Source organism: Streptomyces sp. NPDC017056, assembly GCF_044332485.1.
Classification (GTDB): domain Bacteria; phylum Actinomycetota; class Actinomycetes; order Streptomycetales; family Streptomycetaceae; genus Streptomyces.
Window position 1 is genome coordinate 1 of sequence record NZ_JBIRPD010000001.1, and the last position, 40,491, is coordinate 40,491.

A 40,491-nucleotide genomic window follows, 5' to 3' on the forward strand; every position below is an offset into this window, starting at 1 on the left:
GCTTTCAAGACATGGCGTCCGCGAGTGCGGTGAGGAGACACCCCCCTGCGCGGCCCCGACCCCACCACAACCAGCGCAACCCCGCGCGAAGCGCGAACCGCAACCCCGCGCGACAGCGCGCCCCGCAGCGCAAAACCCAACCTAATCCGACGCCACCGCGTGCTCCGCAGCCGTACGAACATCCACCTCGCGCCAAAACCCGGCGCGAATCGCATAGCGATCGTGTTCGTCGATCTGATCATCCTTATGCGCGAGCAGTCCGAATCGAGCCGCATAGCGCAACAGCTCCCCGTCGATCCGGTGCGGAATTCGCGGGTATTCCGTGGAGATTTGTTGGAGGTGCGCCGCGTCGGACAGTCGTTCCGTCCAGCGGCGGGCAAAGACCTGGCCGACCTCGAAGGGGTCACCGCTGACGGCCGTGATGTCCTCTTCGCGGTCCGCCCAGCGCTGCTCCGCGCTGGTCAGCTGGGCCAGCGTCGGCAGGGACGCGGTTTCGGGCGGTTCTCCCACGGGACCGCCCCGCTCGACCCACCCCTTGTCGGAGGACCAGCGCAGCGTCGCGCTGGGCACGGGGACGGGGGACGGCGACGGCTGCCCGCCGCGGTTCAGGTCGGCCAGGTCCTTCGGCGTGGGAACGGCGGGCGCACCCTTGCCGCCCGCCCCCGCACCGCCGCCCCCGCCATCGCCATCGCGTTCGGCAGCCGTGGCCGCCGAACGGGCGCACGTCTCCGCGCTCCCCGCCCGCTCCGCGGGCAACGGCCGCGCCGTACCGTTCGTACCGTTCGTACCGTTCGCATCGCTGTGCTCGCGCGCCCCGGCCCGCTCCGCCGCGACAGCGGCTTCCGGCAACGGGGCGGAGAGGATCGCGGCGATCTCCGGCCGGGGTACGGGCGGCGCCGTGCAGGGGCCACCGAGTTCTTTCAGCCGTACGGCGCGGGTGATCCAGGACCGGTCCAGCACCCGCCGTTCGTCGGCCTCGGCGACCAGGTCCTCGGACTGGTTGTAGTCGCCGTCGGCGGCCTGGACGGCCCACAAGTGGACGGCGACGCCGTGTTCCTTGGCCGACATGAGGCCGGGCAGGAGGTCGCCGTCGCCGGTGACGAGCACGATGTCGGAGCAGGCGCGGTTGCGGGCGAGTTCGGTCAACTCCGCGTGCATGGCGGCGTCGACGCCTTTCTGGGCCCAGCGGCCGTCGCTGCGGGTGAGGGCGCCGAGTCGTACGGTGACCCGGGACATCACGCGCAGCCGGCGGTGTTCGGGCTGGGGTACGCGGTCGGGCGCGCCGTCGAACCAGTAGATGCGGAGCAACGGCCGTTCCGTGTCGGCCTCGGCACGCTGCCGCAGCCCCTGGATGAGCGCGGCGTGATCAACAGTGATCCGGGACCGGGTGGGCTCTCCGGCGAGCAGGCTCGCGGCGGCGCCCAGCAGATACCCGGCGTCCACCAGGACGACGCAGCGGTCCACGTTCCACCCTCTTTCCTGAGGTGCTGAAGTCGGACGCCCCCCGGCTCGGCCTGTGGCGCGAGGTTTTCCTTCGGCTTTCCTTCGAGTCTGCCCGACCGTGCGGGGGTTAACTGCCCGAACTCGATCATCGGCGTGGCGGATTCGGCGCGTTTGTCGAACACACCACATGACACGCCGCGTTACTCACGGTAATTGCCCGAAATGCGCGCTTCAATGGCGCGTGTAAGCCTGGTCACGGCCCCGGTCCCAGGATCCCCCTCAGGAGGCACGATCATGGCCAAAAACAAGAATCGCGACCGTAATCAGCAATCGAAGGGCGCGCAGACGACCGAGCGCAACCGCCAGGACGCCGAGAGGTCGGCGATGGAGGCCCAGGCACCGGCCCAGTCCATTGAGGCGTCCCCGAGCGACGTGGCCCGTAAGCACCAGCGCCGCTTCGGTCACAACTGACTGCCGCCGCACAGCTTTAGAGGGGCGCATCCGGCTGGGGTGCGCCCCTCTTAGGTCTGCGTGCGCCGCCCCGTGGCGATGTCCGGTCCGTGCCGTGACTGTCGCCCATACGGGGACACACGTTGCGCCGCCGTACAAAGTCGGAAAAGCGTGCCGGTGCCGGGGGCGCGCCCGGCACCGGTCTCCGCTCGGGGCTCAGCCCGCCAGGCAGGAGGGGCCCAGCAGGACCTTGAGGTCGCCGAAGAGGGACGGGTCGGGCGTCACCCGGTGCCGGTCCAGCCGGAGCACCGTGGTCTTGCGCGTGCCCTGGAGCTTGATCCGCACCTCGGTCGCGCCGCGGTGGCTGGTCAGCACCTCGCCCAGCTTCTCGACGAGCGGCGGGGTGACCTTGACCGTGGGGATCGTGATCGTCACGGGGGCGTTGGCGCCGGCCTCCGAGAGGTCGGGGACCATCATCTCCATGGCGACCAGCCGGGGGATGTCCTCGCGCTTGTCCAGGCGGCCCTTGACGAAGACGACGGTGTCCTCGACGAGTTGGGTGGACACCAGCTGGTAGGTGGCGGGGAAGAACATGCACTCGATGGAGCCGGCCAGGTCCTCCACGGTGGCGATGGCCCAGGCGTTGCCCTGCTTGGTCATCTTGCGCTGGAGGCCGGAGATGATGCCGCCGATGGTCACGATGGAGCCGTCGGAGTAGTCGCCGCCGGTCAGCTGGGAGATCGCCGCGTCCGCCTTGTCGGACAGCACGTGCTCCAGGCCGAACAGGGGGTGGTCGGAGACGTACAGGCCGAGCATCTCGCGCTCCTGCGCGAGCAGGTACGTCTTGTCCCACTCGATGTCGGAGAACTCGACGTCCATGCCGAAGCCGGGGCCGTCGTCGGCGCTGTCGTCGCCCATGCCGCCGAAGAGGTCGAACTGTCCCTCGGCCTCCTTGCGCTTGACCTGCACCACGTTGTCGATCATGGGTTCGTAGTGCGCGATCAGGCCCTTGCGGGTGTGCCCCATCTCGTCGAAGGCGCCCGCCTTGATCAGCGATTCGGTGGTGCGCTTGTTGCACACGACCGCCTCGACCTTGTCGAGGTAGTCGGGGAAGGAGGTGTACTTCCCCTTGGCCTTGCGGCAGCGGATGATCGAGTCGACGACGTTCTGGCCGACGTTGCGGACGGCGGTGAGGCCGAAGAGGATCACGTCGTCGCCCTGGGCGGCGAAGTTCGCCAGCGACTCGTTCACGTTCGGCGGCAGCACCTTGATGCCCATGCGGCGGCACTCGTTGAGGTAGACCGCCGACTTGTCCTTGTCGTCGCGCACCGAGGTGAGCAGCGCGGACATGTATTCCGCCGGGTAGTTCGCCTTGAGGTAGGCGGTCCAGTACGTGACGAGGCCGTACGCGGAGGAGTGCGCCTTGTTGAACGCGTAGCCGGCGAAGGGGACCAGGACGTCCCACAGGGCCTGGATCGCCTCGTCGCTGTAGCCGTTCTTGCGGGCGCCGGCCTGGAAGATGGTGAAGTTCTTCGCCAGTTCCTCGGGCTTCTTCTTGCCCATGACGCGGCGGAGGATGTCCGCTTCGCCGAGGCTGTACCCGGCGACGATCTGGGCGGCCTTCTGCACCTGCTCCTGGTAGACGATGAGGCCGTAGGTCAGGCCCAGGGTCTCCTTGAGCGGCTCGGCCAGCTCCGGGTGGATCGGGGTGATCTCCTGGCGGCCGTTCTTGCGCTCGGCGTAGTTGATGTGCGAGTTCATGCCCATCGGGCCCGGCCGGTACAGAGCCGAGACGGCGGAAATGTCCTCGAAGTTGTCGGGCTGCATCTGGCGCAGCAGCGAACGCATCGGGCCGCCGTCGAACTGGAAGACGCCGAGGGTGTCACCGCGGCAGAGCAGTTCGAAGGTCTTGGGGTCGTCCAGGGGGACTTCCAGCAGCTCCAGGTCGACGTCCTTGTTCGCCTTCACCATCTTGAGGGCGTCGTCCATGATGGTGAGGTTGCGCAGGCCCAGGAAGTCCATCTTCAGCAGGCCGAGCGACTCGCACTGCGGATAGTCCCACTGGGTGATGGTGACGCCGTCGGTGTGCCGCACCCAGACGGGGGCGTGGTCGATGATCGGCTCGCTGGACATGATCACGCCGGCCGCGTGCACGCCCATCTGCCGGACCAGGCCCTCGACGCCCTTGGCGGTGTCGATGACCTTCTTCACGTCCGGTTCGTTCTCGTACATCCCCCGGATCTCGCCGGCCTCGCTGTAGCGGGGGTGCGTGGGGTCGGTGATGCCGTTGAGGTCGATGCCCTTGCCGAGGACGTCGGCGGGCATCGCCTTCGTGAGCCGGTCGCCCATCGCGTACGGGTAGCCCAGCACGCGGGCGGAGTCCTTGATGGCGTTCTTCGCCTTGATCTTGCCGTACGTGCCGATCATGGCGACCTTGTCCTCGCCGTACTTCTCGGTCACGTACCGGATCACTTCGACGCGCCTGCGCTCGTCGAAGTCGATGTCGACATCGGGCATCGAGACGCGCTCGGGGTTCAGGAACCGCTCGAAGATCAGTCCGTGCGTGACCGGGTCGAGGTCGGTGATGCCCATCGCGTACGCGACGATCGAACCCGCCGCTGAGCCTCGGCCGGGGCCCACCGCGATGCCGTTGCGCTTGGCCCACATGATGAAGTCGGCGACCACGAGGAAGTAGCCGGGGAACCCCATCTGGATGATGACGTCCATCTCGTACTCGGCCTGCTTCTGCCGGTCCTCCGGGACGCCGGCCGGGTAGCGGCGCTCCATGCCGCGCCGCACCTCCTCCTGGAACCAGGTGATCTCGGTGTAGCCCTCGGGGATGTCGAACTTCGGCATGAGGTCGCGTTTCTCGAACATGCCGGTGGTGTCGATCTGCTCGGCGACCAGGAGGGTGTTGCGGCAGCCCTCCTGCCAGGCGTCCGAGGAGTCGATGGCGTACATCTCGTCGGTGGACTTGAGGTAGTAGCCGGTGCCGTCGAACCGGAAGCGGTCGGGGTCCGAGAGGTTCTTGCCGGTCTGGATGCACAGCAGGGCGTCGTGGGCGGTCGCCTCGTGCGCGTAGGTGTAGTGGGAGTCGTTGGTGACCAGCGGCGGGATGCCGAGCTTCTTGCCGATCTCCAGCAGGCCGTCGCGGACCCGGCGCTCGATCTCGATGCCGTGGTCCATCAGCTCCAGGAAGTAGCGGTCCTTGCCGAAGATGTCCTGGTACTCGGAGGCGGCCTTCAACGCCTCGTCGAACTGGCCGAGGCGCAGCCGGGTCTGCAGCTCACCGGAGGGGCAGCCGGTGGAGGCGATCAGGCCCTCGGACCACTGGGAGATCGTCTCCTTGTCCATCCGGGGCCACTTCTGCAGCCAGCCTTCCTTGTACGCGTCGGAGGAGAGCTTGAAGAGGTTGTGCAGGCCGGTGCTGTTCGCCGCCCAGATCGTCTTGTGGGTGTAACCACCGGAACCGGAGACGTCGTCGCGCTTCTGGTGCGGCTGGCCCCACTGGATCTTGCGCTTGGTGCGCCGCGACTCGGGCGCCACGTACGCCTCAATGCCGATGATCGGCGTCACGCCGGCCTTCTGGGCGGAGTGGAAGAAGTCGTAGGCGCCGTGGAGGTTGCCGTGGTCGGACATGGCGATGTGCGTCATCCCCATCTCGTTGCACGCTTCGAACATGTCCTTCAGCCGCGCGGCACCGTCCAGCAGGGAGTACTGGGTGTGCACGTGCAGATGCGTGAAGGGCGGCTTGGCCACGGCGGACGACCTCCGGGGAAGGTAGCGGAGAGGGATGGGACGGTCTCGAAGTCTACGACCCTCCACTGACAACGAGCGGGGGCGGAGCGGGGTGGGTCCGGCCACCGGGCGGGCACTCGTGAGTAGCCTCGGCCGTTGTAAGAGATGGCACACCCGTCTGAAACATCCGCCCCAGGAGGCACCCCGCGATGTCGTCCCAGCACGTCCCGGCGCCGGACGCCGCTCAGCGCGGCGAGGAGATCCTCGCCGTCTTCGACACCGCCTTCGGAGAGCTGCTCGCCGCCGACCCGGCGGCCTTCCGTGTGAAATTCCGCAAGATGGCCGCCTCCGCCTTCGCCTTCTACCGGGGCACGGCCTGCCTCTTCTACCGCGACCTCCAGACCCTGGGCGACGGCTCCGAGGGCGGCCCGTACGTGGACGAGCGCACCGGCCGGGTGTGGATCCACGGCGACCTGCACGCGGAGAACTTCGGCACGTACATGGACGCCACCGGCCGGCTGATCTTCAACGTCAACGACTTCGACGAGGCGTACGTCGGCCCCTTCACCTGGGACCTCAAGCGCTTCGCCGCCTCCGTCGCCCTGATCGGCTACGCCAAGGCGCTCAGCGACGAGCAGATCGGCGAGCTGGTGGGGATCTACGCCGCCGCCTACCGCGAGCGGATCCACGCCCTGGCCACCGGCGCCAAGGACGACGACGTGCCGCCGTTCACGCTGGACACCGCCGACGGGCCGCTGCTGGGCGCGCTGCGCATGGCCCGCTCGCTGACCCGGTTCGGCCTGCTGGAGTCGATGACCGAGATCCGCGACTTCGAGCGCCGCTTCGCCGCGGGCGACGGCACGGTCGAGCTGGACGCCGCGACCCGCTACAAGGTCCTGGCGGCCTTCGACGGCTATCTGGAGACGCTGCCCGAGTCCAGCCTGGCCCGCCCGGACTCCTACCGCGTCAAGGACGTGGTGGGGCGCCGCGGCATCGGGATCGGCTCGGCGGGCCTGCCCTCGTACAACATCCTGCTGGAGGGCAACAGCGACGCCCTGGAGAACGACGTCGTCATCTACATGAAGCAGGCGCAGACCCCGGCGGTGTCGCGGCACATCACCGACCCGCGGGTGCGCGGCTACTTCCGGCACGAGGGGCACCGCACGGTGATCTCGCAGCGCGCCCTCCAGGACCACGCCGACCCGTGGCTGGGCTGGACCGAGCTGGACGGCGCCGGGCAGCTCGTCGCCGAGATATCCCCGTACGCGGTCGACCTGGACTGGTCGGACATCGACGACCCGGCCGAGATCGCGGCGGTCGTCGCGGACCTGGGCCGGGCGACCGCGGCGATGCACGCGGCGGCGGACGACGAGAGCGGCCACTCGCTGGTGCCGTTCTCCACCGAGCGCGCCATCGACGCGGCCATCGCCGCCGACGAGGACGGCTTCGCCCGGCTCCTGGTGGACTTCGCCCACGCGTACGGGGCCCGGGCCCGCGCCGACCACCAGATCTTCGTGGACCTCTTCCGCAACGGCCGGATCCCCGGCCTGTGAGCCGGGTCACCGGGTGAGGGCGAAGGGGTGCGAGTTCGCGCCCCTTAGTCCGCACTTACCCCGGGGCGTGGCAGACTCGCTGCAATGGACATCTCGGCGGCACACCTGCGGGCACTGCGCGCAGCGCTCTTCACGGCGCTGTGCGTGACGCTGTCCGCCGCGGGCCATGTGCTGCTGTCCCGGATGCCGCTGCCGCTGACCACCGTCGCCGTGCTCTCGGCCGCCGTCTTCACGGTCTCGTACGCGCTGGCCGGCCGCGAGCGCGGCTTCTGGCGTATCGCCGCGCTGCTCGTTCCGCTGGAGCTGGCGGCCGACACGGTTTTCAGCGCCGGCCAGCACGCCTGTTACGGGCGCGCCGGCGGCCCGGTCACCGGTCCGCTGCGGTCCCTCGGTGTGGACCTGCTGTGCGGCGGCGGCAACGTCGGCGCCCCGCTGGCGCACCTGTCCGGCAACGACCCGGCGCCCGTCTCGACCTGGCTGCTGCTGCTCGCCGCGCATGTCGCGACCGGGCTGCTCGCGGCGGCCTGGCTGCGGCGGGGCGAGGCGGCGCTGGCCCAGCTGGTGGGGGCCGTGACCGCGTTCGCGTTCCGGCCGCTGCTGCTGGCGGTGGCGGTCGTCCGGGCGCTGCCCGTGCCGCGGCACCGGTCCGCGCGGCCCGCCAGGACCGAGCCGGTCCCCCGGGCCGTCCCCTTGCTCGTGCACTGCGTCGTACGGCGTGGCCCGCCCTGCTCCCTCGCCGCGTAGGCCCCCGGCCCGCGGCTTCCGGACAGGCAGCCATTCCCGTTTTTCCCACGGAGCAGAACAGTCATGAGCAACCGCAACAGCCAGGCCAACAAGCAGGCAGCCCGCGAGCGGCTGCGCGTCGAGCGCGAGCGGCAGAAGAAGAAGGAGAAGGTCCGCCGGCAGCTGACCGTCGGCGGGGCGATCGTCGCCGTGCTGGCCGTCGCGGGCGGCATCGGTGTCGCCGTGGCCAAGTCCGGCGGCGCCTCGGGCGGTGACGGCGCCGACAAGTGGGGCAAGGCCGGGGCCGCCAAGCTGGTCCAGCCGGCCAACACGTCCGGCAAGAACGGCACGGAGATCATCGTCGGCAAGAAGGACGCCAAGCACACGCTGTCGCTCTTCGAGGACGCCCGCTGCCCCGGCTGCGCGGGCTTCGAGCAGAACGTCGGAGAGACGATCCAGAAGGACCTCAAGGACGGCAAGTACAAGGCCTCCATCCACCTGGGCACCTTCCTGGACAACAACCTCCAGGGCACCGGCTCCAAGAACGCGCTCAGCGCGATGGGCGCCGCGCTCAACGTGAGCCCGGACGCGTTCTTGAAGTACAAGGAAGCGCTGTTCTCTAAGGAGTTCCACCCCGACGAGCGGCAGGACAAGTTCGCCGACGACTCCTACCTGATCAAGGTCGCCGACTCGGTGCCCGCCCTCAAGGGCAACGCCACGTTCCAGGACGCCGTGAAGGCCGGTACGTACAACCGCTGGGCGATGGAGATGTCCGAGGCGTTCAACGGCTTCAAGGACGTCAAGAGCACGCCGACGGTCAAGCTGGACGACACGGTGCTGGGCACCGACGGCCCGAACGGCAAGACCGCCCCGGCCTCCCCCGACGCCTTCACCGCCGAGGTCGACAAGGCCATGAAGTCCTGACCCCGGGCCGTCCGCCGGGCCCCGGACGGGGCTCCGGCGGACGGCGTCCGCGGTCTTCCGATGCCAAATCTTGACCCGGCGGATCGCCGTGCTCATGGCAGACTCCGGGCATGGAGCGGACCGGGGCACGGCCGGGAGCGCCGTCCGGCGGACAACTGCGCGCCGTGCGTGCCGCGTTGTTCACCGCGCTGTGCATGACCCTGTCCGCCTCCTCGCACGTCCTGCTCTCCCGTACCCCGGTGGCGCTGTCGATGCTGCTCCCGGTCGGCGCCGCCGTGTTCGCCCTCGCGTACGTCCTGGCGGACCGCGAGCGCGGTTACGGACACATCGCCGGCCTCCTCGTCCCCGTGGAACTGGCCGCCGACACCGTCTTCACCACCGGCCAGCACGCCTGTTACGGGCAGGCGGGCGGCCCGGTCACCGGCCCGCTGCGCTCGGTCGGCGTGGACCTGCTGTGCAGCGGCGGCGAACTGGGCACGCCGCTCGCACGGACCGCTGCCCACCTGGGGGTGCCCGCGCCGCCGGCCGGCCCGGCCCTGCTCCCCTGGTTGCTGCTCGCCGCGCATATCTCCGTCGGGCTGCTCGCATCGGCCTGGCTGTGGCGGGGCGACGCGGCGCTGGGGCGGCTGCTGCGCGCGGTGGCGGCGCTCGCGTTCCGGCCGCTGCTGCTGGTGTCCGCGGCCGCCGTACCCTCCGCGGTACGCCGCCGGGCCCGGCCCGTACTCCTCCTCCCCCGCTCCCGGCCGCTGCACCTGCTCGGGCACACCGTCGTACGGCGCGGCCCTCCCCGGCCCGTGCCCGCCGCCGCGCGCTGAGCGCGGCGCCACGGCACGCCCGTACGGCGGCATGCGCCACGGAACACACCGAGTGCACCGGGACCCAGGGAGTCGGGGAACACCATGAGCAACCGCAACAGCCAGACCAGCAAGCAGGCGGCCCGCGAGCGGATCCGCGCCGAGCGCGACCGGCAGAAGAAGAAGGAGAAGCTCCGCCGGCAGCTCATCGTGGCGGGTTCGGTGGTCGGCATCCTCGTCATAGCCGGCGGCATCGGCTTCGGCATCATGAAGGCGAACGAGCCCACCGGCTGGGAGGCCGCCAAGGACGCCGACCTGGTCAAGCCGGCCAACACCGCGGGCAAGAACGGCACCGAGATCGTCATCGGCAAGCCGGCGGCCAAGGAGACCCTGGAGGTCTTCGAGGACATCCGCTGCCCGGCCTGCGCGAGCTTCGAGCAGAGCGCGGGCCCGGCCCTCCTCAAGGGTATGGAGGACGGCCGCTACAAGATCCGTTTCACCATGTACACGTTCATCGACGGCGGGCAGGGCGGCGAGGGCTCCAAGAACGCGCTCAGCGCGCTCGGCGCGGCCCTGAACGTCAGCCCGGAGGCGTTCCTCAAGTACAAGACCGCGCTGTACGCCGAGAAGAACCACCCCGAGGAGTCCGACGACGCCTACGCCAAGGACAAGAAGCTGATCGAGGTGGCCGACCAGGTCCCCGAGCTCAAGGGGAACAAGAAGTTCCAGGCGGCGGTCCAGAACGGCACTTACGACCGGTGGACGATGGAGATGACGGCGCTCTTCGGCCGTAAGGGCGTGACCGGCACGCCGGCCTTCGTGCACGGCGACAAGAAGCTGACGCTGCCGCAGGTCCCGCAGCAGCAGATGACCAAGGAGCAGTACTACAAGCTCGCCACGGCCAACTTCAACAAGATGATCGACGACGAGTTCGGCCCGGCGAAGAAGTAGCCGCGCCCGGACGGCGGCCCGCGGGAGTGCCTTCGTACACCGGCCCTCCCGCGGCGCGCCGCGTCACACCGTCACAGCGAGTCGAGGAAGCCGAGGGCGACCTTCCAGGCGCTCTCGGCGGCCTCCTCGTCGTAGTCCGGCAGGTCGGAGTCGGTGAACAGGTGCCCCGCCCCCGGGTAGCGGTAGACCTCCACGTCCGCGCCGGCCCGCCCCATGCGCAGGTACCAGGCGTTCAGCCAGTCGTGCGGCTCGTACGGGTCCGGGTCGGCGACGTGCAGCTGTACGGGCAGTTCGTCCACCGCCGCGTCGTCCGCGATGTCCGACGTGCCGTGCAACAGCAGCAGGCCGCGGGCCTTGTCGTCCGCCAGCGCGAGGTTCTGGGCGACCGCGCCGCCGAAGGAGAAGCCCGCGTAGACCACGCCCCGGTCGGAGTACGGGGCCACGGCCACCACCGCGCGGCGCAGCAGCTCGTCCTTGCCGATCTCGTCCTTGATCGCCACGCCGTCCTCGACGGTCTCGGCGGTCCGCCCGTCGAAAAGATCCGGGACGACGACCTCGTGCCCGGCGGCGCGCAGCCGGCCGGCCGCGGCGTGTACCGCGGGCCGCAGACCGCACACCGAGTGGAACAGAACGACCGTCGAGGACGGCTCGGGCGAAGGGGCCACTGAATTCACTTCCCTGTCGTTGGATCGCACTTCCACCATCGTGCCAGTTACGGTCAGTAGGAACCGGCACGAAGCTCACCACAACAAGGAGGACCGAAGTGTCCATGGAGGACGTGCTTCGTCCGCTCATCGTCGTAGGCGGCTCGATAGTCGTGACGCTCGTTCTGGGCTGGCTGGCCGACCTGGCCCTGCGCCGGGCCGACACGGCCCGCCCGGACACGCCACTGTGGGGCCTGCTGCGGCGCTGCCGCGTCCCCCTGCAGGTGGTGCTGGTCACGGCGCTGCTGCGCGGCTCCTACGACAGAACGGGTCTGGATTTCATCGAGGACCACGAAGCGGGCCTCGGCCAGATTCTCTCCCTCGTCCTGATCGCGGCCACCGCCTGGCTCGCCATCCGGGCGTCGGCGGCCATCGTGGAGTCCTCGTACTCCCGGTACGCGGCGGGCGCGCGGGACGCCGCCCGGGTCCGGCGGGTCCGTACGCAGGTCACGCTGATCCAGCGGGTGGTCACGGCGATCGTCGTGGTCGTCGCCGCGGCCTCGATGCTGCTGACGTTCCCCAAGATGCACACCGTCGGCCAGTCCATGCTGGCCTCGGCCGGGCTGGTCGGCATCGTGGCCGGTGTCGCCGCGCAGTCCACGCTCGGCAACCTCTTCGCCGGCCTGCAGATCGCCTTCGGCGACATGGTCCGCATCGGCGACACGGTGGTCGTGGACAAGGAGTGGGGCACGGTCGAGGAGATCACCCTGACCTTCCTGACCGTCCGGACCTGGGACGAGCGGCGGATAACGATGCCCGTCTCGTACTTCACCAGCAAGCCGTTCGAGAACTGGTCGCGCGGCGGCGCGCAGATGACCGGCACGGTCTTCTTCCACCTGGACCACGCGGCTCCCGTGGAGAAGATGCGGCACAAGCTGCACGAGATCCTGCAGAACAGCAACGACTGGGACGGCCGCGGCTGGAGCCTGGTGGTCACCGACACCACCCCCACCACGATCCAGGTACGCGCCCTGGTCACCGCGCGCGACTCGGATTCCATCTGGTCGGTCCGCTGCGAGGTCCGCGAACGGCTGATCGACTGGCTGCGCGCCGAGCACCCGTACGCGCTGCCGCGGGTCGCCACCGCGCAGGCCCCCGGCATCGGCGACGGCATCGGCCTGCTGGACGACGGGCCGCGGGACAGCCCCGCGATGCTGGACAAGGGCCCGGGGCTCGACAACTGAGGAACGCGGGGCCGGAAGGGCTGCCCCTCCGGCCCCGCCTCCCCGCCCTACGGCAGCGGCGCGCCCCGCAGGCTGCGCATGTCGAGCTGGCGCAGGACGCGGTCCACGATCTCCGGGTCGGCGCCCGGCTCGCTGCGCGCCGCCAGCACCTCGTGGCGGGCGGCCGAGAGCATCTCGCTCTGGATGCGCTGCACCTTCTTCATGCGCGTGATGCGCTTTTCGAAGTGCTCCCGCCGGTCGTCGTCCACGATGTCCGGCGCGATGCGCGCGCCCATGTCGTACGCACGCCGGGAGAGCTGCTCGCTGATCTCCTCCGGCAGCTCCTCGACCTCCAGGATCTCTTTCAGGCGCCGCTTGGACGCCTTGATCACCCGGATCGCCAGCTCGTGTTCCAGCTTCTCCTCGGCCTCCGAGTCGGCCTTGACCCGCAGCTTCTTGACCAGGGTGGGCAGCGACAGGCCCTGCACGACCAGGCCGGAGAGCACCACCGCGAAGGCGATGAAGAGGATCTCGTCGCGGGCCGGGAAGTCCCCGCCGCCGTCGATCTCGTACGGGATGGCCAGCGCCAGCGCGACGGACGCCACGCCGCGCATCCCGGACCACCACATGATCACGGTCTCCCGCCAGCTCAGCGGGATGTCCTCGTCGAAGTCCCGGCGCTTGTGCATGCGCTTGGCCAGCCAGGCGGCGGGCAGCAGCCACAGCAGCCGGACGCCCACCACGACCACCACGACGACGGCCCCGATGCCCAGCATCTCGCCCCAGCGGCCGGAGGCCACCTTGATGACGTTGTGCAGCTCCAGGCCGATGAGCCCGAAGGCGACACCGGTGACGAGGGTGTCGACGATCTCCCAGAAGGTGTAGCCGGCCAGCCGGCCCATCACGTCGTCGGCGTCCACCGCGTACTCGGCGAGGAACAGCGCGGTGGTCAGCACCGCCAGCACCCCGGAGCCCTCGAACTCCTCGGCCAAGACGTACGCGACGAACGGCACCAGCAGCGTCAGGCCGATCTGCAGCGTCGGGTCGCCCAGCAGGCCCATCAGCTTGTTGGTGACCCAGCCCAGCACCAGCCCGACCGCTATCGCGACGACCGCGGACAGGACGAGCGAGCCGACCGCGCCGGGCACCGAGAAGGAGCCGCTGACGGCCGCGGCGAGCGCGACGTGGTACAGCACGATCGCGGTGACGTCGTTGAACAGCCCCTCGCCCTCCAGGATGGAGACCATGCGGCGGGGCAGCCCCAGCTTGCCGGCGACGGCGGTGGCGGCGACCGGGTCGGGCGGCGCGACGAGGGCGCCGAGCACCACGGCGGCGGCGATCGGCATGCCGGGGACCACGGCGTGCGCGACGGCGGCGACGGCGGCCGTGGTCGCGAAGACCAGGGCCACCGCCAGCAGGAAGATGGGCCGGATGTTGGCCGTGAACTGGCGCCAGGAGGTGCGCTGCACGGCCGCGTACAGCAGGGGCGGCAGCACCAGCGGCAGGATGAACTCCGGCGGCACCTCCACGTTCGGCACGAACGGCAGCAGCGCCAGCACCGCGCCCGCGAGCGTCATCAGGACCGGCGACGGCAGGCCCAGCCGGTCGCCGACCGGGACCATGACCACGGCCCCGAGAAGTAGGACGAACATCAGGGCCAGCTGATCCACGGTGGCTGCGCTCCGGGGTCGAAATCGATCACGTTCCGCCCCAAGCCTGCCATGACACGCACAAAAACCGCTCGGACGAGCGGTGCGGCCGCTCGGCCGTCCGGCCTACCCGTCAGGGCGTCCGGTCACCCGGACCGGGGCGCCCGGCTCAGGCGCTCTCCGCCCGCACCGTGTCCAGGGCACGCTGGAGGTCCTCCGGATACGCGCTCTCGAACTCCACCCAGCGCCCGTCGGACGGGTGCTCGAAGCCGAGGCGCATCGCGTGCAGCCACTGCCGGGTGAGCCGCAGCCGCTTGGCGAGCGTCGGGTCGGCGCCGTAGGTCAGGTCGCCGACGCACGGGTGGCGGTGCGCGGACATGTGGACGCGGATCTGGTGCGTCCGCCCGGTCTCCAGCTTGATGTCCAGCAGGCTGGCCGCCCGGAACGCCTCGATCAGGTCGTAGTGGGTGACCGACGGCTTGCCCTCGGCCGTCACCGCCCACTTGTAGTCGTGCTGCGGGTGGCGGCCGATGGGGGCGTCGATCGTGCCGCTCATCGGGTCCGGGTGGCCCTGCACCAGGGCGTGGTAGCGCTTGTCGACCGTACGCTCGCGGAACTGCTGCTTGAGCAGGGTGTACGCGCGCTCGGACTTCGCCACCACCATCAGCCCCGAGGTGCCGACGTCGAGGCGGTGCACGATGCCCTGGCGCTCGGCGGCGCCGGAGGTCGAGATGCGGAAGCCCGCGGCGGCCAGCCCGCCGATGACGGTCGTGCCGGTCCAGCCGGGGCTGGGGTGGGCGGCGACGCCGACCGGCTTGACGATCACCACGATGTCGTCGTCGTCATGGACGATCTCCATGCCCTCGACGGGCTCGGCGACGATCTCGACCGGCGGCGCGGCCTGCGGCATCTCCACTTCCAGCCAGGCGCCGCCGTGCACCCGCTCGGACTTCATGACTTCGGCGCCGTCCACCCGGACCTTCCCGCCGGCCGCCAGCTCGGCGGCCTTCGTACGGGAAAAGCCGAACATGCGGGCCAGCGCGGCGTCGACGCGCTCGCCCTCCAGGCCGTCCGGTACGGGCAGGGTGCGGATCTCGGGAATCGTGCTCACATCACCGAGTATGGCAGTCCGCTGTGACACTCCCGCCGGCCCCGGTCCCCCGGGCCCCGGCGCGGGCCCTCAGTCCTTGTGGATCGTCCCGTCGGGGTCCAGGCCCTTGAAGGACAGGTACACGATCAGGATGCCGCCGCAGACGATCGCCGAGTCCGCGAGGTTGAAGACCGCGAAGTGGGCGGGCGCGATGAAGTCCACCACCGCGCCCTCGAAGACGCCCGGCGTACGGAAGATCCGGTCGGTGAGATTGCCGAAGGCGCCGCCCAGCAGCAGGCCGAGCGCGATGCCCCACGGCAGGCTGTACAGCTTGCGGGCGATCCGGATGATCACCACGATCACGATGGTCGCGATGATGGTGAGGAAGATCGTCAGCGCCTCGCCGATGCTGAAGGCGGCACCGCGGTTGCGGATCACCTCCAGGCGCAGCAGCGACCCGACGACCTCGACGGGGGCGTGGTGCTCCAGCTTCGCGACCACCAGCGCCTTGCTGCCGAGGTCGAGGAGGTAGACGAAGGCCGCGACCAGGAACAGGGTGCCGATCCGCCGCTTGCCCTTGCGGGCGGCGCCGCCCGCCGCCGCGCCGGCCCCGTCCGGTCGCGCCGGTTCCGCCGCGTTCCCCTCGGGCACCGGTGCCGCCGCTTCCGGCCGGGACTCCGGCCCCGTCTCCGGCGTACCGGTGATGCGCTCCGCCTCTGCCACGTGTGAGCCCCTCAGCCCGTCGAATCCTGCGCGCCAGGGCCGCCCCCGGCTGAGCACGAGGGTACGGCACAGGCGTGCGGACACCGCCGGTACGGGTGCGGCGGCTTACAGGTGATTCCCCCGCGGCCCACCCACCGGGACCAGGACCCCTATCGGCGCTCCTGCCTCTGCTTGCACTCCACACACAGCGTCGCCCGGGGAAACGCCTGCATCCGGGCCTTGCCGATCGGCTTGCCGCAGTTCTCGCACAGGCCGTACGTGCCCGCGTCCAGCCGCTCCAGCGCGCGTTCGGTCTGGAGCAGCATCTCGCGCGCGTTGGAGGCCAATGCCATCTCGTGCTCGCGGGTGATGTTCTTGCTGCCGGTGTCGGCCTCGTCGCCGGTGCCCTCGCCGGTGTCCCGCATCAGCCCGGCGAGCGCGTCCTCGGACGCGGTGATCTCCGCGCGCAGCCGCTCCACCTCGTCGAGCAGTTCGGTGCGGGCCTCGGCGACCTCGGCCGGCGTCCAGGGGTCCTCGCCCGGCCGTACGGCCAGCTCGCCGGGGGCCGCGGCGCGCGCCTTGGGCACCGCGCCCGCCCTGCCGTCCTGTTCCGCCTCGGCGGTCGGTGCCCCGCCCGGAGTCTTCTTCTCCACCACCGTCTTGGCTCCCGTCTTCTTCGCGGGCACCGCCTTCTCGGCTGGTGCGGTCTTCTTGGCCGCCTTCCTGGGGGCGGCCTTGCGGGGCGCGGGCCCGCCGTCCGGAGGGGCCTCCCCGGCCTCCTCCGACGCCTTCTTCGCCGCGGCCTTCTTCCCCGGTGTCTTCTTCGCCGTCTTCTTGGCCGCGGGCGGGTGCGCCGGCTCCTCCGCGGGAGTGTCCGGCACGGCCTCCGCACTCATCGCCGTGGCGGCGGACACCCGCTTCTTCGCCGCGGGCCCTGGCTTCTTGGCCGCGGCCTTTCCGGCGTCCGCCGTGCTCTTCTTCGCGGCGGTCTTCTTCGCCACCATGGCCGCGACCCCTTCACGTAAGTGATCATGTTCGCGAATCGTGACCGGAACGATAAATCGCCTCAAGGCACGCGGCAACGGGACGCACCGCCCTTTCCTGCCCGGTCCCCCCACGCGGGAGCCCGGTCTGCATCCGTTGTGCCCCCCTGCCCGCCCGGTAATCCGCCAGCCCACGGGCCGCCCGGCGGTCCTCCGCCGCCCGCCCGCCGGGCAGCCGCCGACTCCCGCGCCCTGCGTATCGCCATTCGGGTCACGCCCTCGGCGGCCGGTACCTCAGTCGGCGGAGCCCGCAAAACCGGTCGGCCGACACCGTCGGTGCCCCGTACACTGGGCGCAGCGAAAGGCGCGGATGGGACGAGTAGCGTCGTACGCAGCCATGAGCGATCCGGGGACGGTGCGAGCCCGGAGGCGAGCGCGATGTGAAGATCAGCCCGGAGCCGCCGGAAGAAAGCCGCACGCAGCCCCGCGGCAAGTAGAACCGGCCTCGCGACCCCAATGAGGGGGCGGTGGAGCGCTCACCGCCAAGGAGGGTGGTACCGCGGGAGCCCAGGCTCTCGTCCCTCCGGACGGAGAACGCAGCAGGTGTCCGCCGGAGGAACGCCCCGATGTCACAGCCTCAGTACCGCCAGGTACCCGCCCAGGTAGACCTGCCCGCCCTTGAGCACGCGGTGCTCGATTTCTGGCGCGAGCAGAAGGTCTTCGCCCGTACCCTCCAGCAGTCCGAGGGACGCCCCGAATGGGTCTTCTACGAGGGCCCGCCGACCGCCAACGGCATGCCCGGCGCCCACCACATCGAGGCCCGCGTCTTCAAGGACGTCTTCCCCCGCTTCCGCACCATGCGCGGCTACCACGTCGGCCGCAAGGCCGGCTGGGACTGCCACGGCCTGCCGGTCGAACTGGCCGTCGAGAAGGAACTGGGCTTCAACGGCAAGAAGGACATCGAGGCGTACGGCATCGCCGAGTTCAACGCCAAGTGCCGCGAGTCGGTGACCCGCCACACCGACGCCTTCTCCGAGCTGACCACCCGGATGGGCTACTGGACGGACCTGGACGACCCGTACCGCACCATGGACCCCGACTACATCCAGTCGGTCTGGTGGTCCCTCAAGCAGATCTTCGACAAGGGCCTGCTGGCACAGGACCACCGCGTCGCCCCCTGGTGCCCCCGCTGCGGCACCGGCCTGTCCGACCACGAGCTAGCCCAGGGCTACGAAACCGTCGTCGACCCCTCGGTCTTCGTGCGCCTGCCCCTCACCTCGGGCCCGCTGGCCGGCGAGGCGGCCCTCCTCATCTGGACGACCACCCCCTGGACCCTGGTCTCCAACACGGCGGTCGCCGCCCACCCCGACGTCACCTACGTGGTCGCCACCGACGGCCAGGAGAAGCTCGTCGTCGCCGAGCCCCTCCTCGAAAAGGCCCTCGGCGAAGGCTGGACCACGACCGGGCAGACCTTCACCGGCCGCGACATGGAACGCTGGGCCTACCGCCGCCCCTTCGACCTCGTCGAGCTGGAAGACGCCAACTTCGTCGTCAACGCCGACTACGTCACCACCGAAGACGGCACGGGCCTGGTCCACCAGGCCCCGGCCTTCGGTGAGGACGACCTCAAGACCTGCCGCGGCTACGGCCTGCCGGTCGTCAACCCGGTGCGCCCCGACGGCACCTTCGAGGAGGACCTCGCCCTCGTCGGCGGCCAGTTCTTCAAGAAGGCCGACGAAGCCCTCGTCGCCGACCTCGACGCCCGCGGCCTGCTCTTCCGCCACCTCGCCTACGAGCACAGCTACCCGCACTGCTGGCGCTGCCACACCGCGCTCCTCTACTACGCCCAGCCGTCCTGGTACATCCGCACCACCGCGGTCAAGGACGCCCTGCTGCGCGAGAACGAGCACACCAACTGGTTCCCCGAGTCGGTCAAGCACGGCCGCTTCGGCGACTGGCTGAACAACAACATCGACTGGGCCCTGTCCCGCAACCGCTACTGGGGCACCCCCCTCCCCATCTGGCGCTGCGCCGAGGACCACCTGACCTGCGTGGGCTCCCTCGCCGAACTGACCGACCTCACCGGCACCGACCAGTCGGCCCTGGACCCGCACCGCCCCTACATCGACGCCGTCACCTTCCCCTGCCCCACCTGCCAGGGCACCGCGACGCGCGTCCCCGAGGTCATCGACGCCTGGTACGACTCGGGCTCCATGCCCTTCGCCCAGTGGGGATACCCCTACAAGAACAAGGAACTGTTCGAGAAGCGCTACCCCGCACAGTTCATCTCCGAGGCGATCGACCAGACCCGCGGCTGGTTCTACACCCTCATGGCCGTCGGCACCCTGGTCTTCGACAAGTCGTCCTACGAGAACGTCGTCTGCCTGGGCCACATCCTCGCCGAGGACGGCCGCAAGATGTCCAAGCACCTGGGCAACACCCTGGACCCGATCCCGCTGATGGACCAGCACGGCGCCGACGCCGTCCGCTGGTTCATGGCGGCCGGCGGCTCCCCCTGGGCAGCCCGCCGCGTCGGCCACGGCACCATCCAAGAGGTGGTCCGCAAGACCCTGCTCACCTACTGGAACACGGTCGCCTTCCAGGCCCTGTACGCCCGCACCTCCAACTGGGCCCCGAGCGCGTCCGACCCCGCCCCGGCCGACCGCCCCCTCCTGGACCGCTGGCTGCTCAGCGAGCTGAACGCGCTGACCCAGGGCGTCACCGACGCCCTCGAAACCTACGACACCCAGCGCGCCGGCAAGCTCCTCTCCTCCTTCGTCGACGACCTCTCCAACTGGTACGTACGCCGCTCCCGCCGCCGCTTCTGGCAGGGCGACAAGGCGGCCCTGCGCACCCTCCACGAGGTCATCGAAACGGTCACCCGCCTGATGGCCCCCATCACCCCGTTCATCACCGAACGCGTGTGGCAGGACCTGGTCGTCCCGGTCACCCCCGACGCCCCCGACTCGGTCCACCTGAGCACCTGGCCCGAGGCGGACCAGTCGGCGATCGACCCGGAGCTGTCGAAGCACATGCTCCTGGTCCGCCGCCTGGTCGAACTGGGCCGCGCCACCCGCGCCGAGTCCGGCGTCAAGACCCGCCAGCCCCTCTCCCGCGCCCTGGTCGCGGCAGCCGGCTTCGAAGCCCTCTCCCCGGAACTGCGCACGCAGATCACCGAGGAACTGAACGTCTCCACCCTCGCCTCCCTCTCCGAGGTGGGCGGCAGCCTGGTCGACACGACCGCGAAGGCCAACTTCCGCGCCCTGGGCAAGCGCTTCGGCAAGGGCGTCCAAGCGGTGGCCAAGGCCATCGCCGAAACCGACGCGGCCGCCCTCTCCCTCGCCCTGCGCGAGGGCACGGCGACCATCACGGTCAACGACGAAACGGTCCCCCTCTCCCCCGACGAGGTCATCATCACCGAGACCCCGCGCGAAGGCTGGTCGGTGGCCTCCGACGCGGGCGCCACCGTGGCCCTCGACCTGGAGATCACCCCGGACCTGCGCCGCGCCGGCCTGGCCCGCGACGCGATCCGCCTCATCCAGGAGGCCCGCAAGAACAGCGGCCTGGACGTGGCCGACCGGATCACCCTGCGCTGGCAGACCACCGACGAAGAGGTCCGCACGGCCCTGACCGACCACCAGTCCCTCATCTCGGAAGAGGTCCTGGCCACCGACTTCGCCCAGGGCGAGGCCGACGACACGTACGGCCCGGCCTTCGAGGACGAGAGCCTGGCCCTGACGTTCCGCCTGCGGAAGACGGAGGCGTAAGCCCTCAGCCCGTAACCAACGGCCCCCGACGCAGGACGCGTCGGGGGCCGTTCTCGTACAGACCCGCGGTCTGGGCGTTTCTAGGCACACGCACCAAAACCGCTCGGAAAGCCGCAATACGGCCGGGGCTCGGGGCCACGTAGGGGTCTCCCCGCAGGCAGCCGGGTGCCCTGCGTTCACTGCTCGCCCCTGGACGCCGTGCACGGTGCTGAGGAGTGACCCCTGCGGGGCCCCGAGCCCCCCCCACCACCGGGCAGACCGCGCAGGACGCGCACCCCCACAAGCCAAACGCAAAGAGCTGGGCCCCCGAGGAGATCCCCGGGGGCCCAGCCCTGATTGCCGACTACGCACTACGCGCAACGACTACGCGCGCAGCGCGGCTCCGCTCAGTTGTCGTCCTCGTCGATCAGAAACCCACGCATAGGCGACGGCGCCTGCTGCATCGGCTGCTGTCCCTGCGGCCGCACCGGAGCCATCGGCTGCGTCATCGCCGGCGACATCTGCTGCTGCCCGCCGTACGACGGCGCACTGCCGGAGCCACCACCATGGCCGCCCATCGACTGCCCGCCACCCATGGTGTGGTTGCCACCCATGGACCCGGCGCCTGCCGAGGCCATCGAAGGCGACGGCGGCAGCGAGGCGGTCGCCGGCGTCCGCGGCGGCGCCAGCGAGTCGTCGGCCTGGTTCTCCAGCTGGCGCAGCTGGCTCTCCAGGTAGGACTTGAGCCGCGTACGGTACTCGCGCTCGAAGCCGCGCAGGTCTTCGACCTTGCGCTCCAGCGTGGCGCGGGCCGACTCCAGCGAGCCCATCGCGACGCGGTGCTTCTCCTGCGCGTCCCGCTCCAGCGCGTCCGCCTTCGCACGGGCGTCCCGCTCCAGACCCTCCGCGCGCGAGCGCGCCTCGCCCACGATCTTGTTGGCCTCGGAACGGGCCTCCGCGATCGCCTGGTCGGCGGTCTGCTGTGCGAGCGAGAGGACGCGGGCGGCGCTGTCACCGCCCGGGCCCTGGCCCGGCTGCGGCAGCTGCGGGCCGCCGTGGCCACCGGGACCGCCCATCGGGCCGCCCAGCGGACCGCCGGGGCCCATCGGGCCGGGGCCGTGCGGGCCCTGGGGACCGTGCCCACCGGGGCCGGCCGGCAGCTGCGGGGCACCACCTGGCAGCTGCGGCGGGCCGCCCAGCTGCTGTTGCTGCTGCGGCGGCACCGGCTGCGGTCCGGATATGGCGGCGGGCACCGGGGCCCCCGGCCGTCCCTGCTGGTGCTGCTGCCCCTGGTCCTGCTGTTCCTGCTGCTTGCGCAGGCCCTGCTGCTGGTTCTGCGCGGCGGCACGCGTCGCGGCGGCCAGCTTGGCGCGCAGGTCCTCGTTCTCCCGCAGCAGACGGGTCAGTTCGGCTTCGACCTCGTCGAGGAAGGCATCGACCTCGTCCTCGTCATAGCCTTCTCGGAGGCGGACGGTCGTGAACTGCTTGTTCCGCACGTCCTCGGGGGTCAACGGCATCTCTACTTCACCTCAACGTAGTCGTCGGCAATCGGCAAGACCGTATCGTTCACACCAACAACACCGACCTCACGACGGTGATCAGGATGTACACGATGATCATCAATACGAAGAAGGACAGGTCGAGCGCCACGCCCCCGAGACGCAGCGGCGGAATGAACCGCCGCAAGAGCTTGAGTGGCGGATCAGTGACAGTGTAGGTGGCCTCCAGAACGACCACCATTGGCTTGCCGGGTTGCCATGAACGGGCGAACTGGAAGACGTAGTCCATCACCAGTCGGAAGATCAACACGATCAGGAAGCAGTACAACGCGATGTAGATCACCTGACCAGCGATACTCATCCGCGCTGTCCTCTCCCCTTGCCATGCTGTCGTGTTGGGCCTTTCGGCCTGATGTGCCCGGTATTGCGTCTCAGCTCTGGTTGAAGAACCCGCCCTCTGCGATGCGGGCCTTGTCCTCCGCCGTGACATCGACGTTAGCAGGCGACAACAGGAACACCTTCTGCGTCACCCGCTCGATGCTGCCGTGCAGGCCGAAGACGAGACCGGCCGCAAAGTCGACAAGTCGCTTCGCATCCGTGTCGTCCATCTCCGTGAGGTTCATGATCACCGGAGTGCCCTCACGGAAGTGTTCCCCGATGGTACGGGCTTCGTTGTAGGTCCGGGGGTGCAGCGTGGTGATGCGGTAGGGCTCCCGCTCGGACACAACCTTGGGCATGATCACCGGTGCGTTCTTCTCCAGATTCGGGCGGTCGGGTGTGATGGACGCCACGGGGGCGATTCGGGCGGGTCGTCCGCTTTCGGCGGCCGGCGATGCGGGCTCACGCTGCGCGGGAGGCTGGGCGGCTCGGACGGGTTCGTCCCGCTCCGGGTGCGGCTCGGTGGGTACTTGGGTCTGCTGTCGCCGCCCCCGTTCGGGCTCCGGGTCAAGCTCGGGCTCGAACTCGTCGTCGGGGTCGAATCCCCGGCCGTCGTACCCATCGTCCTCCACGAGGCCGAGGTAGACCGCCATCTTGCGCATCGCGCCGGCCATTCTCTGCGTCCTCCGCTCTGTGGTGGATCGGCTCCGTCGCCGGGCGCCTTGGATCCACGCGGTCTGCCCACCTTTTGGGGGCAATGACCATATTTTGTGCTGTGGTCCGACTTGCTTGGCGACGTTACCCGAGCTGTGGTCGGACTCCGAGTACCGCAGTGCCGACGCGCACATGTGTCGCCCCGGCAGCCACGGCTTCATCGAGGTCCGCGCTCATCCCTGCTGACACCATGTTCGCAGCAGGATGGTTCGCGCGCAGGCCGGATGAGATTTCCATCAAACGCTCGAAAGCCGCACGTTGGCGTCCGGCATACGGGCCGACCAGCGGAGCGACCGTCATGAGGCCGTCCAGGCGCAGCCCTTCGGCGTTCGCGATCGTGTCGGCGAGGGCCGCCACCCCGGCCGGGGTCACCCCGCCGCGGTCGCCGGTCTCCCGCCCGTCGCCCGGCTCGGCGTCGAGCGCCACCTGGACGAGGCAGCCCAGCTCGCGGCCGGCCCGTACCGCTTCCTTCGAGAGCGCGGTGACCAGCTTGGGCCGGTCGACCGACTGCACGACATCGGCGTAATTGACCACAGATCGCACCTTGTTGGTCTGCAACTGACCGACGAAGTGCCAGATAAGGGGCAGATCCGAGCACTGGGCGGCTTTCGGCGCCGCGTCCTGGTCACGGTTCTCCGCCACATGGCGGACGCCCAGCTCCGCGAGCAGCCGGACGTCGCTCGCCGGGTAGGTCTTCGTGACCACGATGAGGGTCACTTCTTCGCGCTTGCGACCGGCCTTGGCGCAGGCCGTGGAGATTCGTTCCTCCACCCGCGCCAGGTTGTCGGCCAGTTCGGTCCTACGATCCGTCACAGCTCAGCATCCAGCCATACGTAGCTCGCGAGCCGCCCGGTGATGCGGTCGCGCCGGTAGGAGAAGTGGTCCGCCGACTCCAGCGTGCAGATGTGTGAATGTTCACGCACCTGGACGCCGTACGCCGCGAGTTGGGCCCTGACCCCGGCGGCCATGTCGACCGCGGGCGTGCCCCGGTCCGTGGTGGCCCACGCCTCGGGCACCACCGCGGCGACCTCGGCCCGCATGGCCTCGGGCACCTCGTAGCAGCGTCCGCAGACCGCGGGTCCCGTACGGGCGACGATGCGCGCCGGGTCGGCGCCGAGCGCGGTCATCGCCTCGACGGTCGCCGGGACCACCCCGGCCACCAGCCCGGGGCGCCCCGCGTGCGCGGCCCCCGCGATCCCGGCGACCGGGTCGGCGAGCAGCACGGGGGTGCAGTCGGCGGTCAGCACGGCGAGGACGGTGCCCCGGCGGGCCGTCACCACCGCGTCCACGCAGGGGATCCCGGCGTCGTCGCGCCACGGCCCGTCGACCACGGCCACGTCCCGGCCGTGCACCTGGTTCATCCAGACGACGGAGGCCGGGTCCAGGCCGAGTTCCTTGGCCGCCAGTTCGCGGTTGGTGCGCACGGCCTGGGGGTCGTCGCCGACCGCGCCGCCGAGGTTGAGCTCGGCATACGGAGCGGCGCTCACCCCGCCCCACCTGTCGGTGAAGGCGAAGTGCGCGCCGCTCGTGTCGTTCGTCAGCACCGGGTGCTGTTGCCCTATCACGTCGGGACTTCGGTCACTTCAGGAAGTCGGGGACGTCCAGTTCCTCGGCCGCGGTGTCCGAGTACGGACGGGCCGGCGGAACCTGCGGCGACGTGGCCGGGGGCGGCGGCACCTCGCCGAGCGGGGACGGGTCGGCGGGGGCCGGCTCCTCGTCCCGTACCGGTACCGAGCCCAGGCTGCCGAAGGACGACGGCCGGGACTCGGCCTGCGGTGCCGGGCGGCTGGGGGCCGGCGCCGGCTCCTCGCGCTTGCCGTTGTTCTGGCTGCCGAGCACGGTCTGCTGACGGGCCGGCGGCTGGCCGCCGTCGAAGCCCGCGGCGATGACGGTCACCCGGACCTCGTCGCCGAGCGCGTCGTCGATGACCGCGCCGAAGATGATGTTCGCCTCGGGGTGGGCCGCCTCGCTGACCAGCTGCGCGGCCTCGTTGATCTCGAAGAGACCGAGGTCGGAGCCGCCGGAGATGGAGAGCAGCACACCGCGGGCGCCGTCGATGGACGCCTCCAGGAGCGGCGAGGAGATCGCCATCTCGGCCGCGGCCACCGCGCGGTCGTCGCCGCGCGCCGAGCCGATGCCCATGAGGGCCGAGCCGGCCTCCGACATCACGGACTTGACGTCGGCGAAGTCGAGGTTGATCAGGCCCGGGGTGGTGATCAGGTCGGTGATGCCCTGGACACCCGACAGCAGTACCTGGTCCGCGGACTTGAACGCGTCGAGCACGCTCACCTGGCGGTCCGAGATGGACAGCAGTCGGTCATTGGGGATCACGATGAGGGTGTCGACCTCGTCGCGCAGGCCGGCGATGCCGTCCTCGGCCTGGTTGGCGCGGCGGCGGCCCTCGAAGGTGAACGGGCGGGTGACCACACCGATCGTCAGGGCGCCCAGCGAGCGGGCGATGTTGGCGACGACGGGTGCGCCGCCGGTGCCGGTGCCGCCGCCCTCGCCCGCGGTCACGAAGACCATGTCGGCCCCCTTGAGGACCTCCTCGATCTCCTCGCGGTGGTCCTCGGCCGCCTTGCGGCCGACATCGGGGTTGGCGCCTGCGCCCAGGCCACGGGTGAGTTCCCGGCCGACGTCGAGCTTGACGTCGGCGTCGCTCATCAGCAGGGCCTGTGCATCGGTGTTGATCGCGATGAACTCGACGCCCTTGAGCCCGACCTCGATCATCCGGTTGATGGCGTTCACGCCACCGCCGCCGATGCCGACGACCTTGATGACTGCGAGGTAGTTCTGCGGTGCTGCCACGTCGAAGGCCTCTCGCCTCGAGTTACGTGTCGCCGCCGCACCGTGGGGTGCGGTCGCCGACTGATGCCGATGGGACGGTCCGTATTGCCGACCCGAACCCTAACGCTGAAGTTTAGGGTTACCAGTGCCTGTGTTCCTGGGACTCTTTGGAACGAGACACTAAGTCGACAAGTGGCGCACGTTCAACGAACACGCCGAACCTCCCGTTTTTCTTTTCACCCTATGTGATCACCCATAGTGGTAGCCATCCAGGGTGCTGGCCTGCGGGTACGTACGTCAACTCCCGGACACCGCGGGTGCGGTGGGAACACTCACGTCGAAGTGGCGCGCGTCACGCGCCGCTTTCAGCGCGGCGGTGAGCACCTTGGCCTTCGCCGTACTGCGTTCGCCGCTCCCCCACGCGACCGTGCGACCACCCGTCAGTTTCAGTGTGATGGCGTCGTATGAGCGCACCTCGACGGCGCGGACGTCCTGGTGGACCGCCTTGGGGAGGGCGGTGACGACGGCGCCGGCCGCGCTCCGGAGCCGGTCGGCGCCGAACCGCCGCAGGCTCGGGCTGTCCCGTACGGCCATTTCCAGCAGCGGTACGCCCTTCGGGGCGGCGGCGACGGTGGCGAAACGCGTCCCTTCCGCGTCCACTTCGACGAACTTTCCGCCCGTTTGAATAACGAGTACCGGCTGCCTTTCGGTCACTTTCAAGCTGACCGTGTGCGGCCAGGACCGTACGACGTCAACCGTCTTGACGCGCGGGAGTTTCGCGCGCACCCGGGCGGCGATCGCGGCCTTGTCCACGGAGACGAGGGGCGTGTCCATCGGCACCTCGGCCGCCTTGACGACCTCATCCGCCGTCAGGAAGGCGGTGCCACGCGCCTTGACGTGTTCCGTGCGCAGCCAGGTGGAGCCGTACAGGGCCCAGGCGCCGAAACCGGCCAGCAGTACGGCGCCGACCAGTGCGATGATCAGAGTGCGGCGGGGCGGCATCGTGAACCGGTCCCGCAGCGCGGACAGTCCGCCGGGGCCGGCCGGCCCCTTCGGCTTACCGGACTTGCCGTTTCCGCCCGTCTTTCCTGCCTTTCCCGCCTTGCCGGTCCGGCCGGAAGAGGGCGGGCCGGAGCGCGAGGGCTTCTTCTCGCCGCGCCGGGCGGTCGTCGGTCCGGCCACGCTCCCTCTCTTTCCGGCCGCCGCCCCGGGAAGTTCCCCGGGGCGGCACGGCCTCACCCTCCGTCAGCGACCCGCGATCGCCTCGTACACCATGCCGACCAGCAGCTCGTCCGCGTCCCTGCGGCCGAACTCGGACGCCGCGCGGGACATCTCGTACAGCCGGTGCGGGTCGGCGAGCACCGGGAGCACCGAGTTCTGCACCCACTCCGGCGTCAGCTGCGCGTCGTCGACCAGCAGGCCGCCGCCGGCGTTGACCACCGGCTGGGCGTTCAGCCGCTGTTCGCCGTTGCCGATGGGCAGCGGTACGTACGCGGCCGGCAGCCCGACGGCGGACAGCTCGGCGACGGTCATCGCGCCCGCGCGGCAGAGCATCATGTCGGCCGCGGCGTACGCGAGGTCCATCCGGTCCACGTACGGTACCGGGATGTACGGGGGCATCCCGGGCATGTTGTCCACGTGCGGCATTTCGTTCTTCGGGCCGACCGCGTGCAGCACCTGGATGCCGGAGCGCTGGAGCACCGGCACGGCGGCCTGGATGACCTCGTTGAGCCGCCGGGCACCCTGCGAGCCGCCGGAGACCAGCAGCGTCGGCAGGTTGGGGTCCAGCCCGAACGCGGCCCGCGCCTCGGGGCGGACCGCCGCCCGGTCGAGGGTCGCGATGGAGCGGCGCAGCGGGATGCCGACATAGCGGGCGTCCCGCAGCTTGCTGTCCGGCGTGCTGACCGCCACGTACTTGGCGTACCGCGAGCCGATCTTGTTGGCCAGGCCGGGGCGGGCGTTGGCCTCGTGCACGATGATCGGCACCCCGCGCCGCTTGGCGGCCAGGTAGCCGGGCAGCGCGACATAGCCGCCGAAGCCGACCACGCAGTCCGCCTTCGTGCGCTCCAGGATCTGCTCGGCGGCCTTGATCGTGCCGCGCAGCCGCCCGGGGACGGTGATCAGTTCGGGCGTGGGCTTGCGCGGCAGCGGTACGGCCGGAATCAGCCCCAGCTCGTAGCCACGCTCCGGCACGAGCCGGGTCTCCAGCCCCTTCTCCGTGCCGAGTGCCGTGATCCCCACGGTCGGGTCCTGCCTGCGCAGGGCGTCCGCGAGGGCGAGCGCGGGCTCGATGTGGCCGGCGGTCCCCCCACCGGCGAGTACGACATGCACCGAAATTCACCGCTCTCCGGACGGTCGCTTCTTGACGCGCCGTCTCATCGTCTTCCGTCTCACCCCAGCCAGTTTCCTGCCGAAAACAGGCTGCCGCATGGCCAGTGCCGCCCGCGCGGCGGGCTCGTCCCGCGCGAAGGCGATCAGCAGGCCGATGGCGAACATCGTCGGCAGCAGGGCGGAGCCCCCGAAGGAGAACAGCGGCAGCGGGACCCCGGCGATCGGCAACAGACCGAGCACCGCACCGATGTTGATCACGGCCTGGGCCGTGATCCAGGTGGTCACGCCTCCCGCTGCGTACCTCACGAAGGGGTCCTCCGTGCGTCCGGCCACGCGGATACCCGCATAGCCTAGAGCCGCGAAGAGCGCGAGCACCGACAGCGTCCCCGCAAGCCCCAGTTCCTCCCCGGTGATGGCGAAGATGAAGTCGGTGTGCGGTTCAGGGAGTTCGCCCCATTTTTCCATACTGGCGCCGAGTCCCGAACCGAAGAATCCGCCCGACGCCAGCGCGTAGATCCCGTGCACGGCCTGCCAGCACTGGTCCTGGGGCCCCGGGTCGGTCGCGCCGATGCAGGCGAGCCTGGCCATCCGGTTGGCGCTGGTCTTGATGAGCAGCGCTCCTATGACGGTGGCCGCGCCAAGTACGCCCACGAAGAGCCGGGTGGGCGCGCCGGCCAGCCACAGCAGGCCGAAGAGGATCGCGGTGAGGATGATCGCGGTGCCCATGTCGCCGCCGAGCATGATCAGGCCGAGCAGCAGGAAGGCCACCGGGATCAGCGGCACCAGCAGGTGCTTCCACTGGGCCAGCAGCTTCTTGTCCTGTTTGCGCGCCAGCAGGTCGGCGCCCCACAGCACCAGCGCCAGCTTGCCGAACTCGCTGGGCTGCATCTGGAAGGGGCCGCCCAGGTTGATCCAGTTCTGGTTGCCGTTGACCGCGACCCCTATCCCGGGGATCTGCACCAGGGTCATCAGGAAGATCGAGACGGCGAGCAGCGGGTAGGCCAGCGTGCGGTGCACCTTGACCGTCATCCGGGCCGCCACCAGCATCAGGACGCCGCCGAGCACGGCCGCGAGCAGCTGCTTGCGGAAGAAGTACGTCGGCGCCAGGCCCAGCTGAAGCGCCTTGATCTGGGAGGCCGAGTAGACCATCACCAGGCCGAGCACCGTGATCAGCAGGCTGCCGCCGACCACCAGGTAGTAGGCGGTCAGCGGCCGGTCCCAGGCCCGCCTGAGCTGCGTGTACAGGCCCCGCGGGCTGCGGGTGGGGCCGCCGCCGCGCGGCGGGCGCGTGCCGGGACCGGTGCGCCGTGCCGGGCGCGGCGGCGCCGCCTTCGCCGATCGGGCCGTCATCCTCGTCCCCTCCACGGGTGCGCTGCGCCGTGCGTCCTCGACGGCGGCGGGGACGTACGGACTACTGTTCCCGGGCGGCCAGCGTGCGGACCGCGTCGGCGAAGGCTTCGCCCCGCTTGTTGTAGTTCAGGTACATGTCCATCGAGGCGCAGGCCGGGGCCAGCAGGACCGTATCGCCCGGCCGGGCCAGGCGCGTCGCTTCCCGTACGGCTTCGGACATCGCCTCAGTGTCGGTCCGGTCGAGGTCGACCACCGGGACATCCGGGGCGTGTCGCGCCAGGGCCTCCCGAATGAGCGCCCGGTCGGCGCCGATGAGGACCGCGCCGCGCAGCCGCGCCGCCGACTTCTGTACGAGTTCGTCGAAGGTGGCGCCCTTGGCCAGGCCGCCGGCGATCCAGACGATGTGCTCGTACGCCGCCAACGACGCCTCGGTCGCGTGGGTGTTGGTGGCCTTGGAGTCGTCGACGTACGCGATGCCGCCGACGTCCGCCACGTGCTCGATGCGGTGCGCGTCCGGGTGGAAGGCGCGCAGGCCGTCGCGTACGGACTGCGGGCGCACGCCGAAGGCGCGGGCCAGGGCCGCCGCGGCGAGCGCGTTGGCGATGTTGTGCGGCGCCGCGGGCGTCACGTCCGAGATCTCGGCGAGTTCCTGCGCCTGCTGCTGCCGGTTCTCGACGAAGGCGCGGTCGACGAGGATGCCCTCGACGACGCCCAGCTGCGAGGGTCCCGGGGTGCCGAGGGTGAAGCCGATGGCGCGGCAGCCCTCCTCGACGTCGGCCTCGCGCACCAGGTCCTCGGTCACCCGGTCGGCGGCGTTGTAGACGCAGGCCACGGTGTTGCCCTCGTAGATCCGGCCCTTGTCGGCGGCGTACGCCTCCATGGAGCCGTGCCAGTCGAGGTGGTCGGGGGCCAGGTTGAGGACCGTGGCGGAGTGGGCGCGTACGGAGGGCGCCCAGTGCAGCTGGTAGCTGGAGAGCTCGACGGCGAGCACGTCGTACGGCTCGTCGGAGAGCACCACGTCCACGAGCGGGACGCCGATGTTGCCGACGGCGGCGGTGCGCAGCCCCTCGGCCTCCAGGATGGCGGCCAGCATCCGTACGGTCGTGGTCTTGCCGTTGGTGCCGGTGACCGCGAGCCAGGGCGGCGCGTCCGGGCCCCGCATGCGCCAGGCCAGCTCCACGTCGCCCCACACGGGGACGCCGGCCGCCTCGGCGGCCTGGAAGAGCGGGCTGGTGGGCTTCCAGCCGGGGGTGGTGACGACCAGATCCGTGCCCTCGGGGAGGGTGTCGCCGTCGCCGAGGCGGACGGTGATGCCCAGCTCCTCCAGGGGGGCGGCCTGGGCGCGCTCGCGTTCGCCGTCGCTGCCGTTGACGACGGTGACGACGGCGCCGAGGCCGGCCAGGGCGCGGGCGGCGGGTACGCCGCTCACGCCGAGACCGGCCACGGTCACGTGCTGTCCGGCGAGGTCGGGGCCGGTCACTTGGCGGCCTGCCAGCCGCCGTAGAAGAGGCCCAGGCCGACGATCACGCACATGCCCTGGATGATCCAGAACCGGACCACGACAAGGACCTCGGACCACCCCTTGAGTTCGAAGTGGTGCTGTAGCGGCGCCATCCGGAAGACGCGCTTGCCGGTGAGGCGGAAGGAGCCGACCTGGATGACCACGGACATGGTGATCAGGACGAAGAGGCCGCCGAGCACGGCCATCAGCAGCTCCGTGCGGGAGCAGATGGCCAGGCCGGCCAGCGCGCCGCCCAGGGCCAGCGAGCCGGTGTCGCCCATGAAGATCTTGGCGGGCGAGGTGTTCCACCACAGGAAGCCGAAGCAGGCGCCCATCAGGGCGGAGGCGACGACCGCCAGGTCCAGCGGGTCGCGGACCTCGTAACAGGCCGGTCCAGCGCTGAGCGGGTTGGCGCAGGACTCCTGGTACTGCCAGATGCCGATGAAGGTGTACGCGCCGAAGACCATCACCGAGGCGCCGGTGGCCAGGCCGTCGAGGCCGTCGGTGAGGTTCACGCCGTTGGACATCGCCAGGATCATGAACAGCGCCCAGATGACGAAGAGCACCGGGCCGATCTGCCAGCCGAAGTCCTGGGTGAAGGACAGCCGGTCGGAGGCCGGGGTCTGGCCGCGCATGTCGGCGAACTGCAGCGAGAGCACCGCGAAGGCGATGCCGACGATCAGCTGGCCGGCCATCTTCGCCTTGGCCCGCAGGCCCAGCGAACGCTGCTTGACGATCTTGATGTAGTCGTCGAGGAAGCCCACCAGGCCCATGCCGGCCATCAGGAACAGCACCAGCACACCGGAGAAGGTGGGGTCGCTGCCGGTGATGACCTTGGTCAGCGCGTAAGCGATGAGCGTGGCCAGGATGAAGGCGATGCCACCCATGGTGGGCGTACCGCGCTTGCTGTGGTGGTCGCGCGGGCCGTCGTCGCGGATGAACTGCCCGTAGCCCTTCTTGGCCAGCAGCTTGATCAGCAGCGGGGTGCCGATCAGGGTCAGGAAGAGCCCGATCATTCCGGAGAAGAGGATCTGCTTCATCATCGGGTGGCGGCCCCGCCCTCGACAGCGTCGTCCAGCAATGCCGCGGCGACTCGTTCCAGACCGACCGACCTGGACGCCTTCACCAGCACGACGTCACCCGGCCGCAGCTCGCTGCGCAACAGGTCGATCGCCGCCTGCGTGTCGGACACGTGCACCGACTCCTCACCCCACGAACCCTCGTTCTTGGCGCCCATGTCGAGCCAGGCCGCTTCCCTGCCGCCGACCGCCACGAGCTTGCTGACGTTGAGCCGGACGACCAGGCGCCCGACCGCGTCGTGTTCGGCGAGTGACTCCCCGCCGAGCTCGGCCATCTCACCGAGCACCGCCCACGTACGGCCTCCCGTTGCCTTGGAGGCTTCGCCCATCGCCACGAGCGCGCGGAGCGCCGCCCGCGTGGATTCCGGGTTCGCGTTGTAGGCGTCGTTGACGACCGTCACACCGTCCGCGCGCTCGGTGACCTCCATCCGCCAGCGGGAGAGCGTGCCGGCTTCGGAGAGCGCGGCGGCGATCTCGTCCACGGGCATGCCCAACTCATGGGCGACGGCGGCCGCGGCAAGCGCGTTCGACACGTGGTGCTCACCGTACAGCCGCATGGTCACGTCGCTGCACCCGGAGGGTGTGTGAAGCGTGAAGGACGGCTGCCCGAGCGCCGTAAGCCGGACATTCTCGGCACGTACGTCGGCCTCGGCGGACTCGCCGAAGAAGACCGTGCGGGCCTTCGTTCGGGAGGCCATGGCACGTACGTACGGGTCGTCGGCGTTGAGCACGGCGATGCCGCCCTCGTCCGCCGGCGGCAGCATCTCGACCAGCTCGCCCTTGGCCTGCGCGATCTGCTCGCGGCCGCCGAACTCGCCGATGTGCGCGGAGCCGACGTTGAGCACCAGCCCGATCCGCGGCGGGGTCAGCTCCGCCAGGTAGCGGATGTGGCCGATGCCGCGGGCGCCCATCTCCAGGACGAGGTACTTGGTGTCGGCGTCCGCGCGCAGCGCGGTCACCGGCAGCCCGATCTCGTTGTTGAGGTTGCCCACCGGGCACACGGTCGGCCCGCTGCGCGACAGCAGCTGGCCGATCAGGTCCTTGGTGCTGGTCTTGCCGGCCGAGCCGGTGAGCCCGACGACGCTGGTGCCCAGGCGGCCGACGACGGCGCGGGCCAGCGCGCCGAGGGCGGCGACCACGTCGTCCACGACGATCGCGGGCACGCCGACGGGACGGGCGGCGAGGACCACCGCGGCGCCCGCACCGACGGCGCGCTCCGCATAGTCGTGGCCGTCCACGCGTTCGCCGGCGAAGGCCGCGAAGAGACTGCCGGGGCGTACCTCACGGGAGTCGAACACGACGGGACCGGTGACCCGGGCCTGCGGGTCCGGTATGTCGTGCTGCTGCCCGCCGACGATGTCCGCGATCTCGGCGAGGGACAGGGAGATCACTTCTCACCCCCGGTGGTGGGCAGGAAATGCCGTTCGAAGGGTTTTGCGCGCATGGCGGTGTGTCATCCCTGGTGGTTCGGCTGCGGCGGGGTCAACGAAGCCTCGATGGCCCGGCGCAGCACCTGGCGGTCGTCGAAGGAGCGGACCACCCCGGCGATGTCCTGGCCCTGCTCGTGGCCCTTGCCCGCGACGATCACGGTGTCGCCGGGCTCGGCACGGGCGACGGCGGCCGCGATGGCGGCGGCCCGCTCCTCCTCGACCAGCACGGTGCCGCGCTCGTGGACGGGCACCTCGGCGGCGCCCGCGAGCATGGTGGCCAGAATGGCGAGGGGGTCCTCGCCGCGGGGGTTGTCGGAAGTCAGTACGGCGGTGTCGGCGAGGCGCGCGACGGCGGCGCCCATCGGCTTGCGCTTGTGCGGGTCGCGGTCGCCGCCGCAGCCCAGCACCGCGTGGATACGGCCCTCGGTGACCTTGCGCAGGGCGCGCAGGACCGATTCGACGGCGTCGGTCTTGTGGGCGTAGTCGACGACCGCCAGGTAGTCCTGGCCCGCGTCGATCCGCTCCAGGCGGCCGGGGACGCCGGGCACGGCGGCGACGCCGTCGGCGGCGGTCTGCGGGTCCACGCCGGCCACGACCAGCGCCGTGATGGCGGCCAGCGCGTTGGCGACGTTGAAGGGGCCGGGCAGGGGGGACGCGGCGCGTACGGACACGCCGTCGGGGCCCAGCACCGTGAAGGTCGAGCCGAGCGCGCCGACCTCGACGTCGGCGGCGCGCCAGTCGGCGTCCGGGTGGCCCTCGGCGGAGAACGTGGTGACCGGCACCTCGGACTCGCCGGCGGCCAGCCGCTTGCCGTACTCGTCGTCGACGTTGACCACGCCGGCCTTGCTGCGCGCCTTGGTGAACAGCTGCGCCTTGGCCTGGAAGTAGTCCTCCATCCCGGAGTGGAACTCCATGTGCTCCGGGCTGAGGTTGTTGAAGATCGCGACGTCGAAGACGCAGCCGTCGACGCGGCCGAGGACCAGCGCGTGGCTGGAGACCTCCATCGTCACCGAGCGGACGTCGCGCTCGCGCATGGCGGCGAACAGCGCCTGGAGGTCGGTGGCCTCGGGGGTGGTCCGCTCCGACTTCAGGCGCTCGTCGCCGATGCGCGACTCGACCGTGCCGATCAGGCCGGTCAGCCCGCCGCCGGACTTGTGCGCCGCGGCGCGCAGGCCGCCGTCGATCAGGTACGCGGTGGTGGTCTTGCCCGAGGTGCCGGTGATGCCGATCTGGAGGAGGTCCTTGCCCGGGTCCCCGTAGATCGAGACGGCGAGCGCGCCCATCCGGGCCCGCGGCTCGTCCACGACCAGGACGGGCAGGCCCGTCGCGGCGGCGCGCTCGCGGCCGGCCGGGTCGGTCAGCACCGCGGCGGCGCCGAGGTCGGCGGCCTGGTTGGCGAAGTCGGCGCCGTGGAACCGGGCACCGGGCAGCGCGGCGTAGACGTCACCGGGGCGCACGGCCCTGGAGTCGTGGGTGATGCCGGTGACGGCGACGTCCGCCGCGGCCGGTACCGAGGTGCCCAACTGCTCGGCGAGGTCCGCGAGGGGGGTGGCGCGTACCCGCTCTGGGCGGGGCGCTCCCGGAAAGGGTCCGGGGGCGTCCTTCTGGGCGTTTTGGGACTGATCAGCGTGTGACACGGCGGTGAGCGTACCGGGCCCGGCGGCCTCGGGGCGAAGTGAGTGCCACGCACCGGAGCGGTTCCCCGGGTCGGGAGTGATGGTCGTCACGGCGGTGCTGCCTCGTTTTCATTCGCCTGGCTTGAAGGTGACGGGCAGGCGCGGGGGCTGGGCGCCGCTCGGCGGGACCTGGAGCGTCTTGAGCGCGAACTCCATGACCTGCTTGTAGATCGGGCCGCACACCTGGCCGCCGAAGTAACTTCCCTTGGTCGGGTTCTGGACGGCGCAGTAGACGGTGATACGGGGCTGGTCGGCGGGCGCGAACCCGGCGAAGGAGGCGGTGTAACCGTGGTACCGGCCGGTTTTCGGGTCCACCCGGTTGGACGTGCCGGTCTTGCCGCCGACCCGGTAGCCGTCGATCTTCGCCTTGGCGCCGGTGCCCTCCTTGTCGTCGACCACCGATTCGAGCATGGCGGCCAGCGTCTTGGCGGTCTTCCCGCTGACGACCCGGTTCTTCTCGGGGCGCGGCGCGGGCCGGTACCGGCCGTCCGGGCCCGTGGTGCCCCTTATGAGCGTGGGGGCGATGCGCTCGCCGCCGTTGGCGATGGTCGAGTAGACCGAGGCGGCCTGGACGGCGTTGAGCGACAGGCCCTGCCCGAAGGGGATCGTGTACTGCTGCGAGGTGCTCCACTTCTGGGGCGCGGCCAGCAGCCCCGGTGTCTCGCCGGGGAAGCCGAGCCCGGTCGGCTTACCGATCCCGAACTTGCTCAGGTAGGAGTGGAGCACCCGGTTGGCTTCCTGGCGGGTCTCGCCGAGCTGTTCGGTGGCCAGGATGGTGCCGATGTTGCTGGACTTGGCCAGGACGCCGTTGAGGGTCAGGTGCCAGGTCGGGTGGTCGATGTCGTCCGAGAACAGCCGGTCGCCGCGGTGCAGCCGGTTCGGGACGGTGACGCGGGTGGCGGGGGTCGCGGCGCCCTCCTCCAGGACGGCGGCCATCGACATCAGCTTGCTGGTGGAGCCCGGTTCGAAGGCGTCGGTGAGGGCGGCGTTGCCGAGCGCGTCGGGGTCGGCCTTCGAGATGTCGTTGGGGTCGAAGCCGGGGGCGTTGGCCAGGGCCAGGATCTCGCCGGTCGTGGTGTCCTGTACGACGACGTAGCCCCGGTCGGCCCGGGACTCGGCGACCTGCTTGGTGATGGCCTGCTGGGCCATCCACTGGATGTCGCGGTCCAGGGTCAGTTCCACGTCGGTGCCGGGGACGGCGGGGTGCTCCTGGGTGTCCGCCGTGGGCACGCGCCGGCCGCCGGACTGGGCGTAGACGAGCTTGCCGTCCTTGCCCGCCAGCTGCTTGTCGAGCCGCGCCTCCAGGCCGCCGCCGCCCCGGCCCTCGCTGTTGACGAAGCCGAGGACCCCGGAGGCGAGGTCCTTGTTCGGGTAGACGCGCTTGCTGTGCTTGTCCGCGAAGATCCCGACCAGGACGTTGGGGCGGCGCTGCTTCTTGGGCAGCTTGGCCGCCTTGGCGTCCAGGGACGCGCGCAGGTCCTTGATCTGCTTCCAGACCTGCGGGGTCTGCTGCCGGGACAGCCGCACGTAGCGCGAACCGGGCGCGGCGAGCTTCTTGGCCAGCGCCGCCCGGTCCTCGCCGAGGACCGGCGCGAGCAGCGCGGCGGCCTGCTGCGGGGCGTCCGGAATCTTGATCTTGTCGGGCGCCAGCAGGCTGGGGTCGGCGGTGATGTCGTACGCGTCCACGGTGGTGGCCAGGTCCACGCCGTCCCGGTCGGTGATCGCGCCGCGCTCGGCGGTCAGCTTGACCGGGACGTAGCGGTTGACGTTGGCCTTGGCGGCGTACGCGCCCGCGTCGACGGCCTGCACCTGGAAGAGCCGGACGACGAAGACCAGCAGGATCAGCGTCAGGCCGAGGGAGACCAGGCGCAGCCGGGGGCGCGGGCTGCCGAGGCGGATGACGCCGGCGCGGGGGCGCGGCGCGCGGGCGGCCGGGGGGCGCTTGGCGGCGGGAGCGCGCTTGGCGGCGGGGCGCTGGGAGGGGGTGCGGTTCTGGCCGGTGCCCTTGTTCTGGCTCTGGCCCGCGGGCTTCGGGGCGGCCGCCTTCCGGCCGGACGGCGGCTGGGCCGCGGACTTTGCCGCTGCGGGTCTCTGGCCTGCGGGCTTCTGACCTGTGGACTTCTGGCCTGCGGACTTCTGGCCGCTGCCGCTCTGGCCTGGGCGGCCGGGGGCCTGGGCGGGGCGGGGTACGCGACGGCGGGGGTCCGGCGCGCCCGGTCCCTTGGAGCCCGCGCCGGAACCGGCACCCGATCCGGAACCCGATCCGGAACCGGAGCCACCGGAGCGGGGACCCTTGGGTTCGGTCATACGGCGTCCTCCTCCGGTACGGGCGTGGGGGCGGTCTCGGCGTACGCGTACGTCACGGGGTCACCTGCCGGGAGCCGTCGGGGCGGGGCCGGCCGCGGCGCCGGGCAGGGGGCGCCCGAGCGCGGGCCTGGCGGGCATCGGGTGGTCGGGCAGCGGCGCCTCCGGGGCGGCGGGCCCTGCGGACGGCGCGGGCCCCGCCGACGGGCGCGGGCCGGTGGCGGGGCCCGGCCCGGGCACGGCGACCGGCGGCGGGGCGGGGGCGCTCATCGGCCCCACGCCGCTCCCTGCCGTGCTCGGCTTGCCCCGCACCGTGCCGTCCGGCTCCAGGAACGCCGGGCTGCCGCCCGGGACCATGCCCAGCTCGCGGGCGCGCTTCTCCAGCGCGCCCGGCGCCGAGTAGGCGTCCACCTCCTGCTGGAGCGCCTGCTGCTCGTCCGTCAGGTCGTTGGTCCGCTTCTCCAGCTTGCTCAGCTCGAAGGAACCCTGGTTGAGCGCGGAATTCAGCAGCAGCAGGGTGATCAGGCCGGAGCCGAGCAGCACCACTACGAGGAGGACGAACGGCGTGCGCGCCGCCGTGCCCGTACCGGGGGCGAACAGGCCCGAGAGCCGTCCGGGCCCCCCGCGCGTCCGCCCCGGCCCGGTCACGCGATGTCCTCGCGGATGCGCTCGGCGCCACGCAGCCTGGCGGGGGCCGCGCGCCGGTTCTCGGCGACCTCCTCCTCTGTCGGCAGTTCGGCGCCGCGGGTCAGCAGCTTGAGGCGCGGCTGGTACTGCTCGGGGACGACGGGCAGGCCGGGCGGCGCGGTGTTGGCGGCGCCGGCCGCGAAGACCTGCTTGACGATGCGGTCCTCCAGGGACTGGTACGACAGCACGGCGATCCGGCCGCCGACCGCGAGGGCCCGCACGGCGGCCGGTACGGCGCCCTCCACGGCGGCCAGTTCCGCGTTGACCTCGATGCGCAGCGCCTGGAACGTGCGCTTGGCGGGGTTGCCGCCGGTGCGCTTGGCGGCCTGCGGCAGCGCGTCGCGGATCAGCTCCACCAGACGCGCGCTGTTCGAGAAGGGCTCCTTGGCCCGTTCCCGCACGACCGCCTCGACGATCCGCTTGGCCTGCTTCTCCTCGCCGTAGGCGCGCAGGATGCGGACCAGTTCGCCGGGCGGGTAGGTGTTGAGGACCTCGGCGGCGCTGATGCCGGTCGTCTGGTCCATGCGCATGTCGAGCGGCGCGTCCTGGGCGTACGCGAAGCCGCGGTCGGCCTCGTCGAGCTGCATGGAGGAGACGCCGAGGTCGAACAGGACGCCCTGGACGCGCGGGGCGCCGAGGCGGTCCAGGACCTGCGGCAGCTCGTCGTAGACGGCGTGCACGAGCGTGGCGCGGTCCCCGAAGGGCGCCAGGCGCTCCCCCGCCAGCTTAAGTGCCGCCGGGTCGCGGTCGAGGGCGATCAGGCGGGCTGCCGGGAACGTGGCGAGCAGCGCCTCGCTGTGCCCTCCGAGGCCGAGCGTGCAGTCGACGACGACCGCGCCGGGTTCGGCGAGCGCGGGGGCGAGCATGTCCAGACACCGCTGGAGCATGACGGGTACGTGGCGATCGTTGCTGCTCATGCGCCTTCCGATGGGGTGGGCGGCAGGTGGGTCCCCCCGGCCGCTGGCTGGGGGAATGCCGCACGTACCGCTTGGTCCCCGCCCGCTCTGAAGGGGAAGTGGCCCTCCGACGACGGGGAAGTGCCGTCGGCGGACCGGTTGGAGCGGGAGGAGGCCGAGCCGTACGTGCAGATCGCACGCGAAAGATTCGGGATCCGAGGAGAGCGTCACGCCTCCCACTTCGCGCCACTTTAGTCCACTGCCGCGCGGGGTCAATCAACCGGTTCCGCGCGTCCCGCACCGGCCTCCGGGGCGTTTTCGAACGATTTTCGAGAGGCTCCGGAGAGCCGTGCGGCGGCCCGTCCGAGGGCCCGCGAAGAGATCGAAAAGGGCACTTTCACCCGATCGGCGGCAGCCTGGGGGCGTGTGGAAAACCTCACAAGCGGCCGTACTGCCCCCTATGCCCGTCCCCACGTGCAGCCTTACCGGTCGGTGACCCCTTACCGTGTTGCTATGCCGATACCTGCGTCGCAGCCGCTGCCCCCGTCCGCCGACAGCGCCGTGGCCCCCACGGGCGGCACGGTCACGGACCGCCTCGTCGAGGCCAACAAGCAGTACGCCGCTGCCTTCACCGATCCGGGCATGGACGCCCGGCCCGTCCTCAAGGTCGCCGTCGTGGCGTGCATGGACGCCCGCCTGGACCTGCACGACGCGCTGGGCCTGGAGCTCGGCGACTGCCACACCATCCGCAACGCGGGCGGGGTCGTCACCGACGACATCATCCGCTCCCTGACGATCAGCCAGCGGGCGCTGGGCACCCGCTCGGTCGTGCTCATCCACCACACGGGCTGCGGTCTGCTGGGCCTCACCGAGGACTTCCGCCACGACCTGGCGGCCGAGGTCGGCCAGCGCCCCACCTGGGCGGTCGAGGCGTTCAAGGACCTCGACGAGGACGTCCGGCAGTCCATGCAGCGCGTGCGGACCTCGCCGTTCCTGCTGCACAAGGACGACGTGCGGGGATTCGTCTTCGACGTGACGACGGGCCTGCTGCGGGAGATCGACCCCCAGTAGGCGTACGTGCGTACGACGAAAGTGGTCCGCGGCCCCTGCGCCGCGGACCACGGCCGTGTGGCCGGGGGGGGGGGGGCCCCCCCCCCCCCCCCGCCGGGGCCCGCCCCCCCCCCCCCCCCCCGCGCCGCGCGGGGCCCCCCCCCCCCCCCCCGGGGGGGCCGCCGGGCCCCCCGGC

General features: G+C 71.0%; 32 protein-coding genes. 9 read left to right on the top strand and 23 right to left on the bottom strand.

Annotated elements, in window-relative coordinates; translation table 11 throughout:
- Positions 1-141 precede the first annotated feature (141 nt).
- Entirely contained in the window at positions 142-1,464 is a 1,323-nt protein-coding gene (locus tag ACH4OW_RS00005; protein ID WP_398023703.1) for an NYN domain-containing protein, read from the bottom strand.
- Positions 1,465-1,737: 273 nt separating this feature from the next.
- On the opposite strand from ACH4OW_RS00005, the gene ACH4OW_RS00010 reads away from it, so the two are divergent.
- Positions 1,738-1,914 carry a hypothetical protein gene (locus tag ACH4OW_RS00010; RefSeq protein ID WP_398023705.1) on the top strand — a complete coding sequence of 59 codons (177 nt, stop codon included), beginning with the start codon at positions 1,738-1,740 and terminating at the stop codon, positions 1,912-1,914.
- A 195-nt stretch (positions 1,915-2,109) separates the two neighbouring features.
- Here the strand turns inward: ACH4OW_RS00010 and dnaE are convergent, their stop codons facing one another.
- Entirely contained in the window at positions 2,110-5,652 is a 3,543-nt protein-coding gene (dnaE, locus tag ACH4OW_RS00015) for a DNA polymerase III subunit alpha (protein WP_360134588.1), read from the bottom strand.
- Positions 5,653-5,840: 188 nt separating this feature from the next.
- On the opposite strand from dnaE, the gene ACH4OW_RS00020 reads away from it, so the two are divergent.
- The 5 genes from ACH4OW_RS00020 to ACH4OW_RS00040 all read left to right on the top strand — a co-directional run bounded on the left by ACH4OW_RS00020 (position 5,841) and on the right by ACH4OW_RS00040 (position 10,576).
- Positions 5,841-7,184 (top strand): DUF2252 domain-containing protein, encoded by a 1,344-nt coding sequence (locus ACH4OW_RS00020; protein WP_360134591.1) that lies wholly within the window; start codon positions 5,841-5,843, stop codon positions 7,182-7,184.
- A gap of 84 nt (positions 7,185-7,268) precedes the next feature.
- A complete protein-coding gene (locus tag ACH4OW_RS00025; RefSeq protein WP_360134593.1) occupies positions 7,269-7,928 on the top strand; it encodes a hypothetical protein in 660 nt (219 codons plus the stop codon).
- Positions 7,929-7,991: 63 nt separating this feature from the next.
- The gene (locus ACH4OW_RS00030) at positions 7,992-8,831 is read left to right on the top strand and encodes a thioredoxin domain-containing protein (RefSeq protein WP_360134596.1); all 840 of its coding nucleotides are present in this window, start codon (positions 7,992-7,994) and stop codon (positions 8,829-8,831) included.
- 110 nt (positions 8,832-8,941) lie between these two features.
- Entirely contained in the window at positions 8,942-9,646 is a 705-nt protein-coding gene (locus tag ACH4OW_RS00035; protein ID WP_398023709.1) for a hypothetical protein, read from the top strand.
- A gap of 84 nt (positions 9,647-9,730) precedes the next feature.
- Positions 9,731-10,576: a thioredoxin domain-containing protein gene (locus ACH4OW_RS00040; protein WP_360134602.1), complete on the top strand. Its 846-nt coding sequence runs from the start codon at positions 9,731-9,733 to the stop codon at positions 10,574-10,576.
- 71 nt (positions 10,577-10,647) lie between these two features.
- Here ACH4OW_RS00040 and ACH4OW_RS00045 read toward each other — a convergent pair whose 3' ends face one another.
- Positions 10,648-11,241: a dienelactone hydrolase family protein gene (locus ACH4OW_RS00045; RefSeq protein ID WP_398023711.1), complete on the bottom strand. Its 594-nt coding sequence runs from the start codon at positions 11,239-11,241 to the stop codon at positions 10,648-10,650.
- A 104-nt stretch (positions 11,242-11,345) separates the two neighbouring features.
- On the opposite strand from ACH4OW_RS00045, the gene ACH4OW_RS00050 reads away from it, so the two are divergent.
- Positions 11,346-12,464: a mechanosensitive ion channel domain-containing protein gene (locus tag ACH4OW_RS00050; RefSeq protein WP_360134608.1), complete on the top strand. Its 1,119-nt coding sequence runs from the start codon at positions 11,346-11,348 to the stop codon at positions 12,462-12,464.
- Between the two features lie 47 nt (positions 12,465-12,511).
- Here ACH4OW_RS00050 and ACH4OW_RS00055 read toward each other — a convergent pair whose 3' ends face one another.
- The 4 genes from ACH4OW_RS00055 to ACH4OW_RS00070 form a co-directional block, all read right to left on the bottom strand.
- A complete protein-coding gene (locus tag ACH4OW_RS00055; RefSeq protein ID WP_398023713.1) occupies positions 12,512-14,113 on the bottom strand; it encodes a Na+/H+ antiporter in 1,602 nt (533 codons plus the stop codon).
- 148 nt (positions 14,114-14,261) lie between these two features.
- Positions 14,262-15,203, bottom strand: a complete 942-nt coding sequence (locus ACH4OW_RS00060; protein ID WP_398023715.1) for an RluA family pseudouridine synthase — start codon at positions 15,201-15,203, stop codon at positions 14,262-14,264.
- Between the two features lie 69 nt (positions 15,204-15,272).
- A complete protein-coding gene (lspA, locus tag ACH4OW_RS00065; protein WP_398023717.1) occupies positions 15,273-15,905 on the bottom strand; it encodes a signal peptidase II in 633 nt (210 codons plus the stop codon).
- Between the two features lie 149 nt (positions 15,906-16,054).
- Positions 16,055-16,888: a TraR/DksA C4-type zinc finger protein gene (locus ACH4OW_RS00070; RefSeq protein WP_360134620.1), complete on the bottom strand. Its 834-nt coding sequence runs from the start codon at positions 16,886-16,888 to the stop codon at positions 16,055-16,057.
- Between the two features lie 605 nt (positions 16,889-17,493).
- Here ACH4OW_RS00070 and ileS point away from each other — a divergent pair.
- Positions 17,494-20,634: an isoleucine--tRNA ligase gene (ileS, locus tag ACH4OW_RS00075; RefSeq protein WP_398023720.1), complete on the top strand. Its 3,141-nt coding sequence runs from the start codon at positions 17,494-17,496 to the stop codon at positions 20,632-20,634.
- Between the two features lie 386 nt (positions 20,635-21,020).
- Here the strand turns inward: ileS and ACH4OW_RS00080 are convergent, their stop codons facing one another.
- The 16 genes from ACH4OW_RS00080 to rsmH form a co-directional block, all read right to left on the bottom strand.
- Entirely contained in the window at positions 21,021-22,130 is a 1,110-nt protein-coding gene (locus ACH4OW_RS00080) for a DivIVA domain-containing protein (RefSeq protein ID WP_360134626.1), read from the bottom strand.
- A gap of 49 nt (positions 22,131-22,179) precedes the next feature.
- Entirely contained in the window at positions 22,180-22,473 is a 294-nt protein-coding gene (locus tag ACH4OW_RS00085; protein WP_003986336.1) for a YggT family protein, read from the bottom strand.
- Positions 22,474-22,543: 70 nt separating this feature from the next.
- The gene (locus tag ACH4OW_RS00090; RefSeq protein WP_398023723.1) at positions 22,544-23,164 is read right to left on the bottom strand and encodes a cell division protein SepF; all 621 of its coding nucleotides are present in this window, start codon (positions 23,162-23,164) and stop codon (positions 22,544-22,546) included.
- Positions 23,165-23,288: 124 nt separating this feature from the next.
- Positions 23,289-24,017: a YggS family pyridoxal phosphate-dependent enzyme gene (locus ACH4OW_RS00095; protein WP_398023725.1), complete on the bottom strand. Its 729-nt coding sequence runs from the start codon at positions 24,015-24,017 to the stop codon at positions 23,289-23,291.
- The gene (pgeF, locus tag ACH4OW_RS00100; protein WP_398023727.1) at positions 24,014-24,769 is read right to left on the bottom strand and encodes a peptidoglycan editing factor PgeF; all 756 of its coding nucleotides are present in this window, start codon (positions 24,767-24,769) and stop codon (positions 24,014-24,016) included. The genes ACH4OW_RS00095 and pgeF overlap by 4 nt, the downstream gene beginning before the upstream one ends.
- Positions 24,770-24,782: 13 nt before the next feature.
- The gene (gene ftsZ / locus ACH4OW_RS00105) at positions 24,783-26,012 is read right to left on the bottom strand and encodes a cell division protein FtsZ (RefSeq protein WP_360134637.1); all 1,230 of its coding nucleotides are present in this window, start codon (positions 26,010-26,012) and stop codon (positions 24,783-24,785) included.
- Between the two features lie 276 nt (positions 26,013-26,288).
- Positions 26,289-27,173: a cell division protein FtsQ/DivIB gene (locus tag ACH4OW_RS00110; protein ID WP_398023729.1), complete on the bottom strand. Its 885-nt coding sequence runs from the start codon at positions 27,171-27,173 to the stop codon at positions 26,289-26,291.
- A 63-nt stretch (positions 27,174-27,236) separates the two neighbouring features.
- Complete coding sequence (gene murG, locus ACH4OW_RS00115) at positions 27,237-28,322, bottom strand: undecaprenyldiphospho-muramoylpentapeptide beta-N-acetylglucosaminyltransferase (RefSeq protein ID WP_360134643.1); 1,086 nt, start codon at positions 28,320-28,322, stop codon at positions 27,237-27,239.
- Between the two features lie 6 nt (positions 28,323-28,328).
- The gene (gene ftsW / locus ACH4OW_RS00120; protein WP_360134647.1) at positions 28,329-29,672 is read right to left on the bottom strand and encodes a putative lipid II flippase FtsW; all 1,344 of its coding nucleotides are present in this window, start codon (positions 29,670-29,672) and stop codon (positions 28,329-28,331) included.
- Positions 29,673-29,733: 61 nt separating this feature from the next.
- On the bottom strand, positions 29,734-31,152 hold the full coding sequence (gene murD, locus ACH4OW_RS00125) for a UDP-N-acetylmuramoyl-L-alanine--D-glutamate ligase (RefSeq protein WP_360134650.1): 1,419 nt from the start codon (positions 31,150-31,152) through the stop codon (positions 29,734-29,736).
- On the bottom strand, positions 31,149-32,213 hold the full coding sequence (gene mraY / locus ACH4OW_RS00130) for a phospho-N-acetylmuramoyl-pentapeptide-transferase (RefSeq protein WP_360134688.1): 1,065 nt from the start codon (positions 32,211-32,213) through the stop codon (positions 31,149-31,151). The genes murD and mraY overlap by 4 nt, the downstream gene beginning before the upstream one ends.
- Complete coding sequence (gene murF / locus ACH4OW_RS00135; RefSeq protein WP_398023733.1) at positions 32,213-33,643, bottom strand: UDP-N-acetylmuramoyl-tripeptide--D-alanyl-D-alanine ligase; 1,431 nt, start codon at positions 33,641-33,643, stop codon at positions 32,213-32,215. Before murF ends, mraY begins: the two co-directional genes overlap by 1 nt.
- A 62-nt stretch (positions 33,644-33,705) precedes the next feature.
- On the bottom strand, positions 33,706-35,409 hold the full coding sequence (locus tag ACH4OW_RS00140) for a UDP-N-acetylmuramoyl-L-alanyl-D-glutamate--2,6-diaminopimelate ligase (RefSeq protein ID WP_360134655.1): 1,704 nt from the start codon (positions 35,407-35,409) through the stop codon (positions 33,706-33,708).
- Between the two features lie 18 nt (positions 35,410-35,427).
- The gene (locus ACH4OW_RS00145) at positions 35,428-37,665 is read right to left on the bottom strand and encodes a peptidoglycan D,D-transpeptidase FtsI family protein (protein WP_398023736.1); all 2,238 of its coding nucleotides are present in this window, start codon (positions 37,663-37,665) and stop codon (positions 35,428-35,430) included.
- Positions 37,666-37,725: 60 nt separating this feature from the next.
- Positions 37,726-38,310, bottom strand: coding sequence for a septum formation initiator family protein (locus tag ACH4OW_RS00150; RefSeq protein WP_360134661.1), 585 nt, complete (start codon positions 38,308-38,310; stop codon positions 37,726-37,728).
- Positions 38,307-39,266 carry a 16S rRNA (cytosine(1402)-N(4))-methyltransferase RsmH gene (gene rsmH, locus ACH4OW_RS00155; protein WP_360134664.1) on the bottom strand — a complete coding sequence of 320 codons (960 nt, stop codon included), beginning with the start codon at positions 39,264-39,266 and terminating at the stop codon, positions 38,307-38,309. Before rsmH ends, ACH4OW_RS00150 begins: the two co-directional genes overlap by 4 nt.
- 492 nt (positions 39,267-39,758) lie before the next feature.
- Here rsmH and ACH4OW_RS00160 point away from each other — a divergent pair, with 492 nt between their 5' ends.
- Entirely contained in the window at positions 39,759-40,316 is a 558-nt protein-coding gene (locus ACH4OW_RS00160; protein WP_360134667.1) for a carbonic anhydrase, read from the top strand.
- Positions 40,317-40,491: the final 175 nt, after the last annotated feature.

Coding starts and splice junctions, on each gene's coding strand:
- ACH4OW_RS00010 (WP_398023705.1), top strand. CDS start 1,738: ATGGCCAAAAACAAGAATCGCGACCGTAATCAGCAATCGAAGGGCGCG.
- ACH4OW_RS00020 (WP_360134591.1), top strand. CDS start 5,841: ATGTCGTCCCAGCACGTCCCGGCGCCGGACGCCGCTCAGCGCGGCGAG.
- ACH4OW_RS00025 (WP_360134593.1), top strand. CDS start 7,269: ATGGACATCTCGGCGGCACACCTGCGGGCACTGCGCGCAGCGCTCTTC.
- ACH4OW_RS00030 (WP_360134596.1), top strand. CDS start 7,992: ATGAGCAACCGCAACAGCCAGGCCAACAAGCAGGCAGCCCGCGAGCGG.
- ACH4OW_RS00035 (WP_398023709.1), top strand. CDS start 8,942: ATGGAGCGGACCGGGGCACGGCCGGGAGCGCCGTCCGGCGGACAACTG.
- ACH4OW_RS00040 (WP_360134602.1), top strand. CDS start 9,731: ATGAGCAACCGCAACAGCCAGACCAGCAAGCAGGCGGCCCGCGAGCGG.
- ACH4OW_RS00050 (WP_360134608.1), top strand. CDS start 11,346: ATGGAGGACGTGCTTCGTCCGCTCATCGTCGTAGGCGGCTCGATAGTC.
- ACH4OW_RS00070 (WP_360134620.1), bottom strand. CDS start 16,888: ATGGTGGCGAAGAAGACCGCCGCGAAGAAGAGCACGGCGGACGCCGGA.
- ileS (WP_398023720.1), top strand. CDS start 17,494: ATGTCACAGCCTCAGTACCGCCAGGTACCCGCCCAGGTAGACCTGCCC.
- ACH4OW_RS00080 (WP_360134626.1), bottom strand. CDS start 22,130: ATGCCGTTGACCCCCGAGGACGTGCGGAACAAGCAGTTCACGACCGTC.
- ACH4OW_RS00085 (WP_003986336.1), bottom strand. CDS start 22,473: ATGAGTATCGCTGGTCAGGTGATCTACATCGCGTTGTACTGCTTCCTG.
- ACH4OW_RS00090 (WP_398023723.1), bottom strand. CDS start 23,164: ATGGCCGGCGCGATGCGCAAGATGGCGGTCTACCTCGGCCTCGTGGAG.
- ftsW (WP_360134647.1), bottom strand. CDS start 29,672: ATGACGGCCCGATCGGCGAAGGCGGCGCCGCCGCGCCCGGCACGGCGC.
- mraY (WP_360134688.1), bottom strand. CDS start 32,213: ATGAAGCAGATCCTCTTCTCCGGAATGATCGGGCTCTTCCTGACCCTG.
- ACH4OW_RS00145 (WP_398023736.1), bottom strand. CDS start 37,665: ATGACCGAACCCAAGGGTCCCCGCTCCGGTGGCTCCGGTTCCGGATCG.
- rsmH (WP_360134664.1), bottom strand. CDS start 39,266: ATGAGCAGCAACGATCGCCACGTACCCGTCATGCTCCAGCGGTGTCTG.
- ACH4OW_RS00160 (WP_360134667.1), top strand. CDS start 39,759: ATGCCGATACCTGCGTCGCAGCCGCTGCCCCCGTCCGCCGACAGCGCC.